Annotated in this window: 58 protein-coding genes (2 of these 58 running past the window's edge); 22 read left to right on the forward strand and 36 right to left on the reverse strand. The window is 67.3% G+C overall.

The window, feature by feature from the left end; all coding sequences use genetic code 11:
* Positions 1 to 987, forward strand: partial view of a M28 family peptidase gene (locus JMT67_RS00825; protein WP_201462455.1) — the 3' portion only. 672 nt of this gene lie to the left of the window's left edge; only the last 987 of its 1659 coding nucleotides appear in the window; its start codon lies beyond the left edge, outside the window; the stop codon is at positions 985 to 987.
* A 27-nt stretch (positions 988 to 1014) separates the two neighbouring features.
* Here JMT67_RS00825 and JMT67_RS00830 read toward each other — a convergent pair whose 3' ends face one another.
* Both JMT67_RS00830 and JMT67_RS00835 read right to left on the reverse strand, forming a co-directional pair.
* Entirely contained in the window at positions 1015 to 2001 is a 987-nt protein-coding gene (locus tag JMT67_RS00830) for a DUF6607 family protein (protein ID WP_054765387.1), read from the reverse strand.
* A 35-nt stretch (positions 2002 to 2036) separates the two neighbouring features.
* Positions 2037 to 4244, reverse strand: coding sequence for a TonB-dependent hemoglobin/transferrin/lactoferrin family receptor (locus tag JMT67_RS00835; RefSeq protein ID WP_201462456.1), 2208 nt, complete (start codon positions 4242 to 4244; stop codon positions 2037 to 2039).
* 108 nt (positions 4245 to 4352) lie between these two features.
* Here JMT67_RS00835 and JMT67_RS00840 point away from each other — a divergent pair, with 108 nt between their 5' ends.
* Positions 4353 to 4895 (forward strand): hypothetical protein, encoded by a 543-nt coding sequence (locus tag JMT67_RS00840; RefSeq protein WP_183215936.1) that lies wholly within the window; start codon positions 4353 to 4355, stop codon positions 4893 to 4895.
* Positions 4896 to 4904: 9 nt separating this feature from the next.
* Here the strand turns inward: JMT67_RS00840 and ychF are convergent, their stop codons facing one another.
* From ychF to JMT67_RS00860, 4 genes are all read right to left on the reverse strand, one after another.
* The gene (gene ychF / locus JMT67_RS00845) at positions 4905 to 5999 is read right to left on the reverse strand and encodes a redox-regulated ATPase YchF (RefSeq protein WP_152949891.1); all 1095 of its coding nucleotides are present in this window, start codon (positions 5997 to 5999) and stop codon (positions 4905 to 4907) included.
* A gap of 70 nt (positions 6000 to 6069) precedes the next feature.
* The gene (locus JMT67_RS00850; protein WP_054765391.1) at positions 6070 to 6555 is read right to left on the reverse strand and encodes a copper chaperone PCu(A)C; all 486 of its coding nucleotides are present in this window, start codon (positions 6553 to 6555) and stop codon (positions 6070 to 6072) included.
* Positions 6556 to 6568: 13 nt separating this feature from the next.
* A complete protein-coding gene (locus JMT67_RS00855; protein WP_201462457.1) occupies positions 6569 to 7924 on the reverse strand; it encodes a PepSY-associated TM helix domain-containing protein in 1356 nt (451 codons plus the stop codon).
* Positions 7924 to 10008 (reverse strand): TonB-dependent receptor family protein, encoded by a 2085-nt coding sequence (locus tag JMT67_RS00860; RefSeq protein WP_201462458.1) that lies wholly within the window; start codon positions 10006 to 10008, stop codon positions 7924 to 7926. The genes JMT67_RS00855 and JMT67_RS00860 overlap by 1 nt, the downstream gene beginning before the upstream one ends.
* 1 nt (position 10009) lies before the next feature.
* Between JMT67_RS00860 and JMT67_RS16370 the strand changes: the two genes are divergently transcribed.
* A complete protein-coding gene (locus tag JMT67_RS16370) occupies positions 10010 to 10138 on the forward strand; it encodes a hypothetical protein (protein WP_267904127.1) in 129 nt (42 codons plus the stop codon).
* Between the two features lie 359 nt (positions 10139 to 10497).
* Here JMT67_RS16370 and pth read toward each other — a convergent pair whose 3' ends face one another.
* The 4 genes from pth to JMT67_RS16140 all read right to left on the reverse strand — a co-directional run bounded on the left by pth (position 10498) and on the right by JMT67_RS16140 (position 14260).
* Entirely contained in the window at positions 10498 to 11118 is a 621-nt protein-coding gene (gene pth, locus JMT67_RS00865; protein WP_183215926.1) for an aminoacyl-tRNA hydrolase, read from the reverse strand.
* An 87-nt stretch (positions 11119 to 11205) separates the two neighbouring features.
* Positions 11206 to 11823, reverse strand: a complete 618-nt coding sequence (locus JMT67_RS00870; protein WP_201462459.1) for a 50S ribosomal protein L25/general stress protein Ctc — start codon at positions 11821 to 11823, stop codon at positions 11206 to 11208.
* 152 nt (positions 11824 to 11975) lie between these two features.
* Entirely contained in the window at positions 11976 to 13985 is a 2010-nt protein-coding gene (locus JMT67_RS00875) for a hybrid sensor histidine kinase/response regulator (RefSeq protein WP_233455746.1), read from the reverse strand.
* Positions 13976 to 14260 carry a hypothetical protein gene (locus JMT67_RS16140; protein WP_233455747.1) on the reverse strand — a complete coding sequence of 95 codons (285 nt, stop codon included), beginning with the start codon at positions 14258 to 14260 and terminating at the stop codon, positions 13976 to 13978. The genes JMT67_RS00875 and JMT67_RS16140 overlap by 10 nt, the downstream gene beginning before the upstream one ends.
* Before the next feature lie 152 nt (positions 14261 to 14412).
* On the opposite strand from JMT67_RS16140, the gene JMT67_RS00880 reads away from it, so the two are divergent.
* From JMT67_RS00880 to phoB, 6 genes are all read left to right on the forward strand, one after another.
* Positions 14413 to 15825 (forward strand): sensor histidine kinase, encoded by a 1413-nt coding sequence (locus tag JMT67_RS00880; RefSeq protein WP_054765398.1) that lies wholly within the window; start codon positions 14413 to 14415, stop codon positions 15823 to 15825.
* A gap of 144 nt (positions 15826 to 15969) precedes the next feature.
* Positions 15970 to 17400, forward strand: coding sequence for a phosphate ABC transporter permease subunit PstC (pstC, locus tag JMT67_RS00885; protein ID WP_054765399.1), 1431 nt, complete (start codon positions 15970 to 15972; stop codon positions 17398 to 17400).
* Positions 17393 to 18697 carry a phosphate ABC transporter permease PstA gene (gene pstA / locus JMT67_RS00890; RefSeq protein WP_054765400.1) on the forward strand — a complete coding sequence of 435 codons (1305 nt, stop codon included), beginning with the start codon at positions 17393 to 17395 and terminating at the stop codon, positions 18695 to 18697. Before pstC ends, pstA begins: the two co-directional genes overlap by 8 nt.
* A gap of 4 nt (positions 18698 to 18701) precedes the next feature.
* Positions 18702 to 19664, forward strand: coding sequence for a phosphate ABC transporter ATP-binding protein PstB (gene pstB, locus JMT67_RS00895; RefSeq protein ID WP_054765401.1), 963 nt, complete (start codon positions 18702 to 18704; stop codon positions 19662 to 19664).
* Positions 19664 to 20389, forward strand: a complete 726-nt coding sequence (gene phoU / locus JMT67_RS00900; RefSeq protein ID WP_054765402.1) for a phosphate signaling complex protein PhoU — start codon at positions 19664 to 19666, stop codon at positions 20387 to 20389. The genes pstB and phoU overlap by 1 nt, the downstream gene beginning before the upstream one ends.
* A gap of 20 nt (positions 20390 to 20409) precedes the next feature.
* Positions 20410 to 21102 carry a phosphate regulon transcriptional regulator PhoB gene (gene phoB / locus JMT67_RS00905; RefSeq protein WP_152949895.1) on the forward strand — a complete coding sequence of 231 codons (693 nt, stop codon included), beginning with the start codon at positions 20410 to 20412 and terminating at the stop codon, positions 21100 to 21102.
* A gap of 7 nt (positions 21103 to 21109) precedes the next feature.
* Here the strand turns inward: phoB and JMT67_RS00910 are convergent, their stop codons facing one another.
* The 5 genes from JMT67_RS00910 to JMT67_RS00930 form a co-directional block, all read right to left on the reverse strand.
* On the reverse strand, positions 21110 to 22273 hold the full coding sequence (locus tag JMT67_RS00910; RefSeq protein ID WP_201462460.1) for a CsgG/HfaB family protein: 1164 nt from the start codon (positions 22271 to 22273) through the stop codon (positions 21110 to 21112).
* 42 nt (positions 22274 to 22315) lie between these two features.
* The gene (gene hfaB / locus JMT67_RS00915) at positions 22316 to 23218 is read right to left on the reverse strand and encodes a holdfast anchoring protein HfaB (RefSeq protein WP_054765405.1); all 903 of its coding nucleotides are present in this window, start codon (positions 23216 to 23218) and stop codon (positions 22316 to 22318) included.
* A gap of 131 nt (positions 23219 to 23349) precedes the next feature.
* Positions 23350 to 23787, reverse strand: a complete 438-nt coding sequence (gene hfaA / locus JMT67_RS00920; RefSeq protein WP_182713917.1) for a holdfast anchoring protein HfaA — start codon at positions 23785 to 23787, stop codon at positions 23350 to 23352.
* Between the two features lie 59 nt (positions 23788 to 23846).
* Complete coding sequence (locus tag JMT67_RS00925) at positions 23847 to 24545, reverse strand: hypothetical protein (RefSeq protein WP_201462461.1); 699 nt, start codon at positions 24543 to 24545, stop codon at positions 23847 to 23849.
* A 74-nt stretch (positions 24546 to 24619) separates the two neighbouring features.
* The gene (locus JMT67_RS00930; RefSeq protein WP_054766903.1) at positions 24620 to 25543 is read right to left on the reverse strand and encodes an Hsp33 family molecular chaperone; all 924 of its coding nucleotides are present in this window, start codon (positions 25541 to 25543) and stop codon (positions 24620 to 24622) included.
* A 283-nt stretch (positions 25544 to 25826) separates the two neighbouring features.
* On the opposite strand from JMT67_RS00930, the gene JMT67_RS00935 reads away from it, so the two are divergent.
* From JMT67_RS00935 to JMT67_RS00945, 3 genes are all read left to right on the forward strand, one after another.
* Positions 25827 to 26378 (forward strand): YtxH domain-containing protein, encoded by a 552-nt coding sequence (locus tag JMT67_RS00935; RefSeq protein WP_201462462.1) that lies wholly within the window; start codon positions 25827 to 25829, stop codon positions 26376 to 26378.
* 121 nt (positions 26379 to 26499) lie between these two features.
* Positions 26500 to 28392, forward strand: a complete 1893-nt coding sequence (gene serA / locus JMT67_RS16550; protein WP_201462463.1) for a phosphoglycerate dehydrogenase — start codon at positions 26500 to 26502, stop codon at positions 28390 to 28392.
* A gap of 114 nt (positions 28393 to 28506) precedes the next feature.
* Positions 28507 to 30312 carry an autotransporter domain-containing protein gene (locus JMT67_RS00945; RefSeq protein WP_201462464.1) on the forward strand — a complete coding sequence of 602 codons (1806 nt, stop codon included), beginning with the start codon at positions 28507 to 28509 and terminating at the stop codon, positions 30310 to 30312.
* A gap of 22 nt (positions 30313 to 30334) precedes the next feature.
* On the opposite strand, the gene JMT67_RS00950 is transcribed toward JMT67_RS00945, so the two are convergent.
* Positions 30335 to 30898, reverse strand: a complete 564-nt coding sequence (locus tag JMT67_RS00950) for a GGDEF domain-containing protein (protein WP_054765410.1) — start codon at positions 30896 to 30898, stop codon at positions 30335 to 30337.
* 178 nt (positions 30899 to 31076) lie between these two features.
* Here JMT67_RS00950 and purE point away from each other — a divergent pair, with 178 nt between their 5' ends.
* Both purE and JMT67_RS00960 read left to right on the forward strand, forming a co-directional pair.
* Positions 31077 to 31568, forward strand: coding sequence for a 5-(carboxyamino)imidazole ribonucleotide mutase (purE, locus tag JMT67_RS00955; protein ID WP_152949906.1), 492 nt, complete (start codon positions 31077 to 31079; stop codon positions 31566 to 31568).
* Positions 31569 to 32651, forward strand: coding sequence for a 5-(carboxyamino)imidazole ribonucleotide synthase (locus JMT67_RS00960; protein WP_054765412.1), 1083 nt, complete (start codon positions 31569 to 31571; stop codon positions 32649 to 32651).
* A gap of 24 nt (positions 32652 to 32675) precedes the next feature.
* On the opposite strand, the gene JMT67_RS00965 is transcribed toward JMT67_RS00960, so the two are convergent.
* Both JMT67_RS00965 and JMT67_RS00970 read right to left on the reverse strand, forming a co-directional pair.
* Positions 32676 to 33005, reverse strand: coding sequence for a DUF7709 family protein (locus JMT67_RS00965; protein WP_182713922.1), 330 nt, complete (start codon positions 33003 to 33005; stop codon positions 32676 to 32678).
* A 96-nt stretch (positions 33006 to 33101) separates the two neighbouring features.
* Positions 33102 to 33749 (reverse strand): COQ9 family protein, encoded by a 648-nt coding sequence (locus JMT67_RS00970; protein ID WP_201462465.1) that lies wholly within the window; start codon positions 33747 to 33749, stop codon positions 33102 to 33104.
* 188 nt (positions 33750 to 33937) lie between these two features.
* Between JMT67_RS00970 and rpsU the strand changes: the two genes are divergently transcribed.
* Positions 33938 to 34180: a 30S ribosomal protein S21 gene (gene rpsU, locus JMT67_RS00975; protein ID WP_087120183.1), complete on the forward strand. Its 243-nt coding sequence runs from the start codon at positions 33938 to 33940 to the stop codon at positions 34178 to 34180.
* Between the two features lie 112 nt (positions 34181 to 34292).
* Here rpsU and JMT67_RS00980 read toward each other — a convergent pair whose 3' ends face one another.
* From JMT67_RS00980 to JMT67_RS01015, 8 genes are all read right to left on the reverse strand, one after another.
* A complete protein-coding gene (locus tag JMT67_RS00980) occupies positions 34293 to 35654 on the reverse strand; it encodes an ABC transporter permease (RefSeq protein ID WP_182713923.1) in 1362 nt (453 codons plus the stop codon).
* Positions 35651 to 36601, reverse strand: coding sequence for an ABC transporter ATP-binding protein (locus JMT67_RS00985; protein ID WP_054765416.1), 951 nt, complete (start codon positions 36599 to 36601; stop codon positions 35651 to 35653). Before JMT67_RS00985 ends, JMT67_RS00980 begins: the two co-directional genes overlap by 4 nt.
* Positions 36602 to 36676: 75 nt before the next feature.
* Positions 36677 to 38563: a CocE/NonD family hydrolase gene (locus JMT67_RS00990; protein ID WP_183215908.1), complete on the reverse strand. Its 1887-nt coding sequence runs from the start codon at positions 38561 to 38563 to the stop codon at positions 36677 to 36679.
* A gap of 70 nt (positions 38564 to 38633) precedes the next feature.
* Complete coding sequence (locus tag JMT67_RS16155; RefSeq protein ID WP_201462466.1) at positions 38634 to 39266, reverse strand: M23 family metallopeptidase; 633 nt, start codon at positions 39264 to 39266, stop codon at positions 38634 to 38636.
* A gap of 157 nt (positions 39267 to 39423) precedes the next feature.
* Positions 39424 to 40044: an SAM-dependent methyltransferase gene (locus JMT67_RS01000; RefSeq protein ID WP_201462467.1), complete on the reverse strand. Its 621-nt coding sequence runs from the start codon at positions 40042 to 40044 to the stop codon at positions 39424 to 39426.
* Positions 40045 to 40111: 67 nt separating this feature from the next.
* Positions 40112 to 40336 (reverse strand): YdcH family protein, encoded by a 225-nt coding sequence (locus JMT67_RS01005; RefSeq protein ID WP_054765420.1) that lies wholly within the window; start codon positions 40334 to 40336, stop codon positions 40112 to 40114.
* A gap of 48 nt (positions 40337 to 40384) precedes the next feature.
* Positions 40385 to 40882, reverse strand: a complete 498-nt coding sequence (locus JMT67_RS01010; protein WP_201462468.1) for a TIGR02444 family protein — start codon at positions 40880 to 40882, stop codon at positions 40385 to 40387.
* Positions 40879 to 41478: a UbiX family flavin prenyltransferase gene (locus JMT67_RS01015; protein WP_201462469.1), complete on the reverse strand. Its 600-nt coding sequence runs from the start codon at positions 41476 to 41478 to the stop codon at positions 40879 to 40881. Before JMT67_RS01015 ends, JMT67_RS01010 begins: the two co-directional genes overlap by 4 nt.
* A 115-nt stretch (positions 41479 to 41593) precedes the next feature.
* Here JMT67_RS01015 and JMT67_RS01020 point away from each other — a divergent pair, with 115 nt between their 5' ends.
* Positions 41594 to 41767, forward strand: a complete 174-nt coding sequence (locus JMT67_RS01020) for a YdcH family protein (protein WP_054765422.1) — start codon at positions 41594 to 41596, stop codon at positions 41765 to 41767.
* Positions 41768 to 41934: 167 nt separating this feature from the next.
* Here JMT67_RS01020 and JMT67_RS01025 read toward each other — a convergent pair whose 3' ends face one another.
* Entirely contained in the window at positions 41935 to 42603 is a 669-nt protein-coding gene (locus tag JMT67_RS01025; protein WP_201462470.1) for a DUF1013 domain-containing protein, read from the reverse strand.
* A 221-nt stretch (positions 42604 to 42824) separates the two neighbouring features.
* Between JMT67_RS01025 and JMT67_RS01030 the strand changes: the two genes are divergently transcribed.
* Positions 42825 to 43457: a beta/gamma crystallin-related protein gene (locus tag JMT67_RS01030; RefSeq protein ID WP_201462471.1), complete on the forward strand. Its 633-nt coding sequence runs from the start codon at positions 42825 to 42827 to the stop codon at positions 43455 to 43457.
* Between the two features lie 6 nt (positions 43458 to 43463).
* On the opposite strand, the gene JMT67_RS01035 is transcribed toward JMT67_RS01030, so the two are convergent.
* Positions 43464 to 44435, reverse strand: a complete 972-nt coding sequence (locus JMT67_RS01035; protein ID WP_201462472.1) for an NAD(P)H-quinone oxidoreductase — start codon at positions 44433 to 44435, stop codon at positions 43464 to 43466.
* A gap of 89 nt (positions 44436 to 44524) precedes the next feature.
* Here JMT67_RS01035 and JMT67_RS01040 point away from each other — a divergent pair, with 89 nt between their 5' ends.
* Complete coding sequence (locus JMT67_RS01040; protein WP_054765426.1) at positions 44525 to 44728, forward strand: DUF1192 domain-containing protein; 204 nt, start codon at positions 44525 to 44527, stop codon at positions 44726 to 44728.
* A gap of 104 nt (positions 44729 to 44832) precedes the next feature.
* Positions 44833 to 45348, forward strand: a complete 516-nt coding sequence (rcdA, locus tag JMT67_RS01045; RefSeq protein ID WP_233455748.1) for a protease adaptor protein RcdA — start codon at positions 44833 to 44835, stop codon at positions 45346 to 45348.
* A gap of 18 nt (positions 45349 to 45366) precedes the next feature.
* On the opposite strand, the gene JMT67_RS01050 is transcribed toward rcdA, so the two are convergent.
* Positions 45367 to 46929, reverse strand: coding sequence for a L,D-transpeptidase family protein (locus JMT67_RS01050; protein WP_201462474.1), 1563 nt, complete (start codon positions 46927 to 46929; stop codon positions 45367 to 45369).
* Positions 46930 to 47096: 167 nt separating this feature from the next.
* Complete coding sequence (gene rpmE / locus JMT67_RS01055) at positions 47097 to 47321, reverse strand: 50S ribosomal protein L31 (RefSeq protein ID WP_054765428.1); 225 nt, start codon at positions 47319 to 47321, stop codon at positions 47097 to 47099.
* Between the two features lie 138 nt (positions 47322 to 47459).
* Here rpmE and JMT67_RS01060 point away from each other — a divergent pair, with 138 nt between their 5' ends.
* On the forward strand, positions 47460 to 49343 hold the full coding sequence (locus tag JMT67_RS01060; RefSeq protein ID WP_407645709.1) for an ABC transporter transmembrane domain-containing protein: 1884 nt from the start codon (positions 47460 to 47462) through the stop codon (positions 49341 to 49343).
* 11 nt (positions 49344 to 49354) lie between these two features.
* On the opposite strand, the gene JMT67_RS01065 is transcribed toward JMT67_RS01060, so the two are convergent.
* From JMT67_RS01065 to JMT67_RS01090, 6 genes are all read right to left on the reverse strand, one after another.
* Positions 49355 to 50404, reverse strand: coding sequence for a glycerophosphodiester phosphodiesterase (locus JMT67_RS01065; protein ID WP_201462475.1), 1050 nt, complete (start codon positions 50402 to 50404; stop codon positions 49355 to 49357).
* A 182-nt stretch (positions 50405 to 50586) separates the two neighbouring features.
* Positions 50587 to 51393: an inositol monophosphatase family protein gene (locus JMT67_RS01070; RefSeq protein WP_183215891.1), complete on the reverse strand. Its 807-nt coding sequence runs from the start codon at positions 51391 to 51393 to the stop codon at positions 50587 to 50589.
* A gap of 210 nt (positions 51394 to 51603) precedes the next feature.
* Positions 51604 to 52170 carry an elongation factor P gene (efp, locus tag JMT67_RS01075; RefSeq protein ID WP_054765432.1) on the reverse strand — a complete coding sequence of 189 codons (567 nt, stop codon included), beginning with the start codon at positions 52168 to 52170 and terminating at the stop codon, positions 51604 to 51606.
* 101 nt (positions 52171 to 52271) lie between these two features.
* Positions 52272 to 52829, reverse strand: a complete 558-nt coding sequence (locus JMT67_RS01080) for a tryptophan-rich sensory protein (RefSeq protein ID WP_183215887.1) — start codon at positions 52827 to 52829, stop codon at positions 52272 to 52274.
* A gap of 54 nt (positions 52830 to 52883) precedes the next feature.
* Positions 52884 to 53126: a helix-turn-helix domain-containing protein gene (locus tag JMT67_RS01085; protein WP_054765434.1), complete on the reverse strand. Its 243-nt coding sequence runs from the start codon at positions 53124 to 53126 to the stop codon at positions 52884 to 52886.
* A complete protein-coding gene (locus tag JMT67_RS01090; protein WP_201462476.1) occupies positions 53127 to 53612 on the reverse strand; it encodes a DUF2975 domain-containing protein in 486 nt (161 codons plus the stop codon).
* 96 nt (positions 53613 to 53708) lie between these two features.
* Between JMT67_RS01090 and JMT67_RS01095 the strand changes: the two genes are divergently transcribed.
* Both JMT67_RS01095 and JMT67_RS01100 read left to right on the forward strand, forming a co-directional pair.
* On the forward strand, positions 53709 to 54644 hold the full coding sequence (locus tag JMT67_RS01095; protein WP_201462477.1) for an ABC transporter ATP-binding protein: 936 nt from the start codon (positions 53709 to 53711) through the stop codon (positions 54642 to 54644).
* Positions 54644 to 54800 carry the 5' end (the start) of an ABC transporter permease gene (locus JMT67_RS01100; protein WP_201462478.1) on the forward strand. The gene runs 569 nt beyond the window's last position, so the window shows 157 of its 726 coding nt (coding positions 1-157); it begins with the start codon at positions 54644 to 54646; its stop codon lies beyond the right edge, outside the window. The genes JMT67_RS01095 and JMT67_RS01100 overlap by 1 nt, the downstream gene beginning before the upstream one ends.

The following is a 54800-nucleotide window of genomic DNA, read 5'->3' on the forward strand; positions in this document are numbered from 1 at the left end:
CGCCGCGCCGTCGGCGGCGCGAACCGGCCGGTGATGACGGTCAAGGGCGCGCGCGACGCCCGTTTCACCGGCTCGATCAATATGGCGACCGGAGCGGCCATCGGCGGCGACGTCCTGGCCCAGGCCTTGGCGCGTGCCAAGACGGCGGGCCTGGGCGGCGGCGTCGATCTGGGCGCCCGGCTCAGCGTGGACATCGCCGAAAAGACCGAGGTCATCCACTCCAACAATCTGCTGGCCAAGATCACCGGCACGACCCGGCCCGATGAATATGTCTTCTACTCCGCCCACTGGGACCACGTCGGCAAGGCGCGGGAGAAGAACGAGGCGGGGGACGACGTCTTCAACGGCGCCTGGGACAACGCCTCGGGCACGGCCGGCCTGATCGAAATGGCCCGCGCCTTCAAGAACGGCCCGGCGCCGGAGCGGACCGTGGTCTTCCTGCACGTCACGGCCGAGGAACAGGGGCTGCTGGGCTCTGAAGCCTATGCTGCCGACCCGGTCTATCCGCTGGCCAAGACGGCGGCCGACATCAACATCGACATGCTGCCCTTCACCCCGGCGACGCGCGACGTGGCGGTCTTCGGCGTCGGCAAGTCCGAACTGGAAGATGTTCTGGGACGGTTCGCCGCCGTCCAGGGGCGCACCGTCACTGGCGACGGTTATCCGGAAGAGGGCTTCTACTACCGTTCCGACCACTTCAACTTCGCCGCAGGCGGGGTGCCGGCTCTGATGCCGTGGAGCGGCCGTGATTTCGTGGAGGGCGGAATCGAAGCGGGCAAACCCTATTACGAGGCCCAGATGGCTCGCTACTATCACAAGCTGACGGACGAATGGCGGGCGGACTACGACTTCACCGCCGCACTTCAGAACCTGGATCTATTGTACCGGCTGGGTCTGACGGTGGCCGACAGCACCACCTGGCCGGCCTGGAAGCCGACAGCCGAGTTCAACGCCATCCGCGACGCCTCGGCCACCGAACGGCGCTGAGGCCGTCGGCGGCGGGCGATCCGGACCTCAACGGGCGGCGGCGGGCTGGCTTGATGTGGCCTGGGCAATCAACTCGCGAGCCCGGGCGACGGCCTCGGCCTCAGCGACTTCGCCGTCGGCCAGCGACTGGGCCAGATCCATCAGCGGCGCTCCAGTGACCGCGCCGGTCTCGGCCTCCTGCTGCAGATGGACTCCGTTTCCGGCGACGATGGCTGCATCCCAGGCGTCGCGCACGGCGGCCCAGAAGCCTTGGGTCTTGGCCCAATAGTCGTCCCCCGGCTTGGGGGAATAGCTGTCGTTCCGGTCGTAGGTGTTGATCACATCTTCCTGGACCACGGCGATCGGCGCACCGTCCGGCTGGCCGGCCATCTTCATGTTGTCTTGAATATGCACCCAGCCGGCGGGTGTCAGGATGTGCCGATTGGTCCCCAGATAGCGGTCGTAGATCGGATGCCGCACCGCGTCCCGCCGCGCCAGCGGTCGCCAGGTCGGGTCGGACGTCCAGGCCGTCAGCCCATTGTCATAGGTCCAGCGGCCGACTCCGCCGTAACGAGGTGAATCGTCAGTCTGCCACACGGTCTGAGACCAAGCGCCCTGGCGCTGGGCTTCCGGGACGGGGGTCAGCACCCACCGGTTCGGCCCGGCGTAGGTCAGGACCGTCTGCGGCTGATAGGTCCAGTCCTGGCGCCAGTGTTTGATCACCATGGTCTGACCGTCGTGCTCCATCACCAATATGTGCTGCAGGCTGATCCGGTCGCCCTTGTCGTAGACGACACGCACGATCTCGCTGCCGCCGGACAGCTTCTCCTCCAGCGGATCATAGTCGGCGCGGAAGCTGACGTTCTCGCGCATGTCGAAATGGACGCGGTATTGGCCCGCCTGGGCCAGAATGGCCTGGCGGTCCCGCTCGAAGGCGTCGGTCGCCGCGGCGACGGGCGGCTGAGCGGCGGTCGCCAGCGCCTGGGAGGCGGGGGCGACGGCTAACAGGGCGGCGGCGATCAGAATGGCGCGCATGGGGCGTGTCCTTGAAGTACGTGCGGTCATGGCGGTTACAGGCGCAAGGTCAGGGAAAGGCCGAAGTTGCGGCCAGGCTGGGTGTAGGCGTCCTTGACGGTCGATGCGGCGGACAGGCCCCGCACGTCGCTCCACCAGCCGTAGGTCTCGTCAAAGACGTTGAAGGCGCCCGCGCGCAGGGTGGCGCGTTCGGTCACGTTCCAATAGGCGGTCAGGTCTAGCAGGGTGAAGCTGTCGCCCAGATAGCAGGCTGCGCCGCAAGACAGATTGTATGTGGCCCTATCCTTATTGCCGGACCAGGTAACGGTGGCCGATCCGCCCCAAACGCCAGACGGCGCCGCATAGTGAACGCCGGCCACCACCTTGACCGGATCGATGCTGCTGAGTTCGGTGCGGCGGCCGTCGGTCGTCTGCTCTCCTTCGGCATAGGCGGCCGACCCGATCAGGCTGAAGCCGTTGTCCCAATAGAGGTCCGCACGGGCTTCCAAGCCGCGAATGTCCACCTCGGTCAGGTTGACGTATTGATAGACAAGAGGATCCACGCCCGGCACGCCCGTTCCGCTGACGGCGACCTGGTCGATGAAGTCGTCATAATGTGTGGCGAAGGCGGTGGTGTTCAGACGCATCACGCCCCCGGCCACGCCGATGTCGCGCAGTCGGAAGCCGGCCTCGAAGCTTTCGCTGGTTTCCGGCGACAGGTTCGGATTGGGGATCGAGCGATAGCCGAAGACCGGGTTCTCGAAATAGTTGTTCACCTGCATAGGCGAGGGCGCACGGAAGCCCAGGCCGTAGTTGGCGAAGACGCCCAGATGCGCGCCGGTCCAATAGACGACGCCCAGCTTGGGCGAGATATGGTCGTCGCTCTGTCCTGAGGCGGCGGCGGGGAAACGGGCGTCCACCTTGGGCGACAGCTCGTACCAGTCGTAGCGCACGGCGGGGATGATGCTGAGGGCGCCCCCAAGCGCCTCGATCTCGTCCTGGACGAACAGGCCGGCCAACTGGAAATCGGTCGTCGGGAAGGCGCGGACAGGGAAGGTCTCGCCGACCGGCGGCGTGATGCCGTCGCGCAGACCCTCCTGGGTCGTCTTGGACCAGTCGCCGCCGAAGGTGACGCGGTGCCGGACCGCGCTCGTCTCGCCGAACACCCGCGCCCCTTGGGCGGCCAGGCCATAGACCCTGTTGTCGAAGGTGACGTCCCGCGCCCGGTCCACGGCCGGCGTGCGATCCTCAAAGGTGTACTGCCGCGTCTCGGCGTCCTGCCAGTAAAGGCCGATTGAGCCGTCGCTCAGGCCGGCGAAATCATTGAAGCGCCAATCACCGCTTATGCGGTCGCGACGGGTCTCGTCATGGGCGGTGACGGACAGGACGGTCGCGGACCGGCTGCTCAGGGCGTCGCCGGTCATGTCGGAATCCAGATGGTCGTAGGTCAGACGCAGCACATGGTTCGGCGCGGCCTGCCACACCAGCTTGCCCAGATAGGCGTTGGAGGCGAAGTCCTGGGGGTTGGGTTCGGTGCGGGCGGCGCCGACCCCGCCGGTTTGGCCCTTATTCTCCGTCTCCTGATGGTCGCGGCGGGTGTAGGCGATCAGCCCTGACAAGGCGCCCGATCGGCCGGCGAAGGCCAGTCCCTCGGTCCAGCCCTCGTCGGCCGAGCCGTAGCCGACTCGCGCCCGTGCGCCGAAGGCCTGGCCGGCGCTCAGAAAATCGACCGGATCCTTGGTCTTGAACGCCACCGCACCCGCCACGCCGTCCGAGCCGTAAAGGGCCGAAGCCGGGCCGCGCAGGACCTCCACCGACTTGGTCAGGTCCAGGTCGTTATAGCCGCCGCGCCCTACCGCCTGGGCCCCGAAGCTGAAGCCCGCCGGCAGACGAACGCCGTCGTTGATGATCAGCACCCGGTCGCCGCCCATGCCCCGGATGGTGAAGCCCGAATCGCCGTCGCGGCCCGCGCCGGACAGGGCCAGGCTGAAGCGGGCGGGGGAGGTGGGCACGCTGACCCCCGGCTCATACCGGATCAGATCCTTCATGTCTGTCGCCAACATGGTCTCGATCTCGGCGTCAGTGATGACGCTGATCGTGCCGGGCGTCCGGGACGCCTGCCGCTCCGATCGCGTGCCGATCACGACGATCGGATCAATCTGGGTCGCTGCGACCTGCGGCGTTTCGGCCCGCGCGGACGCGGTGGAAAGGGCGGTGGCGGCCGCGGTGACGGCGACGGTGCAGAGGAGAAGGTGATTGCGCATAATAGCCCCGGCTGATGAAGGCGGCTTCATTAATGCGAACGATTATCAGAATCAACCGCACTTGTCGCGCGGGTTTGAACCGGAGCTGGGTCTCTACGTTGCGGTGTCATGAGACTCGCCTTGTTTCCGCTGCTCGCCCTGGGTTCCCTGCTGGGCGCTTGCGGCGAGAATGACGTCAATCCTCCCGACCAGCCCGCCGCGCCGCTCAGGACCGCCGAAGCCATGCAGGCGGTTGAACCGCCCGGCCCCTCGTCCCTGGCGTCGCGGGGGCCGCGCAGCTTCGTTGGGGTCTGGGCCGGCGACCTCGCCTGGTGCGCCCGCCCGCAGGGCGACCGACGGCCCCTGACCATCACCCCTCAACGGTTCGAGGGGTATGAGAACCGTTGCGACATCGCCCATATTGACGAGACGCCCCACGGCTATGTGGCGACGTTAAACTGCACGGCGGAGGGGCAGGTCGCGACCGAGCGCGTCCACATGGCGGCGGCCGGCGACGTCATGAACCTGACCTATATTGACCGGGACATGACCACGGTGAAGCTGCTGCGCTGCCCCGGCTCGCCACGGGCGCCCGACCCCGCCAATCCGCTGGAGAAGATGCTGAAGCCCGACAAGGACCAGGACCAGGCCGCAGCGCGGCAGTCCCCCTGATCTGACGCCTCAGTTGAACAGGAAGTTCATCACGTCGCCGTCCTTGACGACGTAAGACTTGCCTTCCGCGCGCAGCTTGCCGGCTTCGCGCGCCTTGGCCTCGCCGCGCAGGGCGACGAAGTCTTCGAAGGCGATGGTCTCGGCGCGGATGAAGCCTTTTTCGAAGTCGGTGTGGATGACCCCGGCCGCCTGGGGCGCGGTGTCGCCGACATTGATGGTCCAGGCGCGGGCCTCTTTGGGACCGACCGTGAAATAGGTCTGCAGGCCCAGCAGCTTGTAGGCCTCGCGGATCAGCCGGTTCAGGCCGGGTTCCTCCAGACCCAGGGTCTCCAGGAACTCTTTCTGCTCGGCGTCGTCCAGCACGGCGATCTCGGATTCGATCTGGGCCGAGATGACGACCGAGTTGGCGTTGTCCTGGGCGGCGCGGGCGGCGACCTTGGCCGACAGCTCATTGCCCTGGTCGGCCGAACCCTCTTCGACATTGGCGACATAGAGGGCGGGCAGGGCGGTCAGCAGCTGCAGCATGTGCCAGGCCTTCATATCCTCCTTGGATACCTCGGCGGTGCGGGCGGGCTTGCCGGCGTTCAGCTGGGCCAGGGCCAAATCGACCAGTTTCAGCGTAAGCGCCGAATCCTTGTCGCCGGTCTTGGCCCGCTTCTCCAGCTGGGGCCGGCGGCGCTCCAGGCTTTCCATATCGGCCAGCATCAGCTCGGTCTCGATGATGTCCAGATCGGCGATCGGATCGATGCGGTTTTCGACGTGGGTGATGTCGTCGTCGACGAAGCAGCGGGCGACGAAGGCCACGGCGTCGCAGTCGCGGATATTGGCCAGGAACTGGTTGCCCAGGCCCTCGCCCTTGGACGCGCCGCGCACCAGGCCTGCAACGTCCACGAAGGTGATGCGGGCCGGGATGATCTCCTTGGACCCTGCGATCTCAGCCAGGGCGTTCAGGCGCGGCTCGGGCACGGCCACGTCGCCGGTGTTCGGCTCGATGGTGCAGAACGGATAGTTGGCCGCCTGGGCCGCCGCCGTCTTAGTCAGGGCGTTGAACAGGGTGGACTTGCCGACATTGGGCAGGCCGACGATCGCGACTTTCAGGGCCATGGGATTCCTCGTGAGGCGCGAGCCTTTAGCCGGTTCGAACCGGTTTGTCAGGCTCGCGCTTCAAAAGGCCTCAGTGGGCGGCGTGATCCATCCCCGCCATGGTCGGTTGGCGCACCGCCGCCTGAACCGTCACCTCGGGCGCCGAGGCGAACGTCAGGGTGATGGGCACGGTCTCGCCTGCGACCAGGGGGGCGGTCAGGCCGATCAGCATCAGATGATTGGCGCCGGGCGCCAGCTCGACCGCCTGACCGGCCGCCAACGGCAGGCCCTCGGTCAGTTGGGCCATCTTCATCATGCCGTTCTCGGTCTTCATCTCATGGACCTGAAGCTCGGCCGCGCGCGGGGTGGAGCCGCCGGTCAGCCGGTCGTCGGTCGCGGCGGTCAGGGTGACGTAGCAGCCCCCGGCCTTGGCTCCGTTGGGCGAAGGGCGGCACCAGGCGTCGGCGGCGGTCACGGCGGCGGCCGTCGCCTCAGCGGCAGGGGCCGGCTTGTCCGCAGGCGGGTTGCAGGCCGTCAGTGCAAGGGCGGCGACGGCGAGGGACAGATGGGTCTTCATGGCGTCGGTTCTTTCAGGAAACGGCGGGACGGCGCCGGATCATCGGCCGCACGGCTCGATCGAGCAATACGGCGAAGACCAGGCTCAGGCCCGTCAGGGGATAGAGGAGGGCGAGGGGCAGGACGATGCCCAGGACGGCGGCGCGGATGCGCGGTCCGGGCGGGGCGGGCGGGCCGCCCAGTCGCAGGCGCGACAGGTTCGGCGGGCGGCGCTTCCACCACATGACCAGACCGCTGATCGCCAGCAGCCAGACGCCGATACAGCCCAGCAGCATGATGATCCGGTTCAGCTGGCCGTACTGTGTGCCCTGGTGGGTATAGACGCCCCATTCGACGGTTTTGGCGCCGACGCCGAACCGGTCGTAGCCGAGGTCGGCCAGCAGACGCCCCGAGGCGGCGTCGATGTACAGGGACCGGCTGTCCTGAACCCGGCGGGCCTGTGTGGTGATCGTATAGGCCGTGCCGCCGGCGGCGGGGATGTTGACGGCGTAGGGCCGGGCCAGACCGGCGTCGTCGGCGGCCTTCAGCACCCGGTCCAGTGCGCCGTGGCCCGCGTGGTCGTGGGTCATGACCATTCCGTCCATGGCCCAACCGGCGCCGATGGGCTGGTCATGGTGTTCGGCGCGCTGCCAGGCTCCCGCGACAGGCGCGGGCGGGCGGCCCAGACCGCTGGACTTGACGGCGTCCATCACCGTGTCGCCCCAGAAGGCCGACCAGGGCATGCCGGTGACCGCCAGGAACAGCACCACACCGCCGACGTAAAAGCCCGTCAGGGCGTGCAGGTCGCGCCAGAAGGGGCGGCGTCGGGCGTCGGTCGTTCGGAGCGAGACGGTCGCGACAGCCCGTCCACGCGGCCACCACAGATAGAGGCCCGTGGCGAACAGGATGATGGTCCAGCCCGCCACGATCTCGACCAGGATGTTGAACGGCCGCCCCAGCAGGGTCAGGCTGTGGGTCTTCTTGACCAGTTCCATGAAGCCGCCGGCGGGAATGACGCCGGTGACGCGGCCGGTGTGGGGATCGACGAAGACCGTCTTCTGCACCCCGTCGGGTCGATCCACGCGCAGGCGAACGGCCTGGTCCGCCTGGGCGGGCAGGACCAGATTGGCGACCCGACCGCCGTCGGCCGCCTGGGCCGCCGACGTCAGCCAGGTTTCCGGCGCGGTCTGGGTTTGGGCCGCCGGCACGCGGATCATGTCCCGATAAAGGGCTCCGTCGATCTCGTCCTTGAACAGATAAAGCCCACCCGTCAGGGCCAGCAGCATCAGCACGGGCATGACGAAGACGCCGGCGTAGAAATGCCAACGCCAGACGGCGCGGTAGGCGCCGGACAGATCGTCCGGCGCCTGGGTTGTGGCCTTCCCGGCCATCAGTAGCTCATCCTGACGCCGACATAGGCCGAGCGGCCTTCGCCGGGGAAGAAGACGGCCTTCGAGACGCTGGCGAGGCTGGCGTCGGTGACGGCGCTGAAGTTGGAGACATAGGTTTCGTCGAACAGATTGCGCACGTCTGCGAAGACAGTCAGTCCATCCCGCACATCCCAGCCCATGTTCAGGTTCGCCACCGTATAGCCGGGCGACTTCAGAGATGGCGTATTGGCGTAGTCGACCCAAGAATCCGCCATTGACCATTCCACGCTGGGCGCCACGAACCAGCCTGCGGTGTGGTCATACCTCAACTCGGCCCGGTAAAGGTGCGGCGGCACGACCGGCAGATGGCCGTCGCCATATGTGCTGTCTCCGTCGAAGAAGAAGTCCGAGAAGGCATAAGTCTGGCGCAGGCGCCACTGCGGCGCGATCCGCCAATCCAGCCCGGCCTCAATGCCCTGGTGAACGGTCTCTTCGGCGTTGAAAGTGACGGTGGTGCCGAGCGTCGGGTTCGACACATAGTTCAGCAGTTCGTGGTCCAGGTCGGCGCGATAGGCGGTGACGTCCCAGGTCACCGGCCCTCGGCGACCGCGCGTGCCGATCTCCCAGGTCACCGCCTCCTGCGGGACCAGGGGCTGATAGCCGGCGGCGGTCGGCGACAGGGCCGAGAAGTTGGGCGGCTCGACCGAGCGGGTGACATTGGCAAAGACCTGATCGCCCTGCTCGTTTTCCCACAAAAGGCCGGCGCGGGGGGCGAACCAGTCGAAGCTCTTGTCGACGGTCAGGTCGATCGTGCCGGAGACGCCGGGGACCACATAGCTCTGATAGTCCCGCTCGGCGCGGCCCCAGGTTCCCCCGGCGACCAGGGCCAGGCGGTCGGTGACGAACAGCCGCCCCTCGCCGAAGACGTCCAGCCCCTTGCCGTTCTGGAAGCTGCGGGCGCGCAGGCCGTTCTGCTGTCCGGCCAGATTGCCCCACTGTTTGGCGTCCAGATCGCCCTGACGATACCAGGCGCCGTAGAAGGCGTCGGCGCGCAGGCCGAAGACCTGTCCCTGCCAGTCGAACCGTCCGAAGGCGCCGTAGTTGCGGCTTTCCTGATCGATCACCTGGAAGATGGGGTGGTCCAGATCCTTCCAGGTTCCATAGATCGCGCCCTCGAACACGGTGGACTCGTCCAGCCGCCAGCGCGTCTGCACCGTCGTGCGGACTGATTGCATATTGCGCTGGTAGTTCAGGGTGATGTTGCTCGGTGTCGCCGCCTGGGGTTTGGTCAGAGCGTCCGATAGGCTGACACTGCCGGGGATTTCCTGATGGATGTCGCCGCCCGAGACCAGCAGGCGCACCTCGCGGTCCTGACCGAAGCTGCGGCCGATATTGGCGGACAGGTGCAGGGACTTGCCCTCGCTCTGTTGACGCCAGCCGTCCACGCTCTGGCCCGTGACGGCGGCGAAGCCGTCCCAGTCGCCGCGAACGCCCGCCACCTCGGCATGGGCGCGCACCGTGCCATAGGAACCGCCGTCCAGCCGCAGGTTCAGGTTCGATGCGGCCGTGCGCCCGGTCGGGGCGACTAGATTGACCGCTCCGCCCAGCAGGGCGCCGCCGAAGCGCAGGGCGTTGCCGCCCTTGTACACCTCGGTATAGCGGGCGATCAGCGGGTCGATCAGCTGGAAGTCGCCGAAGCCGTCGGCCTCGTTGAACGGGACCCCGTCCTGGGCCAGCAGGGTGCCGCGGTTGTGGCTGGAGTTGCCGATGCCGGAGCCCCGGATCGAAAGCCGGATGTCGCCGCCCCACTTCTTCTGGGCATAGACGCCCGGCGCGTCGCGCAGCACGTCGGCGAGGCTGGGCGCATAGCGGTCGGCGTAGGATTCGGCCGAGACGACGGCGACCGCGCCCGGCGTACGGGCCAGACGTTCCCGCGCCTCGGCGACGACAACGGGGTCGTCGGCGTTGCGACGGGCGGTGACGATGACGGTGTCGAGCATGGCGGGCTCGGGCGTCTGCTGCGCCAGGGCGTGGCTCGCCCCCACAGTCGTGGACAGGGCGGCGAGCAGCAGGGCGCAGGGCGCCGCAGTGGTCTTGAGAGACATGATGATCCTGAAGTCAGAACGGGAAAGGGCGCGCGGGCGTGGGGCCGGCGCGGGCTTCGGTCTGGTTCAGGCGTGGGGCGGGGCGGTGGACGGCGGACGCGGCGGCGCGCGGGCCGGCGGCGGGGGCTGACGCGGGCGGGCGTATAGACGACGGTCTCGACCGTGCGGAGGACCGGCGCGGGTTCGGGCGCGGGCGGGACGGGCAGGGCGGCGGCCAGGGGCACGACGCAGGCTGCGCACTTGGCCCCAAGATGTTTGTTGACCGGGCCGTCCATGCCGCCGGACTGGATGGTCTGCGGCCCTTCTGCGGAACAGATGACCAGAGGCTGGCCCGGCTGGGCCGCCGCCAAGGCTCCGAACGGCAGCAGACTTCCGAGCACGATGGCGAAGACCGCCGCCAGGAAGGCGAGCGACTTCGATGTCGACCAATGATCGGCGCCGGAACGGTTCACGCCTCGCATCTACGGCGTTTCGCCAAGGGCGTACAGGCTACAGTTCGCCGCGCGCCGCTTGGCGGGGACTGAACTTGGGCGCCGGGGCCAGGCGCATGACCTCGCCCTGATAGCGTTCGTCGTCGCCGGCGACGGCGAAGGGCAAAGCGTCAGCGCAGGCCTGGAGCAGGGCGTCCAGCCAGGGCTGCTCCGCCTTGTGGAAGTCTCCCAGGACGTGGGGCATGACCATCTCCTTCTCGCCGGGATGGCCGATCCCCATCCGGGCGCGACGGAAGTCCGGTCCCAGATGACTGATCAGCGAGCGGATTCCGTTCTGGCCGGCTGCTCCGCCGCCGGTCTTCATGCGGAACCGACCGGGCGCCAGGTCGATCTCGTCATGGAAGACGATGATCTCGCTGGGCTTGATCTTGTAGAAGCGCGCGGCCTCGCTGACGGCCCGGCCGCTCTCGTTCATATAGGTCTGGGGCTTCATCAGCAGGACCTTGACCGGCCCGTTCGCCGTCTCGACCTGACCCTCGCTGACGATCGACTGAAACTTGGCCCGCTCGGGGCCGAACCGCCAGCGCCGCGCGATCTCGTCGGCGGCCATGAAGCCGATGTTGTGGCGGTTCTTCTCGTATTTGGCGCCTGGGTTGCCCAGGCCGGCGATGATGATCATGACGTCCTCATGCCGTGTGCGTCGCCCAAAGAAAAGCCCCGCCGCGGCGAGCCGGGCGGGGCTTGGTTCCGGCGATGCGACGAAGGCTCAGCCTTCGGTCGTCTCGGCCTCGGCGGCTTCGTCGGCGGCGGCCGACAGGGCGGCGGACGAGACCTTGATGGTGGCGATCACGAAGTCGCGGTCGGTGATGGTGGGCTGGGCGCCCTTGGGCAGGGCGATGTCCGAGATGCGGATGGTGTCGCCCATCTGCGCCTTGGCCAGGTCGACCACCAGTTCTTCCGGAATGCTGTCGGCCTTGACCAGGATTTCAACGGCGTGACGGACGACTTCCAGCGAACCGCCCTGACGGGCGAACGGCGCTTCGTCAGCGTTCTTGAAGTGCACGGGCACTTCGATCTTGACCGGGGCGTGCTCGTCGACGCGCATCAGGTCGAAGTGCAGGGGACGGTCCGACACCGGGTCGAACTGTACGTCCTTGGCGATGACCGGCTGGGTTTCTTCGCCGTACTTCAGCGTCACCAGATGGCCCAGCAGCTTGCCGGTGTAGAGCGACTTGCGGAAGTCCTTCTCGTTCACCGAAATGGAGACGGGGGCCTTGTCGCCGCCGTACAGGACGCCCGGCACGAAACCGGCGCGACGGGCGGCGCGGGCGCCACCGGTGCCGACGCCTTCGCGGACGTCCACGTTCAGAATGATCTCGGCCATCTGGCTCGCCTCAACAACAACGGAAACACCGCGCCAACCCTGGGCCCGCGCGGCGGGGGTCATGAACCCTCGAATTCAAGAGCGCGGGCTATTACACGCATCATGACGGATGTGCAACCGCCTGAGACCGGATCGGGGACCGCTCAGCGGAATCACGCCGCCTGGGCCTCGATCTTCGGCAGGGCGGCGGGGTCGATGACGATCGCCAGCAGTTCGGCGGCGTTGAACGGCTTGGCCAGATGGTGGTCCGCTCCGGCCGAGCGACCCGCCGCCACATGTTCAGGCATGGCGTTGGCCGTCAACATGACGATCGGGGTTCGCGCCGACCCGGTCGCGCTTTCATGCAGTCGAATCTCCCGGGTGGCCGTCAGGCCGTCCATCACCGGCATCTGCATGTCCATCAGCACCAGGTCAAAGCTGCGAAGACGGAAGGCGTCAACGGCCTCTGCGCCGTTTTCGACCATGCACAGCTCGACCGAGGTCTGGGCTAGAATCAGCTCGATCACCCGACGGTTGGTGGGATGGTCGTCGGCGACCAGCACCCGCACGGGACGGCGCAGGCGAGCCGGCGTTTCAGGGTCGGCCTGGGGTTCGCTCTGGGCCGGAGCGTCGCAGACCGACAGGGGCAGGGTCAGTATGAAGGCCGAGCCGCCCCCGGGCTCGCTTTCGCAATCCAGGTCGCCGCCCATCATCTCCGCCAACTGGCGGCAGATCGACAGCCCCAGGCCGGAGCCGCCGAACTTGCGCGTAATGCCGCCGTCGGCCTGTTCGAAGCGTCGGAACAGACGCTCTCTCGTCGCTGAGTCGAAACCGATGCCGGTGTCTTCGACGGTGAAGCGCAGGGTCGGCCCACGCGCATGGTCCGCTCCACGCTGGACGGTCAGGCCGACAAAGCCCTGGCTGGTGAATTTGACGGCGTTGGAGATCAGATTGGTCAGGATCTGCTTCAGGCGCACGACGTCGCCCCTGACCCAAAGCCCGTCTTCGACATCGATGTCCACATGGAAGCCGAGGTGCTTCTCGCGGGCGTTCTCGGCATAGAGCTGGGCCGCCTCGCGCACCGCGCCAGCCAGTTCGAAGGCGTCCTCAGTCAATTCCAGCCTGCCCGATTCGACCCGCGCCAGATCCAGAATGTCGCTCAGCAGGGTCCGAAGCGTCTGGCCGGAGGCTTGCATCAGATCCAGGATTTCGCGCTGCTCGGCCGTCAGTTCCGTCTTGGCTAGAGCCTGGGACAGGCCGATGACGCCGTTCAGCGGGGTGCGAATCTCGTGGCTCATATTGGCCAGGAACAGGCTCTTGGCCACATTGGCCGCCTCGGCCGCGTCGCGCGCCTCGCCCAGGGCGCGGGCGTCGTGCTTCAGGTCGGTGATGTCGTTGCAGACGGTGACGGTCCCACCCTCCGCCGTCCGGCGGTCCTGGATCCGCAGCCAGCGGTCGCCAGCCACCTGCTGCTCAATGAAGGAGGATGCGGCGCGGCGCGCCCTCAGCCGCTCGGCGATCCACTCGTCCTCGCGCCCGATGGCGTCGTCATACCGCCCTTCGTCCATGCCGATCCGAATCAGGTCCAGGAAGGGGGTCCCGACCTTTAGAAGCGGCCCCAGTTCCGGGTTCACCTGGGCATAGCGGGCGTTCCACAGCACCAGTCGATCGTCGGCGTCGAAGAAGGCCAGGCCGTCCGGCATGGCTTCGACCGCCTCGCGGATGCGCGCCAGGGCTCCCGCCCGCGTCATATAGGCCATGACCCCGATCACCCCGCCCGTTCCGCCGACGGCCAGAAAGACGAGGATGATCAGGGGGCGCATCGCCTCTGGAGACAAGGCGGCCTGCCGTCCCGCCGCCGGATCGGGCGTCACGCTCAGCGCCGCCGTACCCATGACATGGAGGAACATGATGGCGGCGACCGCCCCGCCGGCGCTCAACAACAGGCGAGGAAGGCTGCCCCGACGATGCAGGAAGGCGGTTGCGCCCGCGATGGCCATGCCGCCGACGATAGACAGAACCACCAGATCGGACCGCCACTCCATCCGACCGGACGCCTGGAAACCCACCATGCCCAGATAGTGCATGGCCGCCACGCCGGACAAGGCGATCAGCCCCGCAAACGTCCGCCACAGCCGTCCTCGCGCCAGGGCCACGACGACGGCCAAGCCGATCATCGCCATAGCAGTATGCTGGACCCCAGGGCCAGGCCGACGTCATAGGTCCCGCCCAGGCGGGCGGCCAGCGCCTTCATGGCCAGGACATGGGCCAGCCAGGTCGTGAGCGAGGCGACGATGCCGGCGGCGACGGCGAGCCGCCAGCGCGTCTTGACGTCCCGCCGGCGTGTCAGCTCGATCAACTGCAGGGTCGACGCCATTCCCGCAAAGCAGAAGGCGACGGCGAGCAGACTGAGCCGCCAGTCGTGACCGTACAGGACCGCGTCCATCGTCCGAACCAAGGAAGTTCCCCCTTTGGCGACAGCCTGCCTAAAACTCCTAAACAAACCGTGCGGTCAGGCTTGGAAAAATCGCCGGTCCTGTCGGCGCGGCGTCACAAAATCCGTGCAAGGATGGGATTTCCCCAACCGTTCGAGCGAGTCTCGCGCCGCCCATGTCCTATGATTCCTCGCCTTCGCCGGTGGCGCCGACCTCGACGTCTCGACTCTGGACGGTCGGCATCAGCATCGCGATCGCGGTGGGCGTTCTACTGGGTCTCGCCTTCGTCCATCCTCAAATCGCCGGATGGCTGGTCGGCGGGGCGGTGGTGGTGGCCGGATCGGCCTGGCTGCTGAACGCCCAGTCGCCGGCGCCGGCGCCGACGCCGACGCCGGAGGGCGCGCCGGCGGACGGGCCGACCGATCCCGTCACCGCCGACCTGCTCGACAGGGTGTTCGAAAGCCTGGACGATCCTGTTCTGATCGTCAGCGGCGGCGAGCCGGACGACATCGCCGGTCGGCGCATCGTGATGGCGAACAAGGCCGCGCGCGACCTGTTGCGGATCCATCGTCAGGGCGCGCTGCTGGTCCAGGTGATCCGTGAGCCGGGGGTGCTGGAAGCTGTGGACGAAGCCCTCTTCGGCGACGTCTCGCGCACGACAGACTACACCACCGGCGGGCAGCGGGACCGGCGTTGGCGCGCCTGGACCCGGCCATTGTCCACCGAGGCGGGGGAGGGGCGCGATCCCCTGGCCCTGGTCGTCCTGCGCGATGAGACCGCCGCGCGCCGCACCGAGATGATGCGCGTCGACTTCCTGGCCAACGCCAGCCACGAACTGCGCACGCCGCTCGCCTCGCTCAGCGGCTTCATTGAAACCCTGAAAGGTCACGCGCGCGACGACGCCGCAGCGCGCGACCGATTCCTGGACATCATGTCGGCCCAGGCGGATCGCATGGGACGTCTGGTCGCCGACCTTCTGTCGCTCAGCCGGATCGAGCTGAATGAACACATCCCGCCGTCAGGCCGGGTCGATCTGGATCGCGCAGCGGCCGACGTGGTCGACGCCGTCAGCATTCTGACCCAGGCCAAACAGATCGTCGTGGCCCTGGACCGCGGGGAGACACGCGCCTCCATAAACGGCGACCGCGACGAAATCCTCCAGGTCGTCCAGAATCTGCTCGACAACGCCGTCAAATATTCGCCTGCCGGGGGAACGGTGGAGATTTCGGTGCGCTCGGACCTGTCGTTCGACGAGGCCTGGTCGTCCCGCATGCCGGGCGCGACCCGGCTGCCGCTTGTCACGCCGGACCGGGCTGCGGGCGTCCTCTATGCCGCCGTCACCGTGCGCGATCACGGGCCGGGCATGGCGCGCGAGCACCTGCCGCGACTGACCGAGCGATTCTATCGGGTCGAAGGTCAAAAGAGCGGCGAGCGCCAGGGCACCGGACTGGGTCTGGCCATCGTCAAACACATCGTCAATCGCCACGAGGGCGGTCTGGTGGTGGAGAGCGCACCGGGTCTGGGCGCCGCATTTACCGCCTGGTTCCCCATGGTGGTCGAACGGCGGGATGTTCGCGCCGCCTCCTGATCGCCCCGCCGCGCCGCCTGCGCTGTTATGGAACTGTCATCAAGTCGTCTTATTCCGCTGACCATTCGCGGGCAGTAGTCGCGCCGCGTAGCCGCCGGATCGCCGGCCTTCTTTCGATTCGCGCCTGACCGCCTCGGACCCGGAATGATCTGGATTTACCTACTGATCCTCGTCGCGCTCAGCGTCGCCGCCTATCTGGGCGGTCGCGCCCTGGCCGTCCGCCGCGCCGTCGGGGCCAAGCCGCATTCGCGACCCGGACAGCATGGCGCCTACGCCCTGATCTGGGTCGCCGCGCCGGCCCTGCTGGTTCTGGTGCTGATGAGTCTGTTCTCGGCGCCCCTGGAGCGGCAGCTGACCGCAGTGGACACGCCGCCGGAGGTGGCCGCCCTGGATCCGTTCCGTCGCGACGCTTTCTTCGCCGACGCCCATCGCCTCGGTCGCGGCGAGCCCGCCCTTCAGATCTGGGAACGGCCCCTGGCCGAGCAGCTCCCGGTCGAAGCGCGCCGCATGGTCAGTATCGAGCGCACCTTGAAGTGGGGCGGGGGACTGGCCGCCGTCCTGGCCGCCGTCCTGGGCGGTCTGTTCGCCATGACCCAAATCCGTCCCCAGACACGCGCGCGCAACCGGGTGGAAGGCTGGGTGTACGGCGCCCTGTTCGTCTGTTCCGCCATCGCCGTTCTGACGACGATCGGCATCATCGCCTCCCTGGCCTTCGACTCCTTCCGCTTTTTCCAGCGGGTCCCGATCTTCGACTTCCTGTTCGGAACCCAGTGGAGCCCCCAGATCGCCATCCGCGCCGACCAGGTGGGATCGACCGGGGCCTTCGGCGCCGTGCCCCTGTTCGCGGGCACCCTGCTGATCATGGCGATCGCCATGTGCGTGGCCGCGCCGATCGGACTTCTGTCGGCCATCTATCTGTCGGAATACGCCGGGCGCGGCACGCGGGCGGTGGTCAAGCCGCTGCTGGAGATTCTGGCCGGGGTGCCGACGGTGGTCTACGGCTTCTTCGCCGCCCTGACCGTGGGGCCGCTCCTGCGGGTCTTCTTCAATGAAATCGGGCTGTTTCTGATCGGCGGACCGCTGGACGGCCTCGGTCATTATCTGGCCCTGGTGCAGAACCAGATGGCTCTGACGGCCGGCGCTGTGATGGGGATCATGCTGATCCCCTTCGTCTCCTCCCTGTCGGATGACATTCTGAACGCCGTGCCCCAGACCCTGCGCGACGGCTCCTTCGCCATGGGCGCCACCAAGTCGGAGACGGTGAAGCGGGTTCTTCTGCCGGCCGCCCTGCCGGGCATCGCCGGCGCCCTGCTGCTGGCCATGTCGCGCGCGATCGGCGAGACCATGATCGTGACCATGGCGGCGGGCCTTGCGGCCAACCTGACCTTCAATCCGCTGGACACGGTGACCACCGTCACGGTCCAGATCGTCACGCTGCTGACCGGCGACCAGGAGTTCAACAGCGCCAAGACCCTGTCGGCCTTCGGCCTGGGGTTGACCCTGTTCATGGCGACCCTGGTGCTCAACATCGTCGCCCACCGCATCGTGCAGACCTATCGGGAACAATATGACTGACGCGACCTCCGATCGCCTCGCCGGCGCGACCGACAGGACGCGGCTGGACCGACTGCGCGCCGGGCTGAAACGACGCCACGCCAAGGAGGCGCGGTTCAAATGGTATGGCCGTCTGGCCATCGCCGCCGCCGTCCTGTTCCTGGCGATCCTTCTGGTGCGGATCGTGGAGCAGGGGCACACCGCCTTCTACACCCATACGGTGACCGTCCCGGTCTATATGGACCCGGCCCGCGTGGATCGGGCCTATCCTCAAGGGTCCAACTTCGAGCAATTGGCCGCCGAGCAGCAGCTGGCGCGCTGGGGCGTTCAGGACGACGCTGCCGGTCGCGCCTCGGCCGAAATGCGCGGCCTGTTCTCGTCCGAGCTGAAGTTCGTCGCCGCCGACCTAGTCGCCAAACGCCCGGACGTCATCGGCGAGACCGTGCCCCTGGCCGCGCCCCTATCGGACGATGCGGACCTGTATCTGAAAGGCGAGATTTCGAAATCGACCCCTGAAGACCAGCGCCGTCTGACGGATCGGCAGATCGCCTGGTTGGAGCGGATGCAGGCCGAGGGGGTGGTGGGGGCGCACTTCAACACCGCCCTGTTCACCAACGGCGACTCGACCCAGCCGGAACTGGCGGGCGTGCTGGGCGCGGTGGTGGGTTCGGCCCTGATGCTGATGGTCACCGCCCTGATCGCCATTCCGCTGGGCGTCGGCGCAGCGGTCTGGTTGGAGGAGTTCGCGCCCAAGAACAGGCTGACCGACATCATCGAGGTCAATATCAACAACCTCGCAGCCGTGCCCTCGATCGTCTACGGCCTGTTGGGCCTGGCGCTGTTCATCAACTGGATGCACCTGCCGCGCGCCAGTCCCCTAGTCGGCGGCCTGGTCCTGGCTCTGATGGCCCTGCCGACCCTGGTCATCGCCACCCGGTCCTCGCTGAAGGCGGTGCCGCCCTCGATCCGGGAGGCGGCCCTGGCCATGGGCGCCTCGCGCACCCAGACGGTGTTCAGCCACGTTCTGCCCCTGGCCATGCCGGGCGTGATGACCGGCGCCATCATCTCCATGGCCCACGCCCTGGGCGAAACCGCGCCCCTGCTGCTGATCGGCATGGTCAGCTTCGTGCCGGGCGTGCCGCACGCCATCGACCAGCCGGTCGGCGCCCTGCCGTCGCTGATCTACATTTGGGAAAACGCCTCTGAACGCGCCTTCCACGAACGCACGGCTGCGGCGATCATCGTTCTGCTCGTCTTCATGATCATCATGAACGCGGCGGCTATCATCTTGAGGCGGCGCTTCGAGCGCCGGTGGTAAGAGCATGAAAACTCGCATCTTCCGTTCTGCTGAAGACCAGACCGGCGCCGGGACGGCCGATCCGACCGACGCCGTGCGCATGGGCGGTCAGGTTCTGCCTGCGGCCGTGAGCGAAGCGTCCGAAACGGCTGGCGACGCAGACCGGATCGAGGCCGCCGCCGAATCTTCGCGCCAGGCGGACCAGACGGTCGTGGCTACGCCGCCCACCGGCCCGATCAAGATCGCCGCGCGCGACGTTTCGGTCTTCTACGAGGGCAAACAGGCCCTCTTTGAGGTGTCGCTGGACATACCAGACAAGACGGTCACGGCCCTGATCGGTCCTTCTGGCTGCGGCAAGTCGACCTTCCTGCGGACCATGAACCGCATGAACGACACCATCTCCGGGGCCAAGGTCACGGGGCGGATCGCCATGGACGGCGAAGACATCAACGACCGCTCCATCGACCCGGTCCTGCTGCGCGCGCGGGTCGGCATGGTGTTCCAGCGTCCGAACCCCTTCCCCAAATCGATCTACGAAAACGTCGCCTACGGCCCCAAGATCCACGGCCTGGTCTCGGCGAAGTCCGAGATGGACGGCGTGGTCGAAAGCGCCCTGAAACGCGCGGGCCTTTGGGATGAAGTCGCCGATCGCCTTCAGTCCTCGGCCATGGGCCTGTCGGGCGGCCAGCAGCAGCGTCTGGTGATCGCCCGCGCCATCGCCGTGAACCCCGAAGTGATCCTGATGGACGAGCCCTGCTCGGCGCTTGATCCCATCGCCACCGCCCGGATCGAAGAGCTGATCGACGAACTGCGCGAGCGGTTCTGCATCGTCATCGTCACCCACTCCATGGCCCAGGCTGCCCGGGTGTCGCAACGCACGGCCTTCTTCCACATGGGGCGTTTGGTCGAGACCGGCGACACCGAAGACATCTTCCAGAATCCGCGCGAGCGGCGCACCCTGGACTACATCACGGGACGCTTCGGCTAATGAACCAGCACACGGTCAAGGCTTATGGCGACGAGCTGAATCAGATCACGGCCGAGATCGCCCGCATGGGCGGTCTCGCCGAGGCCCAGGTCGCAGACGCGATCGACTCTGTCGCCCGGCGCGACATCGCCCTGGCCCGCGCCGTGGTCGAGCGGGACCTCAAGCTCGACGCCCTGCACCGTGATATCGAAAAGAAAGCCATTCGCCTGATCGCCCTGCGCCAACCGGTCGCCAGCGACCTGCGCCGCACCCTGGGCGCCATGAAGATCGCCACCGACCTGGAACGCACCGGCGACCTAGCCAAGAACATCGCCAAGCGCGCCCTGATCCTGGCCGAGGGGGAGCCCATGCAACCCCTGACCCGGTCGATCGAGCGGATGGGGCGGCTGGTCTCGACCCGGCTGCGGGACGTGCTGGACGCCTATACGGCCTCGGAGCTGGATCGCGCCGTCGCCGTCTGGCAGACCGACGACGAGGTCGATGAGCATTACAACGCCCTGTTCCGCGAACTGCTCACCTATATGATGGGCGACCCGCGCACGATCGGGGCCTGCACCCATCTGCTCTTCATGGCCAAAAACCTGGAGCGGATCGGCGACCACGCGACCAATATCGCCGAGACTGTGCACTACGAAATCACCGGCGAAGACATCGTGGGCGAACGCCCGCGCGCCCAACCCACGGCCGAAGATTCCGATCCGACGCCGAACCTTTCGACGCACTGACCCGAGACCGGAGACCCGACGTGCAGCCCTATATCCTTGTGATGGAAGACGAGGACGCGCTGGCGACCCTGCTTCAGTACAACCTTGAAAAGGAAGGCTACGACGTCACCGTCGCCGCCGACGGCGAGGAGGGGATGCTCCAGATCGACGAGCGCCAGCCCGATCTCGTTCTGCTGGACTGGATGCTGCCCAAGCTGTCGGGCATCGAGGTCTGCCGTCGCATCCGGGGCAAGGCCGAGACGCGCAACCTGCCCATCATCATGCTGACGGCTCGCGGCGAGGAAAGCGATAGGGTGCGGGGGCTGGATACCGGCGCCGACGACTATCTGACCAAGCCCTTCTCGATGGTCGAGCTGATCGCCCGCATCCGCGCCGTCTTGCGCCGCATCCGTCCGGGTCTTGCCGACGACCGCCTGAACCACGGCGACATCATCATCGACCGCGTCTCCCATCGGGTGAAGCGGTCTGGGCAGGAAGTCCATCTGGGGCCGACCGAGTTCCGCCTGCTGGATCACTTCATGCAGCATCCGGGCCGGGTCTTCAGCCGCGAGCAGCTGCTGGACGCCGTGTGGGGGTCGGACGTCTATGTCGAGGCGCGCACAGTGGACGTCCACGTGGGCCGTCTGCGCAAGGCCCTGGCCATCGGCGACGACAGCGCCAATCCGATCCGCACGGTCCGCTCAGCCGGCTATTCGCTGGATCTGGAAGGCTGATCAGCCCTCAGCGCCGGACGCGCCAGGTGCCGGGCTCGATCACCGGCCCCGGATGGGCTTGAACCGATCGATTTGACGCCGTCTGGACGGGGAGGGGAATGGGCGTCGCCGCCTCAAGGCGTCGCTCGATTTCAGGCTCTACCGCACGGGCGATCCGGGGCGCCGCGTCTTCGGCCATGAGGAAGTGATGCGGACCCAGGGGAAGCAGAGGAGTGACCCCGTCTTCGCTCTCCAGTCCGTCGGGCAGGCAGGCGGACCGGTCCAATCCATAGAGGTGGCTGGCCAGGTCGAATACGCCGCGTTCCACCAGGGTGCGGATCCCCAGCTGCATCGGCTCCAACTGGCTGGCGCCCCCCGATATGTCGAAGACGTTGCCGTCCAGAAAGTCGAAGACGCCGGCCTTAATCTCTCGGCCGATCAACTGCTTCTGATAGGAGGCGACGGCCGCGACCTGTTGGCTGACGGAATCCACCAGGCGCAGGTCGATGGCGATATTCATCACAAAGGCGCTGTTGCGGAAACTGCCCTTGGCGCCCTGGCTGTCCACCTCGCCCCCGGCGGCGTCGACGCCCGAAGATCGGATGTTGTAGTTCAGCTCGGTGACGCCGCCGACGATATAGTAGCGCGAACCCGCGATCTGACCGGCCAGGACCGGTCGGGGGGCAAGAGCCGTCGCATCGGCCGGAACGACGGTCGAGACCACCTCGGGGTCCGGTTCCGACGGCGTCCGGGGCGCGATCGTCGCGGCAGGCGTCGTTTCGCCGATCAGGGCCCCGGACAGAGCCCCCGTCTGGGCGTAGGCCAGCTCGATGTCGGACACGGAGCGGTCATAGCGTTCGACCACCGGCAGTCCGGCCCTGCCCAAGGCGGTCATGGCGAAAAGCGCGGCGCCCTGGCTGACTTTTCGTCCAGTGTCCCAGTCGTTCTTGCCGGTCAGGTCCGAAATGGCCCCCACGGCCAAGGTCGGCCCGCGCAGGCTCTGGGCGCGCGCCGCCCGTGCAAGGCACTCCAGCGATTGAGTGTAGGGCGTCGGGTTCGGTGTCGCCGGCGCGCCCCCCAGGGTGCGGGCGTAAAGCCCGGTCGCCGGATCGTAATGGGCGCCGACACAGCCGGACATTCCAACGGCCGCGACGCACAGGGCGGCGGTCATTTGTATCGACAGGCGCTGCATGGCGCCTCGAATACCCCAAATCCGTGAAGATTCAGGAAAGCGTCAGGAGCCGGGCAGGGCGGCGTAGGTCGGCAGCGTCGGACCGGACGGATTGGCGGCCGGGTTCAGACAGTCGGCGGTCGCGTTCCCGCCCTGAAGATTGGCGATCAGCTGAAATACGCCCCGCTCGACGAGCGTGCGCACCGCCGCTTGCAAAGGCTCCATGGCGCCGCGTCCGCCGTTCAGATTGGCGCCGTAGTCTCCGACCGTCCCGACCACCCCCAGGCTGGCGTCGCGCCCAGTCACCTGTTTCTGGAAAGAGGCCATGTCGATCACCTGCTGTGTGCGGGTGTCCACCAGGCGCAAATCGACGGCGACGTTCATCACATAGCCGGTCGTGGACGCCGTGCCCCGCACCCCGGCTGCGGCCGCCTCTCCGACCGTGGCCTTCAGACCGGAGGAGGCGATATTGTAGTTCAGCTCGGTGACGCCGCCGACGATGTAGTACTGCGACCCGGCGATCTGGCCCGCATAGATGGGGCGGAAGTTCTGTGGATCGGAGCCCGCCCGTTCGGGGGTGTCCGACAACAGATGTTGGCGGGCGTAGTTCAGCTCGATCTCCGCGACGGAATTGTCCAGCCGTTCGACAACGGGAACGCCCGCCTTACCCAGGGCGGTGATGGCGAACAGGGCCGCGCCCTGGGGGATTTTGGCGCCAGTGTCGAAATCCACGCGCCCCGTCAGGTCGGAAATCCGGCCGACCGAGATGCGCGGGGCCGGGCGCCCCGCCGCACGTTCCGCCAGGCAGGTCAAGGCAGGTGTATAAGGAGTCGGATTGGAGGTGACAGGGGCGTCGCCGATCGGCGGGACATAGTTCTGGCGCGTCTCAGCCGACGCCAGGCCGGGCGTCAGTCCCAGACCAGCGGCGATAACGAGCGCGGCGGCGCGAAGGGCGATCGGCGACATGTGTCGTTCCTGAACAGTCTTAGGTCTCTCTACGGTTGAAACGCACCGTTCGGGCCAGCGGGAAATTCGCCCGGAAAACGAAAACGCCCGTCGGCGAACCGACGGGCGTCCAGCCTTCCCTGATCGAAGACCTATTGTCCGGTCGTGTTGCGTCCGGTCACTGTGGTGGTCGCATTGATCGGGGCGTTGTTGATCTGTGTCGAATCCAGCACCACCGTGTTCCAGGAACCGTTGACGTTGACGTTGATCTGATTGCCGATCGCCGTCGAACTGGCGGTCAGGGCCCCCGCCGTGAAGCTGTCTGCGCCGGAGCGGAAGAAGTCCGCCCCGGAGGTCTGGCCGTTGGCGTTGACGTTGATCTGGCTTCCGCCCTGACCGTCCTGGATCACCCCGTTCATGATGACGCGGTTGTTGTTCGCATCACGGGTGGACGGATTGAAGGCGGTGGACAGGGTGCGGCGGGCCCCACCGTATCCGGCCTCCATCTGGGCGACGCTGGACTGGGCCTGAACCGCGCTTGCAGCGGCGAGAAGGCTCAGAACGGAGAGCGCAAGCAGCCGGTGTCTCATTTAAGTCTCCTCGCCTGATCTGTGGCGGGACGCGCCCGCGGCCGCGTCCCGCCGTAGGATCAGAAGCCCTTGACGGTCAGGCTGTTGCCGATCGACGTGGCGGCGGCGTCGATCTTGCCGGAGACGGCGCCGACCGACAGGTTCGTCACGGCGTTCAGAGGCGCGGCGTGGGCGAACTGGTTGGAGGACAGGTTGGCCACGTCGGCGGTCACATTGGCGATGTTGCCGCCGGCGATGGCGCTGACGGTCAGATCGCCGCCGACCGAACCCAGCTCGGCGTTGACCACGGCCGACGGATCGCGGTTCAGGATTTGCTGGTTCAGATCGATGCGGCCCGCCTGGGCCACGTCCACCGACGTGTTGTTGGCGATGGCGCTGGAGTTCAGGGTGACGTCCGAGGCCGCGTCGCCGATCTTGGCGTTCAGCGTAGCGTAGGCCTCGCCTTGGAAGACTTGGTTCGAAGACAGGGATTCGACCGACCGGCCCTCGGCCTTGAAGTTGTTGCCGATGGAGGTGGCGGCGGCGGTCACGGTGTCGGCGGCGTGACCGATTGTGGTGTTGAGCGTGGCGTTCAAGATCGAGTTCGTGCCGTCGATGCGCTGGGTGTTGGCGATCGACTTGCTCCAGACTGCGTCATAGCAGGGGTCGGTGGGGCGGCAGGTGTTGCTGGTGGTGGTCGTGGTGGCGGTCTGGGCGAAGGCGACAGGCGCGACGCTCAGAGCGGCCAGTGCGGCGGCGGCGGCGATGGCGGTTTTCATGGCGATGTCTCGAATTCGGTCAGAGGGACGGTCCTCCGTCCCCCAGGTCGCAAACACCATGCCTGAATGCCCGATCAGATCTGGGCCGCCACCACCTCGTCCGGTTCCAAGGCGTAGACCGTGGCGCAATATTCGCAGGTGACGTGGATACGCCCGTCGTCCTCGATCATTTCGGCCCGTTCGGCCGGGTCGAAGGAGGCCAGGACCGAGGCGATGCGGTCCTTGGAACACCGACAGACGGCCGTCAGCGGTCGCGCACCCTCCAGCCGGACCCCGTCCTCGTGGAACAGGCGGAACAGCAGGGTTTCGGGCGTGATGGTGGGGTCGATCAGTTCGTCGTCGGCCAGGGTGCCGAACAGGGCGCGGGTGCGGTCCCAGACTTCCTCGGTCGAGCCGCGCGTCTCGTCGCCGGCGATGATCTGGATCATCGCCCCGCCGGCGCGCCACTGGACCCCGGCGCCGGTCTGGACCGAGCCGACGGCTAGGCGCACCTTGGTCGGCACCTGTTCTGACTGCTGGAAATAGTGTTCGGCGCACAGAGACAGGCTCTCGCCCTCGATCGGGGTGATGCCTTGCGTTCGTTCGAAATCAGGACCGCGGTCCAGGGTCATGATGAAAACGCCCTGACCCAGCAGGGTCCGGGCGCCCGGCCGCGCGAAGCCCTGAGAGGCCGCCGCCACCTCGTCCTCGTCATAGCGGCAATAGCCCCGCAGAGAGCCGTCCGTGCCATAGTCGGCGACGACATAGCGCACCGGCCCGTCGCCCTGGGCCTGGACCAGGAGCCGGCCTTCGAACTTCAGGCTGGAGCCGATCAGGGCCGCCAGGGCGCAGGCTTCGCCCAGCAGGGCGGCGACCGGCTCAGGATAGGCGTGGGCGGCCAGTATGGTGTCGATCGCCGCGCCCAGCCGAACCAGGCGACCGCGCACGGGCCAGCCCTCGATCTGGAAGGCGGCGGCCAGGTCGTCGGAAACAGCGGATTGGGGCGCGTGATCGGTCACGGCAAGGTCCTTGGAAGGCGTCATTTCGGGATCGGGGCTATTTAGGCGCCCGAGACCGGCTTGGTAAGAGGCGCCCCCAACATCCCGCCGGCCGCGCCTCAAGGGCTTGCGCCTGCGCCCAAGCCAGGCATCTTTCTATCTGATCCGGTCGGGTGGGGCGGAACCGTTTTTGGCGCGGTTCGCTCCTTCGCTGATGCGGAACCGCCGTTCCGCCTATCGGCCGAACGACGGCGGGCGCCGTGACCCGACCGCGAACGGTCTGGATGAAGAGGTTCACTATCCTATGGTCCGTAACTTCAACGCCTTGGACGAAGTTCGCAAACATCCGGGCGTCAGCGCCGGAACCCTGGCCGCCCTTCTGGTCGGCGCCGGTCTGGCCATCTATCTGTCGCAGCGCAGCGGCCCGACCCGCTATGAGCGGATCAAGATGCGGATGAATCCCCGCGGCTGGGTCGATACGGCCGATCTCCGCGACCGGTTGCATGACGCCGTGGACGCTTTCCGCCACCGGGCCGAAGACGCCGGGGAATGGGCCGGCGAGCGCGCCGGCGAATGGTCGCGCGAAGCGCGTCACCGGGCCGCCGACGGCGCCCGTTACGCCCGCGCCCGCGCCGACGGCTGGTTCCACGCAACTCGCCAGGGCTCCAAGAAGGCGCTGAAGAAACAGGGCAAGAAGGCGCGTCACTACGCCGATGAAGCCGGCGCCTACGCCCGGGATCATGCACGGGAGGGCGGGGCCTTGCTCGCCGTCGCGACCCTTGCGGCTGCGATCGGCGCCGTCGTTCTGGAAAGCCGCCGGCCGGACAGCCGCGTGCGCCGTATCGCCCGGTTCTGAGATTTCTTGCCGTCCGCAGCTCGGAATATCGCGGCGGGCGGCAAGGATTAAGCGCAACTGATCGCCTTCTTCAGCACGCCTCGGCTTTGCCGCAGGCGCGAAGGCGTCTAAGACGCGCTCCATGACTGCGCGCCCCACCCTGATCTTCGACTTTGATTCGACCCTGGTCGATTTCGAGACACTGGAAGCCTTGGCCGACCTCGCCTTGGCGGACTCGCCCCAGGCTGAGGCGACGCGGGCCGAGATCGCCGCCCTGACCGATCAGGCCATGGCGGGCGACCTCGCTTTTGGGGAGGCGCTGCGTCGGCGTCTGGCCCTGCTGCCCCTGACCCGCGACCATGTGCAGTCCCTGGCGGAGCGCGCGTCCGACCGGCTGACCGCCTCTGTGCGGCGCAATCTGAACTTCTTTCAGCAGCACAAGGGCAGGGTGGTCATTCTGTCCGGCGGCTTCCGCGAGGTGATCGCGCCGGTGGCCGAACTGCTGGGCGTTTCGCCCGACCGGGTGCTGTGCAACGACCTGATCTATGACGCGGACGGGCGGGTGACGGGCGTCGACGACGCCAATCCCCTGTCCCACGCCGACGGCAAGCCGGCGGTGATCCACGCGCTGAACCTGTCGGGTCGCGTCGTCATGGTCGGCGACGGCTGGAACGACGCCGAGGTCAAGCTGGCCGGGGCGGCGGACGCCTTCTACGCCTTTACCGAGGTCGCGCGTCGTCCGTCGGTGATCGAGCTCGCCGACGCCGAAGCCGCATCCCTGGACGAGGTGCTGCACGCCGAGGGCCTGTCCGGCCGCTGGTCCTTTCCGCGCAGCCGGATGAAGATGCTGCTGCTGGAGAACATCCACCCCGTCGCCGTCGAGCGGCTGGAGGAGGCCGGCTATTCCGTCGAGACCATGAAGGGCGCCTTGGACGAGGACGATCTGATCGCCGCCATCAAGGGCGTGCATGTGTTGGGCATCCGCTCGAAGACCACCGTCAGCCGCCGTGTGCTGGAGGAGGCCGATCGGTTGATGGCGGTGGCCGCCTTCTGCATCGGCACCAACCAGATCGACTTAGAGGCCGCCGCCGATCACGGGGTGGCGGTGTTCAACGCCCCCTATTCGAACACCCGCTCGGTCGTGGAACTGGCCATCGGACTGATGATCGTCCTGATGCGCGACGTGCCCGACAAGTCCGCCGCCATGCACGTCGGAAAATGGAACAAGTCGGCGACCGGGTCCAAGGAGCTGCGCGGCAAGACCCTGGGAATCGTCGGTTACGGCGCCATCGGCAGCCAGCTGTCGGTGCTGGCCGAAAACCTGGGCATGCGGGTGCTGTTCTACGACCTGTCGGAACGGCTCGCCCTGGGCAACGCCCGGCGTATGCGGTCGCTGGACGCCCTCTTGGCCGAGAGCGACGTCGTGACGCTGCACGTCGACGGGCGGCGCGAAAACGCCAACATCTTCGGCGCGACCCAGTTCGCCCGGATGAAGGAGGGGGCGCTGTTTCTGAACCTGTCGCGCGGCCATGTGGTGGACGTCGGCGCCCTGGCCCAGGCCATGGGGTCCGGCCGGATCGCCGGGGCTGCGGTCGATGTCTTCCCGGAAGAACCGCGCACCAATTCCGACCCATTCGAAAGCCCGCTTCAGGGGCTGAAGAACATGATCCTGACGCCGCACATCGGCGGATCGACCGAGGAGGCCCAGGAAGCCATCGCCGAGTTCGCGGCCGAGCGCCTGCTGGGCTATCTGAACCGGGGCGACACCACCTTCAGCGTCAATCTGCCGAATGTGCAACTGGCCGAGGTCTCCGGCGCGCACCGCATCCTGCACATCCACAAGAACCAGCCGGGGGTCTTGGCCGACCTTAACCGGGCGCTCGCGGCGGCGGGTCTGAACATCCTGGGTCAGCATCTGAAGACCGACGAACGCACCGGCTATGTCATCACCGATGTGGACAAGGACTACGATCCGGAGGCGCTGCGCACGCTGAAGACGGTGATCGGCACCCTGAAGTTCCGCACCCTGCATTAAGCGTCTGCGACATATTCTTTCCGAAGACTGACGTAACGGCATCTTGCGCTCTTCGCAGAGTGGCGCATCCTCCCGACCTAACGGCCGCGACACAGACGGCTGTGGGAGGAACATATGTCACGCTATCTCAACGGCGCCGCCGCCGCGGCCCTGGCGCTCGCCGCCTGCGCCTTCGCGGGGTCCGCCTCGGCCCAGACCTATAATCGCCTGGTCGTCTTCGGCGACAGTCTGAGCGACAACGGCAATCTGTATCTGGCCTCGGCCGGCACGCAGCCGCCGTCGCCGCCCTATTATCAAGGCCGGTTCTCCACCGGCCCGGTCTTTACGGAGTTGCTGGGCTTCAACGCCGTCAACTTCAACGGGTCGGTCAGTGGCAGCATCAACTACGCCTTCGGCGGCGCCCGTACCGATTCGTCGGCCGGCCCGCCGCCAGGCATGCTGACCCAGTTGGCCGCCTACACCAGCCGCGGCGGAACCTTCGGGGCCAATGACCTGGTCAGCGTCCTGGGCGGCGCCAATGACATCTTCCAGGGTCTGCCTGCCGCCGGCGCCTCCTCCAGCCCGGTCGCCGCCATCACCCCGGTCGCGACCGGCGCGGCGGCCAACGTCAACAGCTTGGTCAACAGCGTGGCCGGAGCAGGCGCGGGGACCATACTGGTCACCAACCTGCCCAAACTCAGCCTGACGCCCCAGTTCCGGGGCACGACAGCGGCGCCCTTGGCGGATTATGCGGTGACCACCTTCAACACCGCCCTGCAAACGGGCCTGACCGCAACGGCGGCCGCCCGTCCAGGCAGCAACATCATTATGATGGACCTGTTCAAGATCGGCGACACCTTGGCGGCCAATCCCGGCCAGTTCGGTGTGACCAACGTCACCCAGGCCTGTTTCAACGGGGTGACGGTCTGTTCGAATCCCGCCAGCTACTTCTACTTCGACGGGGTGCATCCGACCGCGACGGGGCACCAGATCATCGCCCGACTGGCGACCGACTACCTCTATTATGGCGATATCGGTTCCCAGGCGGCCTTGCAGGGCGAGACCGCCTTCCGGCATCGGGAGGACGCTTTGGATGCGGCCAGCGAGGCCCTGTCCGGCCGCGAGGCCTGGGAGGCGGGCGTGGCGATCACCGCCTCGGCCATGGTCGACAGCGTCGAGACGGATGCGCGCGGCTCGGTCACCGATTCGTCCAGCGACGGCTGGGGCGCTCGCATCGCCCTGGAGGCCGGTCCGTCGGAGCATTGGCGTTTCGGCATGGCCGGGACGGCCCGCACCAGCGACGTCGAAAGCCAAGCCCTGACCTTCAGCGTCGAAAGTTTCGGCCTGGACCTGTACGGCGGCTGGCGCTCGGGCGACCTGTTCGTCAATGCGGCGGTCGGGGTGGCGCGCGACAATATCGACGACATCAAGCGCTTCACCAGCCTGGCGCCTCTCGTTCACACAGCCGAGACGCGCGCGCTCAGCACCGGGGCGCGGCTGCAGGGCGGGATGTGGTTCGAGATGGGGGGCGTGGCCCTGTCGCCTCGCGCCGCCGTCACCTGGGCGACCAGCGACGTCGACAGCTATTGGGAGCAGGGCGTCGCCGCCCAGTACCAGTACGAAGACCGCGAGATGAAGGCGATCAGCGGCGAGGTCGCTTTGCGGGCCGAGGCGGAGATGGGCCGTTTCGCCCTGTTCGCCGAGGGCGGCTATCGCGACGCCCTGGACGACAGTTCGGATCCGGTCCGCGTCGGCCTGTACAATAATCCGGCCCAGGTGCTGGAGCGTGAGGTGGAGGAACCCTTCGGCGGCCAGTTCCTGGCCTCGGCGGGGGTCGAGGGCTCGGTCGGCCCTGTGAAGGTGTCGGTAGCCTATCGTGGTCGCTACGGCGAACACGCCGACAGCCATATGGGCGGCGTCCAGCTGCGCCTGCCCCTGTAGGACGGAAGGCGGGGAAGGGGCCTCAGCGCCCCTTCTTGCGCACCCACATGGCGGCGTCGGCCTCGGTCAGCCAGACCTCGGCGTCCGTATGGCCGTCCCAGGCGCGGACCCCGAAAGAGCCCCCCAGGGGGGTGCGTTCGCCGTTCCAGACGAAGCCTTCGGTCTCCAGAGCCTCGGCCAGCTGTCGCGCCTTGGCCCGCCCGTCTTCCTGGCCGGCGTTCAGCATCAAGAGGGCGAATTCGTCACCGCCCAGGCGGCCCACGGCGTCGGATTCCCGCAGATGGCCGATCATCATCCGCGCAACGGCCACCAGCGCCGCATCCCCGGCGGCGTGACCCAGGCGGTCGTTGACCCCCTTGAACCCATCCATATCCAGATAAAGCAGGACTGCCGGCACCTCATGCCGCTGGCAATAGGCCATGGCCCTTTGTAGGGCGGCGACGAAGCCTCGACGGTTCAGGGCCGGGGTCAGGACGTCGTGATCGGCCGCCGCCTCGGCCGCCGCCGCGCGCTGTTTCCAGGCGTCCAGCTCGGCGCGCAGGCGCGCGATCTCGGCGGTCAGGTCGTGTTCGGCCACGTCGGTCACGGCGCAGGCAGGCTCCGGCGGCGCGACTCAGACGGACGCGCGATAGGTCGATGTTAGAGGCTGGACGGCAGAGATTGAAGGCGGCGCGGCGCGGATTCCGGCGATGAACCGGCGCTGTTCGGTTGCGGCGGCGCCCCGTGTGCTGTAACGGGCGCCTTTCCGCGAGGGGCCTTGAACTATGGCGACTTCCGCAACGCCGGTGGCAATCATCATGGGCAGCCGTTCGGACTGGCCGACGATGAAGCTGGCCGCCGACAAGCTGGATCAGCTGGGCGTCGCCTGGACGGCCAAGGTCGTCAGCGCCCACCGCACCCCGCAGCGACTGGTCGAGTTCTCCACCGGCGCCAAGGCGGCGGGCTTCAAGGTCATTATCGCCGGAGCCGGGGGCGCCGCCCATCTGCCGGGCATGGCCGCCTCGATGACGGACCTGCCGGTGCTGGGCGTCCCGGTTCAGTCCAAGGCCCTGAAGGGCATGGATAGTCTGCTGTCGATCGTGCAGATGCCGGCCGGCGTCCCGGTCGCCACATTGGCCATCGGCGAGGCGGGCGCCGCCAACGCCGGCATCCTCGCTGCCCAGATCCTGGCCCTGTCGGATGAAGCCCTGGCCCAGCGCCTCGCCGCCTTCCGGGCCGCCCTGACCGATTCCGTCGCCGAAACCGTCGAGGACTGAGTGCCCCAGCTTCCGCTTCCCCCAGGCTCCACCCTCGGCATCCTCGGCGGAGGACAGCTGGGTCGGATGCTGAGCCAGGCCGCCTCGCGCCTGGGCTTCGACGTCGTGATCCTGGATCCGGAACCGAACAGCCCTGCGGGCCGCGTGTCCCATAGCCAGATCGTCGCCGCCTATGACGATCCCGAGGCCCTGACGGCGCTCGGCCGCGCCGCCGACGTCGTGACCTTCGAGTTCGAGAATGTGCCGGCCGCCTCCATCGAGCGGCTGGCCGAGGCCGGCGCCCTGGTCGCGCCGGGGCCGACGGCGCTTCGCGTGTCGCAGGACCGGGTGGACGAAAAGACCTTCCTGAACGCCGTCGGCGCCCCGACGGTGGATTTCGCCGTGGTCGATACGCTGGACGACCTGGTCGTCGGCCTGACGGAGCTGGGCCTGCCCGCCCTGCTGAAGACCCGGCGCGAAGGCTATGACGGCAAGGGCCAGGTCTGGATCCACGCCATCGAGGACGCGCCCGCCGCCCTGGAAAGCCTGGGCGGCCGTCCGGCGATCCTGGAGGCCAGGGCGACCTTCGTGCGCGAACTGTCGGTCATCGCCGCCCGCGACTGGGACGGTCATATGGCGGTCTATCCGCTGGGCGAGAACCGGCACGAGGGCGGGGTGCTGCGCACGACCCTGGCCCCCGCGGCCGTCGACGAAAAGACCCAGGTGCGCGCCCGCGCCATCGCCGAGGCGATCCTGGACGGTCTGGACTATGTGGGCGTGATCGGGGTCGAGCTGTTCGACCTCGGAGACGACGTTCTGCTGGTCAATGAGATCGCCCCGCGCGTCCACAATACCGGCCACTGGACTCAGGACGGCTGCGTCTGTGACCAGTTCGAACAGCATATCCGCGCGGTGGCCGGCTGGCCCCTCGGCCCCACGGCGGCCCATGCCCGGATCGAGATGAAGAATCTGCTGGGCGACGAGGTCGATCAATGGCGCGCCCTGTCCGCCAAGGCCGACGAACGGCTGCACCTCTACGGCAAGGCCGAGGCTCGACCGGGCCGCAAGATGGCCCATGTGAACCGGGTGTTGGGGACGGTCTGAGGCCGTCTGTGGCGATCGCTTCGGTCAGCGACCCGATTCGTCGACGATGTGAGCCAGCGCCAGTCGCCCGACGAAGGCTCGTCCCGGATTGTCGCCGGCGCACCATTCGTGCGGGCTGAACAGGTCGAACAGGCCGATCTTGGCCAGTGTGGGCACGGCCAGTTCCAACTGGCGCTCCACATCGCCCCGTGCGCCCTGATTATAATGTTCGATGTTGAGCAACATGGTGGCGACCGTGCCGGTCTGGACCGTGCTGCCGTCCTTCAACTTCACAGCGGGCAGGCGTTCCCCATCCGCCACAAGCTTCTGGTTGATCGCGTTCAAGGCGGTCGTGTGAAGAATCTCGTCGGCCATGCGCATCGCTCCTGGGACTGAAGCTTAGCTGGCGCTCACCCGTCTCGAATGCAACGCTGCGCAGCGACAAAGGAGCGAAAGCGGCGAGACGAGCGCCTAACCTCGCGCCCCATAACGGATGCGACTCAGCACATCCGTCACCTTGCGGAACGGCGCCTCGAAATCCTTGCCAGCCTTCCACTTTTCGAAGGCCATGACGTTTTCGATGCGGCGAGCGACAAAGGCTTCCGCCGCCTCGCTGCCGTCGAACCAGCGCATCGTCAGGGCGGGAATCAGTATGCCCGACAGGATGGTCCGCTTCGAATAGTGGTTCCAGTCGGTCGATTCATCCCCAGCCCAGCGCCACAGATGGTCGGCCGTCTCCCACGCCAGCTTCAGCCCCAGATCGGTGTTGGTCGGCAGGGCCAGGAAGGCGGCGCAGCGGCGCGTCGCCTCCAGGTCGGCCGCGCCGGCCTCCATCCGTTCGGACACGGCGCGGGCGATTCGCTCGCGAATCTTCAGCGACTTGGGATCGACGGCGTCCAGGGCCTCCAAGGCGCGCGCGTCGTGGCGGCGCGACAGCAGGGCCGCCAGATCCCGCGCGCCGTTGGGCAGCAGCAGTTCCTCATCCCCCAGCGACAGGCCGCAGGCTTCGCACGCCTCCCGGACCAATCGGGCGTTCCAGCCCAGGGCGGGGGCGCGGGCGACGGCGGCGTCCAGCACGGTCTGTTCGGTCTGATCGGCCCAATCGTCGGTCTGTGTCATTGGCGGATCATACGCCCGTCTTTTCGGGGTTTCGAGCCTGGAAGAATGGTTGCGACGAACTGGACAGACGCGGCGGGCTCGTGTATCAGCCCGCCTTCATCCGAGAGCCTCGCTCCCGGGAGAGGATTTTATTTGTCTGCCCGTCTCCCTTCGAAAGGACGCGGCGGGCGGCCAAAGGAGAGATACCCCTGGTTCAGATTTTCGTCCGCGACAACAACGTCGATCAAGCGCTGAAAGCCCTCAAGAAGAAGATGCAGCGCGAAGGCAGCTTCCGTGAAATGAAGCGCCACGTGCACTACGAAAAGCCTTCGGAAAAGCGCGCCCGCCAAAAGGCCGAGGCCGTCCGTCGCGCCCGCAAGCTGGCCCGCAAGCGCGCCCAACGCGAAGGCCTGCTGCCTGCGCCCAAGCCGCGCGTCCCCGGCGGCCGCTAAGGCTCAGCCCGAAAGGGCTCAGGCGTAGGCCGAAAGATCAAAGGCCGCTTCCCTCGGGAAGCGGCCTTTTTCTTGTCGCCTCCGTGGTGCGAGGCGGAGAGGAGGCGGCGCCTCATCCCCGTCCCGTCACCGCCCGTCCGAACGTCTTCCAGCTCAGCTTCACGTCTGACAGGGCGCCGGCGCGGAAGGCGCGGCCAGCGATCCAGACCATCAGGGCGGCGGTGGCGAACATGCCGATCAAGGTCAGAACGACCTCGATCAGGGGCGGATCGCTGGGCGCCCGCGCGCTCATCAGGAAGGGGGTGAAGAAGGGTATCCACGACAGGACCTTCACCACCGGCGCATCAGGGCTGGTCAGGGCCATCTGCATGACCAGGATCGGCACGACCAGGATCATCATGATCGGCCCCATCAGGGTCTGGGCGTCGCGCGGCGTCTCGCAGAAGGCGCCGATGGCCGCGAACAGCACGGCGTACATCAGATAGCCGCCGACCATATAGGCGATGAAATAGAAGACCAGGCCGCCGTCCAACAGCACCTGGCCGATCGTCGCCGCCGTATCGGGCGAGGCCGACGTCAGCACCGAGGTTCCGATTCCCGCCCAGACCGCCAGCACCGTCAAGGTCAGCATCGCCACCCCCAGAACCTTGCCCGTCAGGATTTCCGAGGCGGAGGCCGAGGACAGCAGCACCTCCAGAATCTTGTTCGACTTCTCCTCCATCACGCTGTTCAGCAGGATGGAGGCGCCGGTGATCACCAGCGACCAGAGCAGGAAGCCGGCGCCCAGGCCGATGAAGGCCGGAATTCGATCACGCATCGACACCTCGCCCCCGCTGGCGGCGTTGGGCGAAAAGGCCTTCACCTCGGGCTTGAAGGATTCGATCTGCTCGACCAGGGACGGGGCGACGCCTGCAGCGGTCAGGGCCTGGTCGCGATAGCCGGTCCGCAGGGCGTTGCGGACGAAGTCGGCGACGTCATTGTCCATGGCCCGCGCGGTCCAGACCTGGGCCTGGGGCTTGCCGTCGACGCGGCTCAAGAAGACCACGGCGTCCACGCGCCGGTCCTTGGACGCATCCTTGTCCAGCACCTCGCGCAAGGCCGCCTCACGTGCGGCGCCGGGCGCCGCGACGGTGAGGGCGGGCGGGGCGTCGATCAGCCGCATCTTCGGACCGCTGATGGAGGCGGCGGCGCGGCCGGCCGCGGCCTGGCCCTTCTGGGCTGCTTCCTGCACCCGCTCCGCCAGACGGTCCTTCTCTTCCTGAAGGGCGGCGCGCACCTCGGCGGCCAGGCCGGTCGCCGCCGGACCGTCCTCGATCACCGTCACTACCTTGATCGGTTCCGCCGAGCGGATCAGCAGGGGGATGCCCCCGCCCAGGACGGCGAACATCGGAAAGGCCAGAAGCGACAGCCAAAAGCCCACGGTCTTGGCGTAGGCGACATATTCGCGGCGGGCGATCAGCAGGGTGCGTTTCATTGGACCGCCTCCGCGCGGACGGCGGGTTGATCGGGATTGTCGCCGGTCAGGCCGATGAAGGCGTCATGCAGGGTCGGTTCCTTCAGGGCGAAGCCCCGGACGTCCAGCCCGCTCAGGAAGGCGGCCTTCAGCGTGTCTTGGCCCCCCGCGCCGGCCGCCAGCACGATCTTCAGTCGGCGCACCCCGTCCTGATCGGACAGGGTCTCGACCCCCGCCACGCCGGGCAGGGCGCCGGCCGCCTCGGGCGAGATGGCGCCTTCCAGGTCCAGGACGCGGGGGGAGGTGGCCTTGGCCTCCTCGACCGTGCCTTCGAACGCCTTACGCCCCTTGGCCAGCAGCACCACCTTGTCGCACAGCCGTTCGGCATGCTGCATCACATGGGTCGAGAACAGGACCGTCGCCCCGTCCGCCGCCAGGCCGCGGATCATCTCCTCCAGCCCCTGCTGGTTCATCGGATCGAGGCCTGAGAAGGGCTCGTCCAGGATGACGAACTCGGGCCGGTGCACCACGGCGGCGATCAACTGAACCTTCTGAGCCATCCCCTTGGACAACTCCTTCATCTTCTTCTTCTGCGCCGCGCCCAGGCCCTGCTGCTCCAGCAACTGCCTCGCGCGCTTCTTGCCTTCGTGGGAGGGGAGGCCCTTCAGGGCGCCGAAGAAGGCGATGGCCTCCACCGGGGTCATCTTCTTGTAGAGACCGCGCTCCTCAGGCAGGAAGCCGATCCGGTCGCGGACCAGCCGCCCGTCCGGCGCGCCCAGGATGTCGATCCGGCCCGAGGTCGCCGGTTGCAGCCCCAGGATCATCCGCAGGGTTGAGGTCTTGCCCGCCCCGTTCGGCCCCAGAAAGCCGCAGATCGAGCCCTTGGGCACTTCGAAGCTCAGGTCGCGCACGGCGTCGAAACCGCCGTACCGCTTGCTCACGCTTTCCAGCGTCAACGCAGCCGTCATTCCGTCTCCCCTTATGATTGCAGCCAGCCTAGCAAGGCGGAAGCGGTTCAGGCCAGCCGCTTCCGCCCCGTCGCCCTATTTCAGGACGGGCAGGTCGATGTAGGAGGCGTCGTCTCCGGCGTGATGCAGGGCGTTGTCGGCGACCCGGCCCTGGGTCTCGCTTTCGTTCGGCCCGCCGGTGTTCAGATTGCGGACGAATTTCGGGAAGTTGGAGCTGGTCACCTCGACCCGGATGCGGTGGCCCGGCTGGAAGGTGTTGCTGATGGTGATCGGCGTGGGCTGCACCGTCGCGATCTGGCCGGGCGTCAGGGGCGTGGGCCGGTCGTAGCCGGTGCGATAGCGGGCCCGCATGATGGTGTCGCCCAGGATATAGGCCGTCCCGTCCGGCGCCACATCCACCAGCTTGACCGCGAAGTCGGTGTCGGGCGCCGATGACGACACCTTCAGCACCGCATCGACGAAGCCCGTCACCTGCATCGGCTCGGTCAGCGGGTCCGAGGTATAGACCAGCACGTCGTCGCGCGCCTCGATCTGACGCTGGTCAAAGGCGCCGGCCGTGACCAGCCCGCCGTTGCAGCAGTCGCCGCCGCCGATGGTCTGGACCGGGTTCATCGGATCATAGCGATAGCGGTCGGCCTGTTCGCCCGCCGGCGGCGCCTCGGGGCTCAGCCGGCCGTCGCCGTTCAGACTGTTGGCCGCCCCGCCGGATCGCAGATACATCCGCACGGTCTGGACGCCGGCCGGCGGCCACTGGGCGGCGGTGCGCCATTCGTTCTGGCCCATGTTGAAATATTGGACGTGCGGCGTGCTGTCGGGGAAGGCGCGGCGCTCGCCCTTCAGCCAACGGTCGAACCAGGCCAGGACCAGGCCGTCCGCGTCGAAACTGGCGTCGCCCAGGTCGCGATCGCCCGAGCGGAAACCGGCCTTCAGCCCGGCGAAGGCGCAGTGAGTGTTCGGCCCCACCACCACATACTGGTTCTCGGCCGCCTCGCGGTCCTGGGTGGTCGAGCGAGCGTGATTGAACAGCTCCATGTTCGGCCCGATGGAGACGTCGTACCAGCTGTTGAACCACAGGGCCGGCACGCCCCAGCCCATGTCGTCGTGATAGAGGCCGCCCTCGCGCCAGGCCGGATCGGCGGGCGTGCGGGCGATCAGTTCCTCGAAGGTCGCGGGGGGCTCGCCCAGGTCCTTCAGCATCTCGTTGACCGGCAGATGGCGGATCTGGCTGGGCCAGTTCACCTCGGGCTTCTTGGCGTCCAAGTCGTTGTAGCGGACGATGCGGGCGCGGGTCTCCTGGTCCGTCTCCGCCGGGATCTGGGCGCGAAGCGGATTGTCGACACCGTACAGCCAGACGAAGAAAAGATTGCGCGGCACGCCGCCGGTGTACCAGTTGCCCTGTTCCTGGAACCGCCCGACCTTGCCGATTCCGGCGCCCGACGCCTGGGGGACCATGGCCGCATGGGCGGGATGGTTCTGGGCCGCCAGCGCCAGCTGCCATTCGGCCGAGGACGAGCAGCCCAGGGTGCCGACCTTGCCGTTCGACCAGGGCTGGGCTGCGATCCAGCTCAGGGCGTCATAGCCGTCGGTCTGGGGATAGCCCAGGATCTGATAGTCCCCGCCCGAGAAATAGCGCCCCCGCTCGTTCTGGATGACCAAGGCATAGCCGCGGCTGACCCAGGTCAGGGCGCTGCGGGTGGTGCGGGGGTTATAGGCCAGCTCATTATAGGGAGTGCGGATGAAGACGGTCGGCAGGGGTCCCTGGGCGTTCTTGGGCCGATAGATGTTGGTGGCCAGTCCGACTCCGTCGCGCATCGGCATCATGACCGCCATCTGCACATCGGCGATGCGGGACAGTTCGGTCTGGGCGGCCGCATCGCTGTACCGGCCATAGTCCTGGGCGGCGACCGCGGCGGGCGTAGCCGCCAGTACGGCCGCGACGACGGCGGCGACGATTCTGTTCATGATGATGCCCCTCCAAAAAGCTTGCAGAAGGTTAGGCTGCAAAGAAGGGCGCGGCAATCTTTCGCCGGGATCAGTCCTTCGCCTTGACCGCCACCTTGAAATGGCGGCCCACGATCTTGGCCGGGTTCACCTGGGCGCCGCTGCGGCGCACTTCGAAATGCAGATGGGGGCCTGTCGAATAGCCGGTCGAGCCGACCAGGCCGATTCGCTGTCCGCTCGTCACCAGATCGCCGCTGGCCACATCAATGCGGCTGAGGTGGCCGTAAAGGGTGCTGAGGCCGTTCGGATGGCGCACCTCGATAAAGGCGCCGTAGCCCCCGGCCTCATAGCCGGTGCGGACGATCCGGCCCTCTGCAGCGGTGAAGACCGACGTTCCCTTGGGCGCGGCGATGTCCACGCCCTTGTGCGCGCGGGCGCGGGCCTCGATCGCCAGCTTGCGCAGGCCGAAGGGGGAGTTAATCGCATAGCCGCGCACGGGGGCGGAAAACCCGATCTCCCGCATCACCGGACCGGCCTTTTCGACCTGAGCCTTCACCGGCGGGGCCACGGGCTCGGCCGCAGCTGTCGGCGCCGCTTCGCGCGTCACGCCGGGGGCGGCGGCGGCGGCCAACAGGGCCACGGTCGCAAAGGCGGCGGTCTGGCCGCCGTGGATCAATAGGCTTTTGCAACGCGCCAGGGGCGCGTCGGTCAGCAGGCGTCGCATTCGGCGGCGTCTCCAGCTTGGACAGGCTCTGGATTGAGCCGGAGCATGGAGCGACACGCGCGGGCGCGTTCGAAACCGTCATGCTCCTGGAAGCGGCGCTTATGCTCCTAGGCTGGGGCGACTTTTGGACCCTGATCGGGCCGGGATGGGGCTGGGCCTAATCCAGCGGGCGTCGAGCGACCAGGTCGATCAGGGCCGAACGGCCCCTGTGGCCGGCGCCTTCGTCCAGATCAGCCTCATAGGCGTGCAAATGCTCGATCGCGAAATCGCCGAACGCCGCTTCCAGCAGTTCAGGGGTGTAGAGCTGTTCGACCTGGGATGGACCCCCGGTGCCGTAGTCCAGCTGGCGCGGCGTATAGCCGTGCAACAGGATCAGGCCGCCCGGCTTCACCGACCGCTTCATGCCCTCAAAGATCGCCGCACGGAAGTCGGGTGGCGCGAATTGGATGAAGACCGCCGCCACGGCGTCATAGGCCGCTTCCGGCCAGGTCCAGCCCTCAAGGTCCTGAATCTGGAAATCGACCTCGACCCCCTCCCGCGCGGCCAGGCGTCTCGCCTTGTCCTGCGCGGCGGGCGAAATGTCGGTGGCGGTCACCTGGTGGCCCAGTCGAGCCAGATAGACGGCGTTCCTGCCTTCGCCGTCGGCGGGCGTCAGAATCCGACTGCGGGGCTTCAGCCGGTCGGCGTGCGTCACCACGAACTGGCTGGGCGCCGTGCCGAAAACATAGTCTGCGGTCGCCGCATAGCGAGCGTCCCAGCCGTCACTCAAGGTCGCCATGATCGGCCTCCGTTTCTGCGAATGGCTATCATTTGCGACCATTCGACGCAACCCAAGCCGCTGGACCTCAGGCGATGATGTCCGGCAGGATCTGATCCTCGATTTTGACGATCTCGTCCTTCAGCGCCAGCTTCTTGCGCTTCAGCCGGGCGATCAGCAGCTGGTCTGGAACAGCCGCCTCGGACAGGGCGTCGATCGAGGCCGAGAGGTCGGCATGCTCCTGGCGCAGCAATTTGACGCGGGCGTGAAGCGCCGCCTCTTCTTCGGTGATGTCCGGCACATCGTCGTTCATCGTGCAGTCCATCTTGCAGTCGGTAGAGCCAACATAGTCGGACGACCTTCAGGCGGAAAGGGTTTCGGCCAGCCGCTGCAAGGCCGGGCGAGGCGTCACCGGCGCCCAGAGCCGCGCCGTAGCGACCAGGGCTTCCAGGGCAGGGCGCGGCGACGCGCGGGGCGCGTGGTCGTCCGCTTCGTGGATCAGGGCTTCCAAGGCGGCGAGCAGATGGCGTTCCGCCTCCAGCTCCAGCCCCTTGATCTTCTCGCGGACCGCCAGGCGCGGCGCGTCCTCGATGTCGGGGACGGGCGCCTTCAGGGTGCGGCGAACGGCGCGCAGCGGCGCGACCACCACCCCGTCCCAGGCGCGGGCGATGTCGCAGGCCGCCTCGATCGTCTCGGCGTCGGGTTCATGGCCGGCCGCAGCGGCCCAGGCCGACCACAGCAGCAGGGGAACATTCTGGTCGTGGCTGTCCTGCAAGGCCAGGCAGGCCTCGCTGACGCCGGGTCGCCCATAGGCGGCGACGGCCCAGTCCCACAGGCTGCGCGTTTCGACGGCGGTCACTTCAGCCCGTCCCAGCGCCGCACGGCGCTCCAGTCCAGCCCGAACAGATCCAGGGTCCGCCCCACCGACTGGTCCACCATCTCCAGGATCGATTCCGGCCGCGCATAGAGGGCGGGCAGGGGCGGGGCGATGGTCGCGCCCATTTCGGCCAGGGCCGTCATCGTCCGCAGATGGCCCAGATGGAAGGGCGTCTCACGCACCATCAGCACCAGCGGCCGCCGTTCCTTCAACGTCACGTCGGCGGCGCGGGTCAGAAGCGAGGAGGTCACGCCCGTGGCGATCTCGCTCATCGTCTTGATGGAGCAGGGGGCCACGATCATGCCCAAGGTCTTGAAGGAGCCCGAGGCGATGGTCGCCCCGACGTCGGCCAGTTTGTGAACGACCGAGGCCTTGGCGGTCAGGTCGTCGGGCGACAGATCGGTCTCCTGCGACAATGTGAGCAGGGCGGCCTTGGTCACCACCAGATGGGTCTCGACGCCTAAATCCTTCAGCGCGTCCAGCGTCCGCGCTCCGTAGATCGCGCCGGACGCCCCTGAAATTCCCACCACCATCCGATAAGGAGCAGTCCGTATGGCTCCGTTCACATCATCGACCATTTTTGGGGCCAGCCTCCGTCGTGCCCGGACGAAAAGCAGTCACTGGAATGTGATTCCACAGCCTGCCGAACCGGGCGCTCACTCTACTGGTCCCTAACCAACGGAGGCGCAAGCCATGACCATCGAGGCTCGTATTCGCGAACTGGGTAATCGGCATCGCATGCTGGATCAGACGATCCAGCGAGAACTCAACCATCCGTCCGTGGACACGCTGCAGGTCAAGGAATTGAAGCAGAAGAAGCTTCGCTTGAAGGAAGAGATCACCATCCTGGAGCAGCGCGCCCACTGAGGATTGCGCACGCCCAGACGACGACGGCCCCGGAGAGCGCTCTCCGGGGCCGTTTTTATTCCCGTCATCCTCAGGCTTGACCCGACGATCGGATGATCCGCCGCTGGTGCGAAGACCTCAGCGCACAGCGCCAGGCCCTCGGGTCAAGCCCGAGGGCGACGGACGGATCACTCCTTCGTGCCGAACACCGATTCCGCCGTCGGCTCGGCGCCGGGACGCTGGCGGGCTTCGGGGACGAATTCCGGCTCTTCCTCGACCTCTTCGGCCACGGGCAGGATGGTGCCGCCGCCGTTCTTCAGATCGTCCTTGGCCTTCTTGTCGGCGGCCTTCTTGACGATCTCGTCCAGGGCCAGCTGACCGACCAGGCCCAGGGTCACCGGATCGACCGGCTTGATGTTGGCGCTGTTCCAGTGGGTGCGGTTGCGCACGCTCTCGATCGTGGACTTGGTCGTGCCCAGCAGTTTGGCGATCTGGGCGTCGGTCACTTCCGGGTGGTTGCGCACGAACCAGGCGATGGCGTCCGGCCGATCCTGACGACGCGACACAGGGGTGTATTTCGGCGCAGGCTTGGCCGACTTCAGCAGTTCGGCGTGGCGGCTGACGATCGCCTTCATGCGATAGTTTTCGTCGGCCTGAGCCTTGTCCAGCTCTTCGCGAGTCAGTTGGCCGCCGGTGACGGGATCGACGCCGCGGATGTCGCGGGCCACGTCGCCGTCGGCGATGCCGCGGACTTCCAGCGGATGCAGACCGCAGAAGTCGGCGATCTGCTCGAAGCTGAGGGAGGTGTTGTCGACCAGCCAGACCGCAGTGGCCTTGGGCATCAGAATGTCGCTCATGGGGCGTTCGTCCCGGTAGGGTGGGGGCCGCCGAATGGGGGTTCGGCCAGCGTTGGATACGACGGCGCCCGGCCTTTCGACCGGGCGCTTATGGTTTCGATATAGGCCTATTCGCCTGAAAAGAAAACGTCGCCCGACATTCTCGTACAGCCACGGTTCATCCGGGGGGCGGCAACCTGCGCGGTAATCGAGGCTTTCGCCTTTGGGAGAGGAGAACCACCATGTCCATTCTGCTCGGCGCCGCCATGGCCGCCGCCCTGGCTTCCGGCCAGGACATCACCGCCCAGCGGGTCGCCCCGCGCGGCAGCTACAGCCGGTCCTGCACCGAGGCCTACACCCACCGCGGACGGCTCTACGCCGACTGCCGCGACATGCGGGGCCGCATTCGCGGCACCTCGATCGAACTGGCCCGGTGCGGAGACGCAGAGATCGCCAATATGGACGGCCTTCTGGTCTGCGGCCGCGAGCGGGGGGACTATGAAGATCGTCGTCCCGACTATCCCGGTGGGAACGGCGGATGGAACGGCGAAGACAATGGCGGGGGTTGGGGCGGCGGCTCGGGCGGCGGCTGGAACGGAGGATGGGGCCGGACCTCCATCACCGTCTATGAAAACGCCAACTTCCGCGGCGCCTCGCGCGAGTTCGTCGATGAGGACCGCAACCTGGGCCGCACCCCCTTCAACGACCGGATCAGCTCCATGCGCGTTCGCGGCCGATGGGAGGTCTGCACCGACGCCGAGTTCCGGGGGCGCTGCCGCATCGTCGAAGGCGACGTCCGCTTCCTGAGCGACGGCTTCAACGACCGCATCTCCTCGATGCGGCCGGTGCGGGGCGGGGGGCGTTGGGATCGCTGAGGGCGGTCAAGGCGTCAGCACGAACTTGCCGATGTGATCGCCGGCCTCCAGCGCGCCATGCGCCTCGGCGGCCTTGTCCAACGGATAGACAGCCTGCACCGGCGGTCGCACCGCGCCGGAGGCGACCCAGGGCCAGACCGTCGCCTTAACGGCGGCGGTCAGCCGGGCCTTCTCATCGGCCGATCGGCTCCGAAGGGTCGATCCCGTCAGGACCAGCCGCTTCAGCATGATCCGCATCAGGTCGATTTCGACCACCGATCCGGACAGGGATGCGATGACCACCCAGCGACCGCCGGGCTTCAACGCCTTCAGGTTCAGTTCGGCGTAGTCGCGGCCCACCATGTCCAGCAGCACGTCGACGCCGCCCGCTTCGGCGATTGCGGCCGCCAGGTCGTCGGATCGGGCGTCCAGGCTGACATCGGCGCCCAAAGCCTGGGCCGCCTTCGCCTTGTCCGCCCCGCGCGAGGTGGCGATCACCGCAGCGCCCGCCGCCTTGGCCATTTGGATCGCCGTCACCCCGATCCCGCTCGTCGCCCCGTGGATCAGCAGCGTCTGGCCCGCCTTCAGCCCGCCCGCCTCGAACACATTGGCGAAGACGGTGAAGACGGTCTCGGGCAGGGCGGCCGCCTGAACGAAGGACAGGCCCTCCGGGATCGGCAGAACGTGGCGGGCGTCCACCACCGCCTGTTCGGCATAGCCTCCGCCGCCCAGCAGGGCGCAGACCCGGTCGCCCCGGCGCCACTGGCTTACCCCTTCGCCCAGGGCCGCGATTTCGCCCGCGACCTCCAGTCCCAGGATAGGCGAGGCGCCGGGCGGGGGCGGATAGCCGCCCCGCCGCTGCAGCAGGTCGGGCCGGTTGATTCCGGCCGCGCGCACCTGGATCACCACCTCGCCGGGGCCGGGCGTCGGATCAGCCTGTTCGGCGATCTTCAGCGCCTCAGCCGGACCCGAACCGCCCTCGATCTGGATAAGCCGCATGTCGCCTCCGCTTGCATTCGTCGCAGTCCGCGCGTTCAGATAGGGGTTCCGGCCGACTTCGGCCATACAGGCGCAGAAAGGCGACGACCATGTTCGACGATTTCGAGCCTCGCCCGCGGCGTGGAGAGGCCCTGACCACTCTTGAGCGCGAGGATCTGGACTCCTATTCGATTGAAGATCTGCAGGAGCGGATCGGCGCCCTGACGGCCGAAATCACTCGCGCCCAGACAGCGATCGAGAAGAAACAGGCCAAGAAAAGCGCCGCCGACGCCCTGTTCAGTTTTAGACCCTGATCGCCCGCGTCTCAAATCCGTGGCATGACGGTTGCAAACCCTTCGGCCCAGGCCGTTTGTGGCCCCAAGTCGGAACAAGCCTAACCTTCATGATGATGTCCCCCATGACCCTGAGCGACGATCAAGACATGGCCGCCCGGGCCGAACGCGCTCGCAAGGTGCAGGATTTCACCCGTTCCGAACTGTTCGACCGCACCTTCCGCGAAGGCATGGAACTGGTGGAGGAGACGGCGGCCTATCTGGACGGAGAGGGACGTCGCGATTCCAAGATGCTGTCCCGCTCGGCCGCCCTGGCCTATGCGGCCGAAAGCATGAAGCTGACCACGCGCCTGATGCAGATCGCCTCCTGGCTTCTGGTGCAGCGGGCCGTACGCGAGAACGACATGACGGCCGAGACCGCCTGCGAGCCGCGCTATCGTCTGAACGACCGCAAGATCGAGAGCCAGCCCAGCCACGCGGAACTGCCGATCGCCCTGGTCGAATATCTGGTCCGGTCGGAAAAACTGTTCGACCGCGCCCTCTATCTCGACCGCCGCATGTATCTGGAGGCGCCTGAGAAACAGCCGCAGAATCCGGTCCTCAGCCAGCTGGGCCTGCTGGAAGCCGCCTTCAAGGGCTGACGCCTCTAAAGCCCGACCTTACGGCCCGACGTCGTCAGCGTCGCGACGCCCGTCGTCGATCGGTCGAGGCAGGCTGACGGCGATCCCCAGCGCCTGGGCCAGCTTGCCGTCGCGGCCATAGACGTCCTCGCGGAAGGCGACCCGCCCCTGACCGTCCACGAAGGCGGTCCAGTACAGCAGCCGCACCGTGATTTCGCGCCCGGTGGTCACCCGAGTGGTCTCACGCGTCTGCTGGGCCGTGTCGAACTCCGCCAGCTTGGCGGGATCGGGCGACAGCAGCAGCCGGGCGAATTCCACGGCGTTCTGCACCCGCACGCAGCCATGGCTGCGCTGACGCATGGAAAGGTTGAAGGCGGCCTTGGACGGGGTGTCGTGCAGGAAGATGGCGTAGCTGTCGCGCAGCTCGAACTTCACATAGCCCAGGGCCGACTTCGGCCCGGCGCGCTGGATCACCGTTCCGTTGGCCACATACATGTCGTTGGCCGCCAGATAGCCGGGACCCTTGGGCAGGATTTCGCGCCGTGCGATGCCGGCCGGCACATACCAGGGCGGATTGGCGACCACCGAGGCGAAGGGTTTCTCCAGGCTGGGCGTCTGGTTCTCGGCGGAGCCGACCACCACGCGGTTGGAATGCACCGGCTTTGCATCCTTCCAATAGACCATGATGGCGGCGGCGGTGTTGACCTCGATCCGCTCGGGCGCAACGTCGCGCTTCAGCCAGCGGCGGCGTTCCAGGTTCAGGGCGATCTGACGCGCCCGATCCTCGGCCGAAGCTGAGAGAGAGCGCTGGGTGCCCGTTCCGATGCGGCCGTCGGCGTCCAGGCCGTGCCGCGTCTGGAAGCCCTGGACCGCCTGTTGCAGCTCGGCGCCGTAAGTCAGGCCCTGGGCCTTCAGCCGCGCGCCCTGCGCCGCCGTCAGATCACCCTCGGCCGTCAGCCGGTCGATCAGGGCGGGGATGCGGCGGTCGCTCATGTTGGGTTCGATCGTCGGGCCGGCCGGGAAGGCGGGCCAGCCGCCGCCGGCGGCCAGTCGGCGATAGCGCACATAGCCGGCCGACAGGTTCTGATAGCCGATGTCGGTCGGCGCCAGACCCTCGAACCAGTCCAGCAGGATGTTGCGGGCCAAGGCGTCGCTGAGGCCGCGCGGCAGGTCCACGCGGTTCTTCTGCATTTCCCACAGATCCTCGACCGTCTCGGGCCTCACCTTGCCCTCGGCCAGGACGCGGCCATAGGCCAGGGCCGCCGCCGTCGTGCGCAGATCGGCCGAGGCGGGATCGGCGGCCAGGCCCACGAAGTCGAAATAGTCGCCCGCCGACAGGCCGTGACGCTCGGCCCGGGCGGCGACGGCGTTCAGGGCGCGCATCCGCTCGCCGGTCCATACCGGCCGCCAGCCGTTCATCTCATAAAAGGCGCGAACGTCCGGTTGCTGGGTTTCCGGCAGGCGCGAAATCTGATCGTTGAAACTGTTGTAGAAGGCGGTGGCCGCCGCAGGGCGCTGGATGGAAACCTGTTGCGCCCGCGCAGCGGAGGCGAGGGCGATCGTCGCCGTTGCGACGCCCAAACCCAGTTCCCGTCTATTCATAACCCGTCCGCTTCTCGATGGCCCGATCCCCGTGAACCGACGCCCTTGTTCTTGCTGATTTGAACGCCGTCCATGTTATCGACGTTCCAGGCAAACAAAAAGCGCCGGTCATGCGACCGGCGCTTTTCGTGGCCTGATTGCCGCGATGTGTCGCAGCAAGGACGCGCTTACTTCTTGATGAAGCCGGCGAACTTGTTGTTGAAGCGCGACACGCGGCCGCCGCGGTCCATCAGCTGGGCGTTGCCGCCGGTCCAGGCCGGGTGCGTCGTCGGGTCGATGTCGAGGGCCAGCTTGTCGCCTTCCTTCCCGTAGGTCGAACGGGTCTGATAGGTCGTGCCGTCGGTCATCACCACGGTGATGAAGTGGTAGTCGGGGTGGGTGTCCGCCTTCATGGGTCGTCGTCCGGTCTCTGGGCGCGATGACGATGCCGACCGTCGCTGCGCATGAAATGAGAAACCCGCCAGAAAATCCGGCGGGAATGAGGGGCGGCGTTTACACCGGGGGGCGTTCCGGGGCAAGAGGCGGTCGCAATGACTGATCAATCCGCCGCCTCCGCCCGCTCCGCCAGTCTTCCTGCGGGGCGCGCCGCCGGCGCGGCCAGCCTGGACGGTCGGCCCAGCGCCGGCGCCGTCCTGGCCGAACAGATGTCGGAAGCGGGCGAGAAGCGCGCGAAACGCCGGGACATCCGACCCCTGGCGCGGCTGATTCCCTATGCGCTTCGGCACAAGGGCCACGCCCTCATGGCGGTGTTCTGGCTGCTCTTGTCCACCACCGCCTCCCTGGGGCTGACGGCCCTGGCCCGAGGGGCCATCGACCACGGATTTGAAGACGGCGGCGCGCGCCTGAACCTTTGGTTCCTGCTGCTGGGGGCCAACGCCCTGTTCCTGGGTCTCGCGACCGCCGCCCGCTATTTCTACGTCACACGGACGGGCGAGCGGGTCATCGCCGACCTCCGAAAGGGGCTGTTCGGCCGCATCCTGACGCTGGACCCTTCCTTCTACGCCCATATGCGGACCGGCGAGGTGCTGTCGCGCCTGACGACCGACATCGCCCTGGTCGAGACCCTGATGACGACCTCGGTCTCCTATGCGCTGCGGAACTTCCTGACCCTGATCGGCGGGGTCGTGCTGCTGTTCTTCGTCAGTCCGAAACTGACCGGCCTGGTCCTGTTGATCGTGCCGTTCCTGCTGGGGCCGATCTTCATTTTCGGCCGCCGGGTCCGCAAGTTGACCGTCGCCTCCCAGGACCGGTTCGCCGGCGCCGTCGGCTTTGCCGGTGAAAGCGTGGACGCCGTCGAGACGGTCCAGGCCTTCGGGCGCGAACACAGCGCCATCGCCCGCTTCGGCGCGGCGGTGGAAGACGCCTTCGACGCCTCTCTGAAGCGGATGCGGGCGCGGGCCTGGATGACGGCCCTGATCATCGTCGTCATGTTCGGCGGCGTGACCCTGGTCCTGTGGCTGGGCGCGCGCGATGTGGTGGCCGGTCAGATGACGCCCGGCGCCCTTCTTCAATTCGTCCTCCTGTCGGTCTTCGCCGCCGGGGCCGTGGGCGCGCTCGGCGAAAGCTGGGGCGATGTGCAGAAGGCCGCCGGCGCCATGGAGCGGATCGAGGAACTGATGCGGGCCACGCCCGACATCGCCGCCCCGGCCCGGCCCGTCGCCCTGCCCACCCCGCCGCGCGGCGAGCTCTCCATGTCGGCCGTCGATTTCGCCTATCCCGGCCGACCCGATCTGCCGGCCCTGAAGGGGTTCAGCCTGACCGTCCGTCCCGGCGAGACCGTGGCTCTGGTCGGTCCCTCCGGCGCGGGCAAGTCCACCGTCTTCCGCCTGCTGCTGCGCTTCTATGATCCGCAGACCGGTCTGGTCTCGGTCGACGGGGTGGACGTGCGCCAGGCCGATCCGGTCGAGGTTCGCAATCGCTTCGCCTGGGTGTCGCAGGAAACGCCGCTGTTTTCAGGCTCGGCCTTGGAGAACATTCGCTTCGGCCGCGAGACCGCCACCCTGGAAGAGGCCCGCGCCGTCGCTGAAAAGGCTCAGGCCCTGGGCTTTATCGACGCCTTGCCGGAAGGCTTCGACACCCCACTGGGCGAACGCGGCAAGAGCCTGTCGGGCGGTCAGCGCCAGCGTCTGGCCATCGCCCGCGCCCTGGTCCGCGACGCCCCCATCCTGCTGCTGGACGAGGCGACGAGCGCCCTCGACGCCGAAAGCGAACGGCTGGTCCAGGCGGCCCTGGATCAGGCCATGACCGAGCGCACCACCCTGGTCATCGCCCACCGCCTCGCCACCGTCCTGCGCGCCGACCGCATCGTCGTCATGGACGACGGCCGTGTGGTGGAGGAGGGGACCCACGCCCAGCTGGTCGCACAGGGGGGGCTCTACGCCCGCTTGGCCGAGCTTCAGTTCCGGGCGGATTGAGCCGAAGACCCTTAGTTGGACGAAGGATTCGCGGAGCGTCCTGATCGCGCCAGGGCCGGAAAGTCTGTGAAGACGGCGTCCACCCCTGCCTCGGAGAAGGCGGCGGCGTAGCCGGCCATGTCGCCGTGGTCCGCAAAGCCTTCGCCCCGGCGCCGCTCGGCGGGCAGGAAGGCGTTCTCGGCCCTCAGGGTCCAGATCACCACCTTCAACCCTGCGGCGTGGGCGTCGGCGACCAGGGCGCTCGGTCCGGTCGTCCGCCCGTCCGCGTCTCTCGGCAGGACCAGGGTCATGTCCGGCGCCGCCCAATCGGCATAGGCGGCCATGGCCTTCAGCCCTTCCGGCGTGATCATCTGGGCATAGGTCAGGTCCGGCCGATCCACGGGCCCGCCCTCGGACGCGATCAACTGGGCCAGGGGCGCGCCGATCCGCCTCGACAGTCGCTCCAGCGGCCCGACCTCGAAACACTGGACGATGATTGGGACGTCGGCGCCGGTCAGGTCCAGTCGTCTCAGCTCGGCCACAAAAGCGTCCTCCATCGGCAGGCCGACGCCGGCGAAATAGGTCGGGTGTTTCAACTCGGGCGCCACCGCTATGGTCCGGCCCGTCCGGGCCGAGGCCTCGCGCGCAATGGCGACCACCTCGTCGAAGGTCAGGATCGGCTCGCGCCCATCATAGGCGGCGCTGCCGGGCCGAAAGGCGGGCAGCCGTTCCTTGGCCCGCAGCGTCTTCAGCTCGGCCAGGGTGAAGTCCTCGGTGAACCAGCCCGTGACCTCGGTCCCGTCGATGGTCTTGGTGGTCTTGCGATCCGCAAACTCCGGCCGTTCGGCGACATCGGTCGTTCCGCTGATCTCGTTCTCGTGCCGGTCGATGAAGACCCCGTCCTTGGATAGCACCAGATCCGGCTCGATCACGTCCGCGCCCTGCTGGATCGCCAGTTCATAGGCCGCCCGCGTATGCTCGGGGCGTTCGCCCGAGGCGCCGCGATGGGCGATGATCAGCGGCTGGGCCATGGCCGGCGTTCCGACAAGGAGGGCGAGGGCGGTGACGATGGCGCGGATCATGCCCCCTGGATAGGGGCGCCGCGCGACAAGGATATGAATGTCCTGGGGAGGGGGACCGCGAAGCGGTGGAGGGGTTCTTGACGCCTACCGGCCGCTGGTGATGCGGCAAGAGCCCCTTCGTTACGGCGCTGAAGAAGCGCCGCGCCACTTCCCCGCAAGCGGGGAAGAGACAGAAGCGAGCCTCAGGACGCCTGCAACACCTTGCGCAGTTGCGGATGAAGCTCGGTGTTCGACGCCAGGATCGACGCGCCCGTCTTGGGATCGCCGTCGTTGTCGATGGTCGTAACCCGGCCCCCGGCCTCGGTGACGAACAGTATGCCCGCCGCCACGTCCCAGGGCTTCAGGTTGCGCTCATAGTAGGCGTCATATCGGCCGGCGGCGACCCAGGCGAAGTCCAGGGCCGCCGAACCCAGACGTCGGATGCCGGCGACGCGCTGGCCCACGGCGTGGATGTCCTTGATCGCCTGGGCGTGACCCGACTTGCCGATGAAGGGCAGGCCGGTGGCGATCAGGCTTTCCGACAGGTCGCGACGCCCGGAGACGCGGATCCGCTGATCGTTCAGATAGCAGCCCTTGCCCTTCTCGGCCCAGAACAGCTCGTTCATGACGGGATTGTAGGTCACCCCGGCGACGATCTCGCTGGACCCGTCCGGGGCGCGCCGCTCCAGGCCCACCGTTATGGCGAAATGGGGCAGGGCGTGCATGAAGTTGGTCGTGCCGTCGATCGGATCGACGATCCAGGTGTGGGACTTGTCGGTCCCCTCGACCATGCCCCGTTCCTCGCCCAGGAAGCCATAGCCGGGGCGGGCCTTGGTCAGCAGTTCGAACAGGGTCTCTTCAGCCTTCAGGTCGGCGGCGGTGACGAAGTCGCCCGGCCCCTTGCGCGACACTTGCAACTGGGACACCTCGCCGAAGTCGCGAAGCATAGGACGGGCGGTCTTGCGGACCGCGTCGGTCATGACCTGAAGCAGGGCGGAGGCGAGGGCCATTGTGGAATCTCCTGGTCCGCATGTCCTCTAAAGCCGCTTAGGCCGGAGATGCGGAGAAGTTCAAGGGGGACGCGGAAGGCGTCGGGAAGTGCTGGTGAATAGTGCTGGTGAATAGTGCTGGTGAGCAGAAGGTGAGCGGAAGTCGTGCGGAGCGCCTTGCCCCGCCGGCCCCTCTGCTCACCAGCACTATTCACCAGCACCTGTCGGAGTTCAGTCCGCGCGGCGGACGTATTCGCCGCTGGTCGTGTCGACGACGATCTTCTCGCCGGCCGACATATAGGGCGGGATCATGATCCGCACGCCGTTCGAGGCGATCGCGGGCTTGTAGGAGGACGAGGCCGTCTGACCCTTCACGGTCGGCTCGGTCTCGGCGACTTCCAGCACGACCTGATCGGGCAGTTCCAGGCCGATCGGACGCTCTTCGTGCATCTCGATGACGACCTTCATGCCCTCTTGCAGATAGGGGATGCGCTCGTCGCCGACCCAGTCCTTCTGCAACTCGATCTGCTCATAGGTGGCGTCATCCATGAAGACCAGGCTGTCGCCGTTGTCGAACAGATAGGAGAAGTCCTTCTGTTCCAGGGTCACGCGCTCGACCTTGTCTTCCGAGCGGAAGCGTTCGTTCAGCTTATTGCCGGTCTCGAGGTTCTTGGCTTCGACGTTGGCGAAGGCGCCGCCCTTGCCGGGCTTGACGTGGCTGGCCTTGGTGACGACCCACAGGCCGCCGTTGTGTTGCAGGACCATGCCGGGCTTGATGGCGTTGCCGTTGATCTTCATGGGGTCACATCGGGAATGGAGTTGCGCCCGCGCGCCCAGGTTGGAGCGTGGCGAATAGGGCGCGATCCCTAGAGGAAGCCCCCGAAAAGGGCAAGGCGGACCTAGTGGAGGGTCCGCTCGTTCATCTGATCGGCTTTCCGATGAAGGAAGTTGCCCACCCGAACGCCGCCGCCTGTCGGGGCGGCCATCTTGCCGGCGCCCTCGTCCAGTTTGCGGGCCTCATGGGCGAAGGCCGCAGCGAGACCGGCCGACGACATGGCGGCCGCCACCTGTTTCCACATCGACGAGGGGCGCAATCCCAGCCAGACGGCGTTGACCGTCTGGGCCGCGACCCAAAGCCCCATGGCGCGCGTCCTTTCGGGCCGGTGCGGCGCATTCCAGACCCGCACCGCCGACAGGGTCGTGGCCGAAAACACCGCTGGCAGGATCAGGCTGAAGGCGCCGCGCGGCTTCTCCGTAATGGGCAGATCGCCGTCGCGCACATGTTTCAGCTTTCGTTTGGGGGTGAATGCGCCTGACGCTATGCCCGTCGCCAGCAGAGCAAACCCCACCGTCAGCGCCACCCCAACCGCGACATGCGCCGCGCTCCGCCCCTCGCTGTTCAACAGATCCACGGCCGCGTCGCGCACGTCGTCGATGGCGTCGTCGATATCCGTCATGGTCCGCTCCCGCTTGTCAGGAAAATCTAATGGGCGGACGGGGCGCCGGTTCCGTCAGACCTCGTCCGGTTCGACCGGTTCCGTCTCGCGCGGATCGAAATCATAGTCCAGCAGGTCGCCGGGGCGGCACTCCAGCACCGCGCACAGCCGCGCCAGAGTGCTGAACCTTATGCCCTTCACCTTGCCGGATCGAAACAGCGAGAACTGGGTCTCGCTGAGGCCCACCTGGGCGGCGACGTCGCGCGCCTTCAGGCCCTTGCGAACCATCAGATCATTCAGGGTGACGCGAACCGGCATTCAGATTATCTCGTCCATCTCGGCCTGTATTCGGCCGGCGTGGTCGATGACGCGCCCCAACAGGAACAGGGCGCCGCCGATCATGCCCAGAGTCATGCCGGCGATGTCGAAATAGGCGAAGCCGCCCTGGGTAAGACCCAACAGCCGCATCAGGTTGGTGACGCCAAAGACGCTGAGCACTCCGCCAAGGCCAAGCGCCAACCCCACGCGACGCAGGGCGGACGATAAGGTCGGCTGGATCAAACGCCCCTTCGCCAACTGCCCCATCGCCGACCCGATCGACCAGACGGCGAAAAGGTAGAATAGGGCGGGCAGGGCCCAAAGGACTTGTTCAACCAGCAGCCGGACCGGGCGATCTCCCTGCGCCAGGAAGAAGGCGACCGGCGCCAGGGCCAGCAAGCCGCCGACGCTGACGACCATGAAGATCGCAAGCGCGCGGAACTGCCGGCACATCAGCCGAAAGCGGGCGAGGTTGTCAGCGGTCATGGGCCTTGTTCCGAGTTGAAACCTGTCTTGTTTTTAATCTTGACTTAAAAATCCGAGGGCCGCAACTTTATCTAAGAGTTAAAGATTGGGTTGGGCATGGCGGCTATAGAGACTGAGGGACTGACCCGTCTTTTCGGGGATCGTCGGGCGGTGGACGGCGTGTCCATGACCGTGCCGGATCATTCGGTCTATGGCGTCCTGGGCCGCAACGGCGCCGGCAAGACCACGACGATGAAGATGCTGACCGGCCTGCTGCGGCCCTCATCGGGCGTGGCTCGGGTTTGCGGCGTCGATGTCGTCAAGGACCGCAGAGGCGCGGCCCGCAAGATCGGGGCCCTGCTGGAGGCGCACGGCTTCTATGGCCATCTTTCGGGACGAGAGAATCTGGACCTGACCCGGCGACTTCTGGGTCTGGCGACGACTGAGGTCGATCGGGTGCTGGACGTCGTCGATATGAGGCGCGACGGCGGACGGCGCGTCGGCGACTACTCCCTGGGCATGCGCCAGAGGCTTGGCATCGCCCGCGCCCTGCTGGGGGCCCCGCCGGTGCTCATGCTGGACGAACCGACGAACGGGTTGGACCCCGACGGCATCGCCGACATGCGTCACTTCCTGCGGGAACTGCCGATCCGCGCGGGGGCGACGGTCCTGCTGTCCAGCCACCAGCTCGGCGAGATCGAACAGACCGCCACCCATGTCGGCGTAATCCATCAGGGTCGGCTGGTGGTCGAGGGCGAACTGGCCCGGCTTAAGGCCGAACTGGCGCCAGAGATCGGGCTGCGTGTCGATGACCCGGCACGCGCCCGCGCCGTCTTGCGTTCGCGAGACCTGACCCTGAGCGACGACGCCGATGGGCTGGTGGCGCAGCTGCGTCCCGGCGACGATAATGACCAGGTCTGCGCGGCTTTGAACCGCGATCTGGTTGCGGCCGGCGTAGCCGTCTTCTCTATCGGCTCGCGCGCGCCCTCGCTCGAGGGCGTCTATCGCGCCGCCTCCGCCGTCTCCCGAAGACCCGTCTCGGAGCCCGTCTGATGTTGACCGTTCTGTCTGTAGAAGTTCGGAAGCTGAACCGTTCTTTGGCTCTGGTGCTTGCGGCGACAGCGCCCGCCCTGATCGCCGTCTTCGTCTTCTCGATGCTGCTTCGGTCCAAGACGCCGTCGGAGTGGGACATGTGGATCGGCAGCGGCA

Source organism: Brevundimonas aurantiaca (genome assembly GCF_904830995.1).
GTDB classification, from domain to species: domain Bacteria; phylum Pseudomonadota; class Alphaproteobacteria; order Caulobacterales; family Caulobacteraceae; genus Brevundimonas; species Brevundimonas aurantiaca.

Coding starts and splice junctions, on each gene's coding strand:
- JMT67_RS00830 (WP_054765387.1), bottom strand. CDS start 2,001: ATGCGCGCCATTCTGATCGCCGCCGCCCTGTTAGCCGTCGCCCCCGCC.
- JMT67_RS00835 (WP_201462456.1), bottom strand. CDS start 4,244: ATGCGCAATCACCTTCTCCTCTGCACCGTCGCCGTCACCGCGGCCGCC.
- JMT67_RS00840 (WP_183215936.1), top strand. CDS start 4,353: ATGAGACTCGCCTTGTTTCCGCTGCTCGCCCTGGGTTCCCTGCTGGGC.
- ychF (WP_152949891.1), bottom strand. CDS start 5,999: ATGGCCCTGAAAGTCGCGATCGTCGGCCTGCCCAATGTCGGCAAGTCC.
- JMT67_RS00850 (WP_054765391.1), bottom strand. CDS start 6,555: ATGAAGACCCATCTGTCCCTCGCCGTCGCCGCCCTTGCACTGACGGCC.
- JMT67_RS00855 (WP_201462457.1), bottom strand. CDS start 7,924: ATGGCCGGGAAGGCCACAACCCAGGCGCCGGACGATCTGTCCGGCGCC.
- JMT67_RS00860 (WP_201462458.1), bottom strand. CDS start 10,008: ATGTCTCTCAAGACCACTGCGGCGCCCTGCGCCCTGCTGCTCGCCGCC.
- JMT67_RS16370 (WP_267904127.1), top strand. CDS start 10,010: ATGATCCTGAAGTCAGAACGGGAAAGGGCGCGCGGGCGTGGGGCCGGC.
- pth (WP_183215926.1), bottom strand. CDS start 11,118: ATGATCATCATCGCCGGCCTGGGCAACCCAGGCGCCAAATACGAGAAG.
- JMT67_RS00870 (WP_201462459.1), bottom strand. CDS start 11,823: ATGGCCGAGATCATTCTGAACGTGGACGTCCGCGAAGGCGTCGGCACC.
- JMT67_RS00875 (WP_233455746.1), bottom strand. CDS start 13,985: ATGGCGATGATCGGCTTGGCCGTCGTCGTGGCCCTGGCGCGAGGACGG.
- JMT67_RS00880 (WP_054765398.1), top strand. CDS start 14,413: ATGTCCTATGATTCCTCGCCTTCGCCGGTGGCGCCGACCTCGACGTCT.
- pstC (WP_054765399.1), top strand. CDS start 15,970: ATGATCTGGATTTACCTACTGATCCTCGTCGCGCTCAGCGTCGCCGCC.
- pstA (WP_054765400.1), top strand. CDS start 17,393: ATGACTGACGCGACCTCCGATCGCCTCGCCGGCGCGACCGACAGGACG.
- pstB (WP_054765401.1), top strand. CDS start 18,702: ATGAAAACTCGCATCTTCCGTTCTGCTGAAGACCAGACCGGCGCCGGG.
- phoU (WP_054765402.1), top strand. CDS start 19,664: ATGAACCAGCACACGGTCAAGGCTTATGGCGACGAGCTGAATCAGATC.
- JMT67_RS00910 (WP_201462460.1), bottom strand. CDS start 22,273: ATGCAGCGCCTGTCGATACAAATGACCGCCGCCCTGTGCGTCGCGGCC.
- hfaB (WP_054765405.1), bottom strand. CDS start 23,218: ATGTCGCCGATCGCCCTTCGCGCCGCCGCGCTCGTTATCGCCGCTGGT.
- hfaA (WP_182713917.1), bottom strand. CDS start 23,787: ATGAGACACCGGCTGCTTGCGCTCTCCGTTCTGAGCCTTCTCGCCGCT.
- JMT67_RS00925 (WP_201462461.1), bottom strand. CDS start 24,545: ATGAAAACCGCCATCGCCGCCGCCGCCGCACTGGCCGCTCTGAGCGTC.
- JMT67_RS00935 (WP_201462462.1), top strand. CDS start 25,827: ATGGTCCGTAACTTCAACGCCTTGGACGAAGTTCGCAAACATCCGGGC.
- serA (WP_201462463.1), top strand. CDS start 26,500: ATGACTGCGCGCCCCACCCTGATCTTCGACTTTGATTCGACCCTGGTC.
- JMT67_RS00945 (WP_201462464.1), top strand. CDS start 28,507: ATGTCACGCTATCTCAACGGCGCCGCCGCCGCGGCCCTGGCGCTCGCC.
- purE (WP_152949906.1), top strand. CDS start 31,077: ATGGCGACTTCCGCAACGCCGGTGGCAATCATCATGGGCAGCCGTTCG.
- JMT67_RS00965 (WP_182713922.1), bottom strand. CDS start 33,005: ATGGCCGACGAGATTCTTCACACGACCGCCTTGAACGCGATCAACCAG.
- JMT67_RS00970 (WP_201462465.1), bottom strand. CDS start 33,749: ATGACACAGACCGACGATTGGGCCGATCAGACCGAACAGACCGTGCTG.
- JMT67_RS00980 (WP_182713923.1), bottom strand. CDS start 35,654: ATGAAACGCACCCTGCTGATCGCCCGCCGCGAATATGTCGCCTACGCC.
- JMT67_RS00985 (WP_054765416.1), bottom strand. CDS start 36,601: ATGACGGCTGCGTTGACGCTGGAAAGCGTGAGCAAGCGGTACGGCGGT.
- JMT67_RS00990 (WP_183215908.1), bottom strand. CDS start 38,563: ATGAACAGAATCGTCGCCGCCGTCGTCGCGGCCGTACTGGCGGCTACG.
- JMT67_RS16155 (WP_201462466.1), bottom strand. CDS start 39,266: ATGCGACGCCTGCTGACCGACGCGCCCCTGGCGCGTTGCAAAAGCCTA.
- JMT67_RS01000 (WP_201462467.1), bottom strand. CDS start 40,044: ATGGCGACCTTGAGTGACGGCTGGGACGCTCGCTATGCGGCGACCGCA.
- JMT67_RS01005 (WP_054765420.1), bottom strand. CDS start 40,336: ATGAACGACGATGTGCCGGACATCACCGAAGAAGAGGCGGCGCTTCAC.
- JMT67_RS01015 (WP_201462469.1), bottom strand. CDS start 41,478: ATGGTCGATGATGTGAACGGAGCCATACGGACTGCTCCTTATCGGATG.
- JMT67_RS01020 (WP_054765422.1), top strand. CDS start 41,594: ATGACCATCGAGGCTCGTATTCGCGAACTGGGTAATCGGCATCGCATG.
- JMT67_RS01025 (WP_201462470.1), bottom strand. CDS start 42,603: ATGAGCGACATTCTGATGCCCAAGGCCACTGCGGTCTGGCTGGTCGAC.
- JMT67_RS01030 (WP_201462471.1), top strand. CDS start 42,825: ATGTCCATTCTGCTCGGCGCCGCCATGGCCGCCGCCCTGGCTTCCGGC.
- JMT67_RS01035 (WP_201462472.1), bottom strand. CDS start 44,435: ATGCGGCTTATCCAGATCGAGGGCGGTTCGGGTCCGGCTGAGGCGCTG.
- JMT67_RS01040 (WP_054765426.1), top strand. CDS start 44,525: ATGTTCGACGATTTCGAGCCTCGCCCGCGGCGTGGAGAGGCCCTGACC.
- rcdA (WP_233455748.1), top strand. CDS start 44,833: ATGACCCTGAGCGACGATCAAGACATGGCCGCCCGGGCCGAACGCGCT.
- JMT67_RS01050 (WP_201462474.1), bottom strand. CDS start 46,929: ATGAATAGACGGGAACTGGGTTTGGGCGTCGCAACGGCGACGATCGCC.
- rpmE (WP_054765428.1), bottom strand. CDS start 47,321: ATGAAGGCGGACACCCACCCCGACTACCACTTCATCACCGTGGTGATG.
- JMT67_RS01060 (WP_407645709.1), top strand. CDS start 47,460: ATGACTGATCAATCCGCCGCCTCCGCCCGCTCCGCCAGTCTTCCTGCG.
- JMT67_RS01065 (WP_201462475.1), bottom strand. CDS start 50,404: ATGATCCGCGCCATCGTCACCGCCCTCGCCCTCCTTGTCGGAACGCCG.
- JMT67_RS01070 (WP_183215891.1), bottom strand. CDS start 51,393: ATGGCCCTCGCCTCCGCCCTGCTTCAGGTCATGACCGACGCGGTCCGC.
- efp (WP_054765432.1), bottom strand. CDS start 52,170: ATGAAGATCAACGGCAACGCCATCAAGCCCGGCATGGTCCTGCAACAC.
- JMT67_RS01080 (WP_183215887.1), bottom strand. CDS start 52,829: ATGACGGATATCGACGACGCCATCGACGACGTGCGCGACGCGGCCGTG.
- JMT67_RS01085 (WP_054765434.1), bottom strand. CDS start 53,126: ATGCCGGTTCGCGTCACCCTGAATGATCTGATGGTTCGCAAGGGCCTG.
- JMT67_RS01090 (WP_201462476.1), bottom strand. CDS start 53,612: ATGACCGCTGACAACCTCGCCCGCTTTCGGCTGATGTGCCGGCAGTTC.
- JMT67_RS01095 (WP_201462477.1), top strand. CDS start 53,709: ATGGCGGCTATAGAGACTGAGGGACTGACCCGTCTTTTCGGGGATCGT.